The 47,683-nt window shown below is 45.5% G+C and carries 39 protein-coding genes and 1 tRNA gene; 25 read left to right on the forward strand and 15 right to left on the reverse strand.

All coding sequences use genetic code 11. The annotated features are described in order from the left end of the window. Positions 1–303: 303 nt before the first annotated feature. The 5 genes from IT233_07450 to IT233_07470 form a co-directional block, all read right to left on the reverse strand. Positions 304–1,344, reverse strand: coding sequence for a T9SS type A sorting domain-containing protein (locus IT233_07450; GenBank protein ID MCC7302459.1), 1,041 nt, complete (start codon positions 1,342–1,344; stop codon positions 304–306). Positions 1,345–1,533: 189 nt separating this feature from the next. Beyond that, on the reverse strand, positions 1,534–3,276 hold the full coding sequence (locus tag IT233_07455; GenBank protein MCC7302460.1) for a T9SS type A sorting domain-containing protein: 1,743 nt from the start codon (positions 3,274–3,276) through the stop codon (positions 1,534–1,536). Between the two features lie 474 nt (positions 3,277–3,750). Continuing rightward, positions 3,751–4,830 carry a T9SS type A sorting domain-containing protein gene (locus IT233_07460; GenBank protein MCC7302461.1) on the reverse strand — a complete coding sequence of 360 codons (1,080 nt, stop codon included), beginning with the start codon at positions 4,828–4,830 and terminating at the stop codon, positions 3,751–3,753. A 450-nt stretch (positions 4,831–5,280) separates the two neighbouring features. After that, positions 5,281–7,095, reverse strand: coding sequence for a T9SS type A sorting domain-containing protein (locus IT233_07465; protein MCC7302462.1), 1,815 nt, complete (start codon positions 7,093–7,095; stop codon positions 5,281–5,283). Positions 7,096–7,519: 424 nt separating this feature from the next. Further along, positions 7,520–7,795, reverse strand: a complete 276-nt coding sequence (locus IT233_07470) for a hypothetical protein (GenBank protein MCC7302463.1) — start codon at positions 7,793–7,795, stop codon at positions 7,520–7,522. Between the two features lie 31 nt (positions 7,796–7,826). On the opposite strand from IT233_07470, the gene IT233_07475 reads away from it, so the two are divergent. The 3 genes from IT233_07475 to dcd all read left to right on the forward strand — a co-directional run bounded on the left by IT233_07475 (position 7,827) and on the right by dcd (position 11,047). Continuing rightward, positions 7,827–8,783 carry a hypothetical protein gene (locus IT233_07475; protein MCC7302464.1) on the forward strand — a complete coding sequence of 319 codons (957 nt, stop codon included), beginning with the start codon at positions 7,827–7,829 and terminating at the stop codon, positions 8,781–8,783. 469 nt (positions 8,784–9,252) lie between these two features. After that, entirely contained in the window at positions 9,253–10,449 is a 1,197-nt protein-coding gene (locus IT233_07480; GenBank protein ID MCC7302465.1) for a hypothetical protein, read from the forward strand. Further along, a complete protein-coding gene (gene dcd / locus IT233_07485; GenBank protein MCC7302466.1) occupies positions 10,436–11,047 on the forward strand; it encodes a dCTP deaminase in 612 nt (203 codons plus the stop codon). Before IT233_07480 ends, dcd begins: the two co-directional genes overlap by 14 nt. 8 nt (positions 11,048–11,055) lie before the next feature. Here the strand turns inward: dcd and IT233_07490 are convergent, their stop codons facing one another. Together IT233_07490 and IT233_07495 are read right to left on the reverse strand one after the other, a co-directional pair. Beyond that, positions 11,056–11,943, reverse strand: coding sequence for an ImmA/IrrE family metallo-endopeptidase (locus tag IT233_07490; protein MCC7302467.1), 888 nt, complete (start codon positions 11,941–11,943; stop codon positions 11,056–11,058). Then, positions 11,940–12,335 (reverse strand): helix-turn-helix transcriptional regulator, encoded by a 396-nt coding sequence (locus tag IT233_07495; GenBank protein MCC7302468.1) that lies wholly within the window; start codon positions 12,333–12,335, stop codon positions 11,940–11,942. The genes IT233_07490 and IT233_07495 overlap by 4 nt, the downstream gene beginning before the upstream one ends. Before the next feature lie 178 nt (positions 12,336–12,513). On the opposite strand from IT233_07495, the gene IT233_07500 reads away from it, so the two are divergent. Genes IT233_07500 through IT233_07515 form a run of 4 tightly spaced genes read left to right on the forward strand, consistent with a single transcriptional unit; the run spans position 12,514 to position 15,343 of the window. Then, a complete protein-coding gene (locus IT233_07500) occupies positions 12,514–13,011 on the forward strand; it encodes a hypothetical protein (protein MCC7302469.1) in 498 nt (165 codons plus the stop codon). Continuing rightward, the gene (locus IT233_07505; GenBank protein MCC7302470.1) at positions 13,008–13,484 is read left to right on the forward strand and encodes a hypothetical protein; all 477 of its coding nucleotides are present in this window, start codon (positions 13,008–13,010) and stop codon (positions 13,482–13,484) included. The genes IT233_07500 and IT233_07505 overlap by 4 nt, the downstream gene beginning before the upstream one ends. Continuing rightward, complete coding sequence (locus IT233_07510) at positions 13,471–13,971, forward strand: hypothetical protein (GenBank protein MCC7302471.1); 501 nt, start codon at positions 13,471–13,473, stop codon at positions 13,969–13,971. Before IT233_07505 ends, IT233_07510 begins: the two co-directional genes overlap by 14 nt. Beyond that, positions 13,946–15,343: a hypothetical protein gene (locus IT233_07515; GenBank protein ID MCC7302472.1), complete on the forward strand. Its 1,398-nt coding sequence runs from the start codon at positions 13,946–13,948 to the stop codon at positions 15,341–15,343. Before IT233_07510 ends, IT233_07515 begins: the two co-directional genes overlap by 26 nt. Before the next feature lie 206 nt (positions 15,344–15,549). Here the strand turns inward: IT233_07515 and IT233_07520 are convergent, their stop codons facing one another. Beyond that, on the reverse strand, positions 15,550–15,759 hold the full coding sequence (locus tag IT233_07520) for a hypothetical protein (GenBank protein MCC7302473.1): 210 nt from the start codon (positions 15,757–15,759) through the stop codon (positions 15,550–15,552). 189 nt (positions 15,760–15,948) lie between these two features. Here IT233_07520 and IT233_07525 point away from each other — a divergent pair, with 189 nt between their 5' ends. The 3 genes from IT233_07525 to IT233_07535 all read left to right on the forward strand — a co-directional run bounded on the left by IT233_07525 (position 15,949) and on the right by IT233_07535 (position 19,196). Then, complete coding sequence (locus IT233_07525; protein ID MCC7302474.1) at positions 15,949–16,119, forward strand: hypothetical protein; 171 nt, start codon at positions 15,949–15,951, stop codon at positions 16,117–16,119. Between the two features lie 346 nt (positions 16,120–16,465). Continuing rightward, positions 16,466–17,428, forward strand: coding sequence for a MerR family transcriptional regulator (locus tag IT233_07530; GenBank protein ID MCC7302475.1), 963 nt, complete (start codon positions 16,466–16,468; stop codon positions 17,426–17,428). Positions 17,429–17,648: 220 nt separating this feature from the next. After that, positions 17,649–19,196: a recombinase family protein gene (locus tag IT233_07535; GenBank protein MCC7302476.1), complete on the forward strand. Its 1,548-nt coding sequence runs from the start codon at positions 17,649–17,651 to the stop codon at positions 19,194–19,196. Here IT233_07535 and IT233_07540 read toward each other — a convergent pair. Continuing rightward, positions 19,162–19,235 (reverse strand) — tRNA-Asn (locus IT233_07540). The two genes, IT233_07535 and IT233_07540, sit on opposite strands and share 35 nt — an antisense overlap. A 216-nt stretch (positions 19,236–19,451) precedes the next feature. Here IT233_07540 and IT233_07545 point away from each other — a divergent pair. Next, positions 19,452–21,224, forward strand: a complete 1,773-nt coding sequence (locus IT233_07545; protein ID MCC7302477.1) for a T9SS type A sorting domain-containing protein — start codon at positions 19,452–19,454, stop codon at positions 21,222–21,224. A gap of 272 nt (positions 21,225–21,496) precedes the next feature. Continuing rightward, a complete protein-coding gene (locus tag IT233_07550; protein MCC7302478.1) occupies positions 21,497–21,799 on the forward strand; it encodes a GIY-YIG nuclease family protein in 303 nt (100 codons plus the stop codon). A gap of 1 nt (position 21,800) precedes the next feature. Here the strand turns inward: IT233_07550 and IT233_07555 are convergent, their stop codons facing one another. Beyond that, positions 21,801–24,200, reverse strand: coding sequence for a gliding motility-associated C-terminal domain-containing protein (locus IT233_07555; protein MCC7302479.1), 2,400 nt, complete (start codon positions 24,198–24,200; stop codon positions 21,801–21,803). 219 nt (positions 24,201–24,419) lie between these two features. On the opposite strand from IT233_07555, the gene IT233_07560 reads away from it, so the two are divergent. The 3 genes from IT233_07560 to IT233_07570 are packed head-to-tail and all read left to right on the forward strand — an operon-like array spanning position 24,420 to position 29,550. Next, on the forward strand, positions 24,420–27,569 hold the full coding sequence (locus tag IT233_07560) for a gliding motility-associated C-terminal domain-containing protein (protein MCC7302480.1): 3,150 nt from the start codon (positions 24,420–24,422) through the stop codon (positions 27,567–27,569). Then, the gene (locus IT233_07565) at positions 27,566–28,639 is read left to right on the forward strand and encodes a PorP/SprF family type IX secretion system membrane protein (GenBank protein ID MCC7302481.1); all 1,074 of its coding nucleotides are present in this window, start codon (positions 27,566–27,568) and stop codon (positions 28,637–28,639) included. Before IT233_07560 ends, IT233_07565 begins: the two co-directional genes overlap by 4 nt. After that, complete coding sequence (locus IT233_07570; protein MCC7302482.1) at positions 28,636–29,550, forward strand: MBL fold metallo-hydrolase; 915 nt, start codon at positions 28,636–28,638, stop codon at positions 29,548–29,550. The genes IT233_07565 and IT233_07570 overlap by 4 nt, the downstream gene beginning before the upstream one ends. 26 nt (positions 29,551–29,576) lie before the next feature. Here IT233_07570 and IT233_07575 read toward each other — a convergent pair whose 3' ends face one another. From IT233_07575 to IT233_07585, 3 genes are read right to left on the reverse strand one after another with little or no spacing between them, the layout of a single operon-like run. Then, complete coding sequence (locus tag IT233_07575; GenBank protein ID MCC7302483.1) at positions 29,577–29,888, reverse strand: rhodanese-like domain-containing protein; 312 nt, start codon at positions 29,886–29,888, stop codon at positions 29,577–29,579. Beyond that, positions 29,845–30,087: a hypothetical protein gene (locus IT233_07580; protein ID MCC7302484.1), complete on the reverse strand. Its 243-nt coding sequence runs from the start codon at positions 30,085–30,087 to the stop codon at positions 29,845–29,847. Before IT233_07580 ends, IT233_07575 begins: the two co-directional genes overlap by 44 nt. 35 nt (positions 30,088–30,122) lie before the next feature. Next, positions 30,123–33,536, reverse strand: coding sequence for a SpoIIE family protein phosphatase (locus IT233_07585; protein MCC7302485.1), 3,414 nt, complete (start codon positions 33,534–33,536; stop codon positions 30,123–30,125). 35 nt (positions 33,537–33,571) lie between these two features. Here IT233_07585 and IT233_07590 point away from each other — a divergent pair, with 35 nt between their 5' ends. Beyond that, the gene (locus IT233_07590; protein MCC7302486.1) at positions 33,572–35,350 is read left to right on the forward strand and encodes a T9SS type A sorting domain-containing protein; all 1,779 of its coding nucleotides are present in this window, start codon (positions 33,572–33,574) and stop codon (positions 35,348–35,350) included. A 77-nt stretch (positions 35,351–35,427) separates the two neighbouring features. On the opposite strand, the gene IT233_07595 is transcribed toward IT233_07590, so the two are convergent. Together IT233_07595 and IT233_07600 are read right to left on the reverse strand one after the other, a co-directional pair. Next, positions 35,428–37,824: a S8 family serine peptidase gene (locus IT233_07595; GenBank protein MCC7302487.1), complete on the reverse strand. Its 2,397-nt coding sequence runs from the start codon at positions 37,822–37,824 to the stop codon at positions 35,428–35,430. A gap of 193 nt (positions 37,825–38,017) precedes the next feature. Then, entirely contained in the window at positions 38,018–39,070 is a 1,053-nt protein-coding gene (locus tag IT233_07600; protein MCC7302488.1) for a T9SS type A sorting domain-containing protein, read from the reverse strand. Between the two features lie 101 nt (positions 39,071–39,171). Here IT233_07600 and IT233_07605 point away from each other — a divergent pair, with 101 nt between their 5' ends. From IT233_07605 to IT233_07645, 9 genes are all read left to right on the forward strand, one after another. Continuing rightward, entirely contained in the window at positions 39,172–39,498 is a 327-nt protein-coding gene (locus IT233_07605) for an iron-sulfur cluster assembly accessory protein (protein MCC7302489.1), read from the forward strand. A gap of 29 nt (positions 39,499–39,527) precedes the next feature. After that, positions 39,528–40,988 carry a Fe-S cluster assembly protein SufB gene (sufB, locus tag IT233_07610; GenBank protein MCC7302490.1) on the forward strand — a complete coding sequence of 487 codons (1,461 nt, stop codon included), beginning with the start codon at positions 39,528–39,530 and terminating at the stop codon, positions 40,986–40,988. Between the two features lie 55 nt (positions 40,989–41,043). Beyond that, a complete protein-coding gene (sufC, locus tag IT233_07615) occupies positions 41,044–41,808 on the forward strand; it encodes a Fe-S cluster assembly ATPase SufC (protein MCC7302491.1) in 765 nt (254 codons plus the stop codon). Beyond that, a complete protein-coding gene (gene sufD / locus IT233_07620; protein MCC7302492.1) occupies positions 41,789–43,084 on the forward strand; it encodes a Fe-S cluster assembly protein SufD in 1,296 nt (431 codons plus the stop codon). The genes sufC and sufD overlap by 20 nt, the downstream gene beginning before the upstream one ends. After that, entirely contained in the window at positions 43,077–44,306 is a 1,230-nt protein-coding gene (locus IT233_07625) for a SufS family cysteine desulfurase (GenBank protein MCC7302493.1), read from the forward strand. Before sufD ends, IT233_07625 begins: the two co-directional genes overlap by 8 nt. Further along, the gene (locus IT233_07630; protein MCC7302494.1) at positions 44,303–44,725 is read left to right on the forward strand and encodes a SufE family protein; all 423 of its coding nucleotides are present in this window, start codon (positions 44,303–44,305) and stop codon (positions 44,723–44,725) included. The genes IT233_07625 and IT233_07630 overlap by 4 nt, the downstream gene beginning before the upstream one ends. 1 nt (position 44,726) lies before the next feature. Beyond that, positions 44,727–45,056 (forward strand): DUF59 domain-containing protein, encoded by a 330-nt coding sequence (locus IT233_07635; protein MCC7302495.1) that lies wholly within the window; start codon positions 44,727–44,729, stop codon positions 45,054–45,056. A 1-nt stretch (position 45,057) separates the two neighbouring features. Beyond that, on the forward strand, positions 45,058–45,564 hold the full coding sequence (locus tag IT233_07640) for a DUF2480 family protein (protein MCC7302496.1): 507 nt from the start codon (positions 45,058–45,060) through the stop codon (positions 45,562–45,564). A 121-nt stretch (positions 45,565–45,685) separates the two neighbouring features. Continuing rightward, a partial coding sequence (locus IT233_07645) for a hypothetical protein (GenBank protein MCC7302497.1) occupies positions 45,686–47,683 on the forward strand: 1,998 nt, incomplete at its 3' end.

Consider the following 47,683-nt stretch of genomic DNA (forward strand, 5'->3'; position numbering starts at 1 on the left):
AAACAGCCATGATCAACTTGAAAAAATGCAGGGGTCAGTTTGCCCCGGAATCAGGGGGTCAATTTGCTCCGGATTAGAGGGGTCAGTTTGCCCCGGAATCAGGGGGTCAGTTTAAGCGGAATTTCCAATCTACACCCTAAGCGAGCTTATAATGCTTTGGTAGACACCGTAATAAAAGGCCGGAGTTTCAGGAGTGCTGTTTCCCGGTCATTCATGTAAGGATAAACTTACCCGAAATGGGCTGAAATCAAGCTATTCTGAATTGATGAGTCGAACCAAATATAAATAAACGGCTCAGGTGATCTATCGCTTCACCAGTTTCGCTACCGAGGTCTTATTATCACTGCCAATGGTTTCTACAAAATAGACCCCGCCTTGAAGGAAGGAAATATCAATAGTCGTCGGTTGGTTGGAGATATTGATAGAATGCACTTTCGCGCCCGATATGTTATAAATTTCAACGGTCCGAATACTCACAACAGAGGAATTAACCATTAACAAATCATCCGCAGGGTTGGGAAAAAGCGTAACCATTGGAAGGGAGGGTTCATTTATTCCTATGGAAGACGGGGTATATTCCCAGAAAGTACTTGTAAGACTAGGAGCGCCATCGTAACCTGTACCAATATAGCCTTTGCCATTGATTGAAAATCCAACTGTTTGAAATCGCGATGTGCCGGCAAAATTGGCTATTGGCGTCCATGTATTACTGATTTGACTCCATCGGTAAAAGTCACCGGAATATCCAATACCAATGCTATCAAGCCCAAGGCCAACATATGCATTTGTTCCAAGTGAAAACCCTGATGCTCCGAATCTTTTCATGCCCGGAAAATCTGCTTTTTGCACCCACACATCTGTAGTCGTGTCGTACTCCCAGAGGTCTTTCTTATATGGAGGGTTAGGATTAACGGTATCCATCCCGGTTGTAACATATCCTTTGCTTCCAACACTAAAACCAAAAGCCCAATATCTTGGTAAGCCATTAAAACCGGCCTTCTGTGTCCATAAATTACTAGCCGAATCATATTCCCAAAAATCCGCGCACTTTCCGTTTGTACAAGAATCCCCATATCCTGCCCCGACATATCCTTTACTTCCTACAGAAAAGGCGAATGCTATGGCTCTTGGCCCTCCATCAAAATCAGCCTTCTGGGTCCAGGTGTCTGTTCCAGGGTCGTACTCCCAAAAGTCTTTGATTCTAACCGTACAATTATATCCAAGACCAATATATCCTTTGTTGCCGATGGAAAAACCTACCGCCTCATATCTTCCAGGACTAATTAATGATGCTTTTGGCGACCATATGTTTACTGAAGGATCATACTCCCAAAAATCACTCATACAACCAGCACCGCTTTGTCCGGTTCCAATATATCCGAAATTCCCAACAGAAAATCCGACCGAATACATTCTTGCCGAACCCGCAAAGTCTGCCTTTTGGGTCCATACGCCTTGTGCAAAACACACTGAAATTTGGAGGCTGACAATAAGCCAAAAAGCCGCGGACTTCATATCCCAGAACTTTGCTACTTATTCGGAAACTACAAATTTGCCGTCAGCAATTACGATTTCATCGTAAACGTATTTATAAAAATAAATTCCCGCTTTCAGATCGCCCCTTTCAATTTCAAATTCCCCGGCATTAATATTTTCCATGCGTCCGACCTCCCGCCCCATCATATCATACGTGATGAAAGAAGCATTGCTGTAAATGGTTCCTCCATCACCGAAACGAAAAACAGCTGAACGTGAAAATGGGTTAGGATAAAGGACCGTTACGGTTGGGGTCACCGCGTTCATAACTCTTCCCCCGTCCCCCTCCGGACCTTCAGTACAGGGGCCAGTGTAGCCATACTTGATTGTGGTCGCATCGTTATACACCCCACCGCTCTCGAATGAAGTACCGGTAATATACACCTCATCCTTGGCGTAACAGCCATTATAAACAACTTCCCGGGGGTATTTGCCTGCAGGATTATCAGCATAACTCTGGCCAGAAACACGATTATAAGTGGCAAACCAATCCTGGACGCCCGTGCTAATGTTATATTGGATCGTTGTATAGTTTACGCCTCCGTTGGCTGTTGTTTCTCCCGACAATCCTGATACGAATGGCTTCCCCGTTGTCGGACTGGCTTTAACCATAAAAGCAGCATCTGGTGGATTAGGACAAATGCCTCCGGGACCGACATAAGTGGCCGTCCAGGCATTGGCGCAGCTTGAATTCAGTTTCACCGTCAACCAGTTCAGGTCACAAGTGTTAGGGACAATTATATTTGTGTACCCTGTTGCATATAATTCAAATCCGGCGCCGACTTCAACAGCGTCCAACGAGACAAATGCATCGTTCATTCCCGCCGAACCTGCATAGGTATAACTGCACTGCAACGTTCCCGAAGAGTTGTATTTCAGCACAAGGGCATCCAGGTCTCCGCCGGAATTCGTAGTAGAGCCCGCGATATAAATGTTTTCACTAGCGTCAAGATCCAGCCAGGCTCCTTCATCGTGACTATTGCCTGCGCCATTCCAGATTTTCGGCCACCCGGAAACAATTTGGCCCGTAGATGCGTTAACTTTCATAAGAAATACATCCCGGCCATTACTGGTAGAATTGGTAGTTCCGGCCACATAAACATAGGTTCCGCCTGAATTAACTTTTACAAAATGCGGTCTGTCTGCTCCGTAAGTACTATTCCACACCAAGCTCCATTGAATTGTACCAGAAGAATTATACTTCAGCAAGATAACATCATCTTGATTAGTGCCGGTAGTTCCGCAAGTATATATATTTCCTGACCCATCAATATCCATATGATAGGCTATGTCAGTGGAAGAACCGGTGTTGTTCCAGTTTTTCGCCCATTGCAAAGTTCCCGACAGGTTGTACTTCAGAAGCAAAGCATCCGTTCCATTTGTGCCATTATAATATGTTTTTCCAGCAGTATAAATTGCAATAGTACTGCCTGACCCATAAGTCCGCACGGAATACGGTATATCTGCGCCTCCTCCATTTCCATTATAACCTGCCACCCAGTTTTGGGTGCCGCTTGTTGTATAAGAAACAAGAATTGCATCCGTATTCGAGTTCAAGTTTTTGACACCAGAAACGTAAATTCTGGCATCCCCTCCATAATGAACATCTCCTCCGCTTTCATTATCGCTGTTTCCAGTATTGTAATGGTTAGCCCATAACAATGACTGGGCATCTGCATTATTTATTACCGCGAACACAGCAATGCCTGCGAAGATCAAAATCTTGATTTTGTTTTCCATGGCTACGTTGGTTATATAAAAGCTTAATAATTAAAGAAGTTCATTGGGACTTAAAATGAGATAATCTTCGGTTCTCAAATAAGCATTTCTGTATCTGCCAAACAAATATATGATTTTCTCGCACCTTTCCAATTTTGTCTTGTCAATCCCCCGCGTCCCTGTATGAGGAACAAATGGTGTTATTGCATTTGTGCTCGTGAATCAATCACTAAAAAACGAAGGGCTGGAAACTTCATTTAGTTTCCAGCCCACTTGGGCTCCCCCAAATGTAGACATTTCCAAGGAGCTTGAGGAGGATGTACGGAAAATCTATTCCCTGAGTGAGCTGATAAAGCTTTGATAAACACCGCCATAAAAAGCCAGCGTTTCAGCAGCGTTGTTTCCCGGTGATTCTCGGAAGGGTAAATTCACCCGAATTGGGCTGAAATGTGGAAGTTTTGCTAAATCGGTTAGAACCATGCAAGAATGGCGAATTTAATGGAGGATAATCTTGTGGACTTCAACCCAATCTTTTGTAATTACCTGAATTAAATAAAGTCCTTCGGGCTGATTTGAAATATCAATTTCGGTTCTCCTTTGGGAAACGTCTTTTTGGAGAATCATTTCCCCTTGCAGAGTATGGACACTGATCGTTCTAATTTTCTCATCAGCTTCAATAGAAAATGCTCCCGTTGAAGGATTGGGGAAAATGGTTGACTTTGGTTTTCCTGCCAGGAACTCGTTCATCCCATTAGGAAGTGGTCCGAATCGGGCTAAATACCTGGCCGTGTCAGTACTGCCCCCTGTGAAATTACCTCCTGCGTAAAGTTCATTATTATAAACAGCCAGGGCGTATACTTCGTCATTCCTGCCTCCGCTTACGTCTGACCATTGAGAGCCATCCCACTTCGCTATGTTATTTGCAGAAACACTTCCTGCTGCTGAAAATGCGCCTCCGGCATATAAACTGCCATTTTGTATAGTTAATGAATACACCGGACCATTTATGCCGTTTCCAAGGGTTGACCATTGAACTCCGTCCCAGACGGCTATATTGCTGGCCGAATTGCCACCTGCAGAGGTGAAAGCTCCTCCTACATATAGCTTGTTGTTGTCCCATAAAACAACCTTTACGGTGCCATTCACTCCCAATCCCAGGGAATCCCAGGTTAGTCCGTTCCATTTTGCAACATTACTTGCTCCAATCACTCCTGCAGAATCAAATCTTCCGCCAGCATAAACATTTAAAGTGTCAAGCACCTCAATCGCATAAACTGGTCCATTAGTCCCTCCCTGCATAAAATTATATCCAAAGGGGCAACGATCATAATAGGCAATATATCGCGTGCTATCTGTGTTAACGGTACCATCACAAAACACGCACCTCGCTGCAACATACATCCGCATGTCGGGATTACAGGTTAAATTGACCTTATCGAGAATCAATTCCATTGAAAATACCGTATCCATTCCAGAAAATGATTGATTATTGGCGTAGGTTGAGTTGTCAGGATCACCTCTCCAGAATCCAATATTCTGCGCGCCATATTCGGCGGGAAATAGAGTACAGTTCATTCCAGTAAATCTGCCTGCACAGGCTTCCCAAAGAAAGGAAGCACTATCATTAACCGGTTCCGGAATAGTCCACACAGAAGGGTTTTGCTGAAATGGTTGTCCGTAATAAGGCTCGCAATCCAAAAATGCAGGACTCAGAGATGTACCATTAGAAACAAGGTGTGGGGTTGTCCATGAAGGAGACCAGGAGCCTAGGTTTAACCAATCGTTGAAAGGAACACGCCGTAACGAATCAAACTCGCCTCCGATAAAAAGGCGATTGTAGAAACTATTAGTTCGTAAAGTTCTTACAGCCCCATTATCGATGAAGGTATTCCAACCGTAAGTGGTGTCGTAAACGGGTTTCCATGTTTGCTGCGAAAAACATGTTGATAACACCCCGCAATTTATCACAAGTATATAAAGCCAAGCGCTGAAAACCTTTTTCATGGCCTTCTCCCAATGATCCTGTTAATGAGCGATCACAAATTTTCCGCTGATAAAAACCTGATCCTTGCCAACAAGGCGGTAAAAGTACAAACCGGACACTAACTGACCTTTTTCTATACTAATGGCATTCGTGTTGATGTCGTTTTGGATTCTGACCAAATTACCTGCAAGATCATAAATATACAAGCAAGCTCCAGAAATCTCAATTTCTGAGCTAAGCCGTAATATCGCTACGTCATAAATCGGATTTGGGCGGAGCCCAACATCCTGATCCATATTACCAAACCTACCGCCGGGACCCAAACATGGGACACAAACTCCGCAACTATATTTAATGGTTACGTAATCCAATTCCTGGTTTGCCACATAGCTTTGACCGGCAATAAAAATCTCGTCAACGCAATACACCGCATTGTATTTTGCATTTAGCTCATACTTAAAGGCCACTTCATCTCTTCCTACAAGAACATCGCTTCCGTAATCAAAGGAAGCAGGACCCCATACCAAGCTTCCGTCGGAACCATCATAGCCAATAGTTGTGATATTTACACCTCCTGATGTTTCATGGCTTCTGCCTGATATGTAAACCCTATCAGATGAAGAGACATACTCAACTGCCCAACCCTGATCAGTTCCTGCTGCTTCGGGTGTTCCTGCCGTACCATCATAGGTAACAGGATTAGTTCCCCAACCAGACAAAAAGGCACCCGAAGATCCCAGGTACGCGGCAAGAAGATAATTTTCATTCAGCGGAGAGGAAGCCACTCTTGTGCGCCCACCTACGAGAGCTGCTCCGTCTCCGGCACCACCACCTGGACCTAGGGCAATATCCGACCACTGATCATCAAGATTATTGCTGGAATTGTATATCGCAGGGTACCCTGACCGCAAGGACCCAGAGCTATTATAACTTAAAAGCAGGGCGTCTGTTCCTTGTCCGGTTGTTGTGGTGTACCCGGCCACGTACACATTTCCACTACCATCTATCGCCATTGCTAAAGGACTATCATTCAAACTGTAAGTTGAATTATTCCAAGTGGCAGTCCAAGTGGCTGTACCAAGGCTTGGACTCAGTTTAGCTGTAAAAACATCAGTTCCTACACTGGTATTGGAAACTTGCCCCGTGACGTAAAGGGAAGTGTTATTCGAATTAATCTTTAGATCATAGGCTGAATGTCCGCCCGTTGAATTGGTACCCTGGTAGGTATACGGGGTATTATTCCAGCCCCAGGTATAATTATTCGTAGTGATTGTATCTTTAAGAACAATCAATTTGTATCCGCTTGTACTGGTATAGGTCAATCCAGCTATATATACATTCGTGGAATTGTAGACCGCAAGACTTGTCCCCATAACCCATACCCCAGTTCCTGATGCATCCTGATACCTCTTCGGATAATTACTCTGTATTACGCCGGAAGAATTGTATTTGATTAAGGCCAGGTCGGAATAATAGGTTGTGGTATTATATATCGAGGCCGCAACCCAAACGTTTCCACTGCCATCTACGGCAATGCAAAGCCCATTTTCACGACCCGCAGCGCAGCTACAGCTTCCTCCATCGTAAGTAGTAGTCCATTGAAGTGTCCCCGAGGAATTATATTTCTTGGTTTCAATCCATGAGTTCGCAGTGGAAGGATCGGAATTTGCAATTCCGGTAATGTACACATTTCCGGATGCGTCAGTGGCTACGGCATATCCCTGATCGCGATTACTTCCGGAACTGTTCCAAAGTTTTGACCATTTAGGAGTGGTGGATTGCGAAATGGAGGGGGTTGGGGCGAGGAGAAAGATCAGTATCAAAATGAAAAAGCCCGGTAAGAGTTTTATCTTCATTTAATTGCGTTTTGAAATCATTTAGTATTTATACAAGGTGATTTAAAGGTACAATAATATCATTGTTTAGGCTACAAGGTATCCCCTGCACAGTTGCCAACTTTTATCTTAGGTTCCTGAATATTCCTTGGAAAAAGCAAAGGGCTGGAAACTAACTTTAGTCTCCAGCCCACTTCGGGCTCCCCCAAATGTAGAGATTTCCAAAGAACTTGAGGTTGACGTGCGGAACATATATTCCATGCATGAGCTGATAAAGCTCTGATAAACACAGGGCTAAAGTGTGGAAATTACATGTATAAAAAATTCCATGCTCCCGCTCCATCGTCGACTCACCCAAAATGGGCTGAAATCGGGTCATTTTCAAAGACCGGTTCGAACCCGTCGGTTTGATAAACGAAATGGGCCCCTGACGCGCCCTAGAGAGCTACAGATAATACAAGTCAATCAGGTATTTGGCAATATCTTCATCGTCCCTGCCCAAAGTGGTGGTTACATTATGCGCTTTGTTATCCTTCATGGTAACCACCTTCCATTCCTTCGCATTCATCCCTTCACTTGTAGCCTCAGCTATTTTAGTTCCGTTAGGCAGAAAATATGAAATGGTGTAAATCATTTTACCGGAGCCAGCCGAACTGTTTTCCTTAAAAGTGCCGATCACCTTGCCATCCTGCTTTATCTGACCTCCCATAGTAAACAGCATAGCTTTTCGGTTGCGATCCACAGTTTGGTAGATGTCGGCTGTCGTTCCATTAGTGACCACGATTACGGTCGGGCTGTTTTGCTCCTTGCTTGTTATAACCAACCTCCAGGAGTTACGGGATAAATTACCGGAGGTAATTAAAAAATGCCTGGCTCATTTCCCCGGCATAGACCGGAATCATGTTGGCTTCGAGGGATTACAGGCCGCCCAAAATTGCATCGGCACGAATGAAAAGCGCGATGCTTTTGCCAAAGATTTTAATAGCTTATCGAAATTATGGGAAGCCCTCTCCCCGGACCCCGTTTTAAATCAATTCCAAAAGGATTATAAGTGGTTATCCCAGGTTTATACTTCAGTAAAACCGGCCTCGGATGACAATGGCCGACTTTTATGGCACGCGCTCGGAGCGCAAACGACAAAATTGATCCACGAACACATCCACGTTTCGGGTATCAATCAGGAAATGGAAGAGGTGATCCTGAACGCAGAGGTAATAGACGGGTTGATGAATAAGAAAGACCCGAAAGAAGCAGAGAGAATTTTAAAAATACTGATTAGCCGTCTGCATAAACACGGCAACCACCCGATCTTCAAAAAACTTAGCGAGCGCCTGGAGGCCGTTCGGGACAAAGCAGAAAAAGGATTGATAAATTCAATTGAATTCATCAAGGAACTTTGCCAAATAGCTAAAGAAACTCTCCGGGCCGAGAAGCAATCTGAAACAAAACAGGAGCAGAAATCGGCTAAAGCCGCATTGACTGAACTGTTCCTGGAGATGAAAACCGATAAGACCCCGGCCATTGTTGAACGGATCGTGAGCGATATTGACGAGATCGTGAAAATTGTACGCTTTGATGGCTGGCAAAATTCCGTCACCGGAGAGCGTGAGGTAAAAAAACAGCTACGGAAGACCCTTTTGAAGTATCAGCTCCACAAGGACGAGGATTTGTTTAACAAGGCCTACGGATACATAAAGGAGTATTATTAGCGTTAATGGGGTGTAAAATTCCCATTTTGAGAGGGAGTTTATAAACAAAAGAATGGTTGTAACACGGAAGAGGCTCATTTTTTTAATTGTATATATGTGATATATTTGTGGTATCATTGTTGCTTAATATCTTTAACATTACTAAAAGGAGAAAGCATTGTTTCATTCGCACAGTATAGAAAATGAAAAATTCGGTCTCTTTATCTTGTTTTTAAATCATCTGTTAGAGGGTGATAAAAAATACGAGGAGCCGGTTAATAAAGTACTTATTGAGACCCGTGCCCTGGCGAAAGGCGAGAAAGATGTTTACACGATAAATAGGGATACTTTTTCTATTGTTGTTTATCTCAGCAAGCGTGATAAGACTTTTTTTGGTAGTCTTCCTAATACAAATTCATTTGAAACTAAAGTATATAATCACGTAGTTTCCCTGCTTGATAAACAACGTCCCCTTAGTATTATTTGATGAATGTCGCCACGTCTTTTAGAATTACACTTCGCACAGCTAACTAAGGCGTGGAACAAATCAAAATACAATAATTACTCTGATAATAACAAAAAGCTTTATCACGACAGGTTAGGAGACCTTTACTATCTTCTTAAAAAGGAAGATTTTTCAAAATTCACTCCGAAGCAGATCGCTGAAAGGTATGATGTTATTAATTTAATCTTCAAGAGCCTTGAATTCCTCGACAGCAGTACGCTAAATCTGCTCCCGTTTGAAATTGTAAAATGTCTGGATTCTGCCTTAAAGGATTGGCTTCAGGGGAACGAAAAATTGATTATCGTAACCTCCCTGGTCAATGACATCAACAATTATAGCTTTGATGAATCCCTTGCCACGAATGAACAATTGTTCAAGTACATTGAGCTTCAGTATAAAGTCCAATTCGATTCTCGCCTCATCCAGATAAATTTACCTGCTACCCTTTCTCGTGATTATTTAGCAAACGTGGTTCTTTACCATGAATTAGGGCATTTTATCGATACTAAATATCAAATCTCCCGGGCCATTCACGATGAAATTTTAGAGAGACTCTTTGTAAACAGGAATATTACCCCTGCTGAAGAAAAAGACTTAGCAGACTACTTCCCCTTTCTAAAAAACTACAAGGCATTGGAGCCGTACTACTATAGTCAGGGAGAAATAGGTGTTTTATGGGTATATATTGCAGAATATTTTTGTGATCTTTTTGCTTCCCAATACATAAAAAATTGTTCGAGCCATTATCTACAATATCTAACACAAGCTTACGCGACACAACACGGCAATGCACATCCATCAACCGAAAAAAGAGTCGAACTCACGGGGAAATTTTTATCCGGGGACATAAGCAGTTTCACGTTAAATAAAATAAAAGAGGCTGTCAATAAAACAACTTCAGGGAAGAATCTATCTATAAAATTTGAAGAGAAAAAATCCGATGACTTTATCAATCTTGTTCCTATGGATGTTGATAACGATCGGCAGTTACATTACCTGTTCGTACACGGCTGGGACCTATGGCTTAATAACTGGCATTTGTTCGAACAGAAAAACAATATGAAATTTACCCTTGACAGAGAAAAGGTTTATGACATTGTAAATAGTTTGATTGAAAAATCTATTGGGAACTATGTGGTTAAGACTAATTGGGAAAAAGCGAAAGCCAATGTTTCTAAATAAAAAAGAAATAGACAAGCTCATAGAAAAAAAAGAGCTTATTATTAAACCCCTTTTGGACCCGGGCCAAGTAGGCGAAATATCCATTGACTTTCGACTCGGGTATGATTTCCTCGTTTCAATACAGGGCCGGGAACCATTCATAGATGCTTCATTAAATAACAAAGATCGTCATCCAATAAGCAGTTTTTTTCAAGAGACCAGGCGGGCCATAGGAGAAACATTTTTATTACATCCGAATCAGACGGTGCTGACAAGTAGCTTGGAGTTTATCAAAATGCCAAATGATGTTTTTGCTGTATTGAATATGAGGAGTTCATACGTCCGTCTCGGAATTACCGTTGCCACAATTGTACAGCCGGGATATTGTGGTTGCATGTCACTGGAATTAACAAATTCTAATAAAAACCCGGTTAATATGACTGTTGGGGCTCCTATAATACAAGCCCGCTTTTATCGGTTGGCCGAAAAATCTAATTACTTCAGTAAGGCCAGGAAGTACATTTGTCAGGTTCGGCCTCAGATTTCCGCAGTAAATGATGACGGTGATTTAAAAATATTACATCGTCTATGGGAAGAAAGCAATCATAAAACATCTTAGGCCTGTTACTATTGCGCCTCGCCCCTCAAGATAATTTTTGTGCGAGAATTGTTTTTCTCTCCAACTGGCATGATTAACACAAATGCATTGTAGGTGTTGTAAAAATAATGATATTGAAATGTGGTAAGTCCGTCCCCAGTCACAAGGCTAAATTGGCCTTCAGTGTGAAATTTTCTTTTCTTTAAGTAATCCTGAACAAAAGTCCACTCTATACCCAACGTTTTTTGCCAAGTGATTTCACCAAATTCGTGAGTAAAGGATGAGGATTGGAAATAATTCCGAACATCACAGCTTCCCGAAATGGTATGCTCTGGATCTTTTAGAACTAACAGGGCGCAGCGCTTAGAGGAGTATTCCACGTATCGCCTGATGGCAGCGTGTGTTGAGGACCCGAAAAACTTTGAAAGATACATTGGGGATTTTATTTCGAGTGGTAGTTTTTTCATTTCCTCCTCGAATCTATCCAGTTGAAATAATGTGGCTGAAGCAAAATAGTTCGCCTCAGCTTCAAATTCATCATGAGTATCTGGATCGATGGTACTATCATCGTCCTCCATATACTCGTAAGTTTGGCGTTGCCACGGGAGGGCTTCATGACCAACTTCGTGGAGCTGAATAAATTTTTTCCGGGGTTCCGGCTGGTTGGGATCAATATATACTACCTTTTCCCTTCTATCCAGGGCCCCGCGCCATTTGCGCAAAGCTCTTTTTAGTGCCTCAGAAGTACGCGATAGGTAATTCTTAGGAATATTTGTTATGTCCGTTTTGGTATCTACAGAGAGCTGAGAATAACGAATAATGCTTTCAACCGGGGTAGGGAATACGCCTAAAGCCTTACTTTGCTTAAGCATGTCGAATGAAACAAGCTCGATGTCCATGCGCGAAGCCTTTTTCATTTCTTCTTTTGAAAACGGATAAATTTCAAATATTCAACTAAGGCTTTTTCCTCTTCCGGAGAGAGATTTTCAGAGGAAAGCGCGTATCCCCCAAGTGAATGAGGGGCCTTATTTTTCGCAGAATTACCAGTAAAGTTCTTTGTTCCGGTTTCTACCAAGGGAGAATCAATAATTCCAGCATCCGTCAATAGGTGGCTAAAGTTAATTCCATAAAGGTTCGCAAGTCTATAAAGTACATTGGCTGAAGGTTTTTTGATTTTATCATGTTCCAGTTGGCTTAGGTATGCATTGGATATTTCTGTAACTTCTTCCACCTGCCTTAATGTAAAACCCTTGGTTTCCCTCGCACTTCGGAGTTCTTCACCCAGAGTTTTTTTTGTTTTTGCTGTCATGCTATAGTTGTTTTAATAGGTTTCCGCCACAAAGGTAACTAAAATTGCTCAAAACCACAAGCTTAGCTAAATTATTGCTAAGTAGATTTAATTTTTCTTTAAAAATGCTTGGTAGATTTAAAACAGCTTCGTACATTTGGCAAATAATTAGTATTTACCAAATCAAAAACTAAGAAAAATGAAAACAATTCAACTTTATTTGAATGGCGAGGGTTGTCCCGAGCCAAAACTGGTAGAAGTATCTGCCGAAGCTACTATTGCAGACGTAATCAATAAGTATCGCGAAGTAGCTAACCTTCATGATGCAAAGGTAGATGAAATAGAGCTTTTCTTTGAAGACGAAGAACAGCCCAAGAACAAAGGACATCATATTGAACAGGCAGGGATAAAAAAGCGACATCGAGTTCACTGTCACCGCTGCCGCAAGGTTGCTGTTACGGTAGAATATAATGGTCAGATTAAGGTCTTAAGCGTTCCCCCGTCTGCTACCGGGGCAATGATTCTTAAAAAAGCGGCAAAGGAATTTAATATCAGTGAAAAAGATGCTGCTGATTTGATCCTGAAGCTGCCCAACGGGAATGTTTTGCAGAAAACGGATCACATAGGCTCGTTCGTAGCGTCTCCTCATTGCGAAATCAAACTTTTACTAATACACAATACCCAGGTTCAAGGATGAGACCGGATTTACAGCTTTTTAATACTCATGTTGAAGAGGCCGAATTTCAAATCGGAGTGGACAATGGCATGTGGGGAATTGTGGATGACAACCCGCAACGCCCTACATGGCCATATGTCATAATTTGGGTGCAGGCAAGTCCAAAACCGAATGCGCCTAATATGTATTATTTCAGATTTGAGCTGTCAGGCTATTCAGCATCCGCGCCAACAGCTTGCCCCTGGGACATAGATGGGAATCAACGACTGCCAGATAATTTATGGCCCAAGGGGAATAAATTCGTGTCGTCTGTATTTAGGCCCAGTTGGAATCCCAACGCGCTTTATGCTCCTTGTGATCGCCTGGCAATGGGAGGACATGGAGACTGGCAGGCACGACATCCGGAATTATGGTGGCAGCCAACTTTTAAAATTGATAAGTACTTACATTTTCTCCATAGACTTTTAAATTCTGCTGATTATGTCAATTCCTAAACTGGAAATATCTCAACACCTGTGGACTAAACTTATAGGACAATTACGAACTCGTGGGAAAGGGAAGCGCGAAACCGGAGCCTTTTTGCTCGGCCCAGTCGATAAAAATGCGATCTCCTCTTTCATTTGTTATAATGATCTTGATCCACATGCCTTTGATTCGGGGATAATTATTTTCAGTGGGAACGGATATATTCCTCTATGGAAACATTGTATTGAAAACAGCCTCCGTGTTTGGGCCGATGTTCACACGCACCCTGGTGCGTGGACGGGTCAAAGTCCATCTGATAAGGCTCATCCCATGACCGCTCAGAAAGGACACATTGCATTAATAGTTCCCAACTTTGCAAAAAATAAAAAGCAACTTTTAAACGGAGTTGGCATTTATGAATATATGGGCGACCGGAAGTGGAAGACCTGGACCGCCAATCCGGGTGCGATAAAATTTATTGAACAAAAAAATGAGAAAAGAAGTAACAGAAAATAATTTTAATCGCCTTGCTATCTGCATTATGTCTAAACATAATTGTTCCTATGAGGAGGCGCTGGATACTCTTGCAGGGTTAAAATTAAACCTGGTTTGTGGTGAGGCCATAAGAACCTCTATTCCCCTTCAGGCAGCATTATTAACTGCACTTAACACCGGGAAGCGGGCATTTCTTGGAGGAATATTTGTTGTACTCCCAGAAAATATAAAATTTTTACTTCCCTGGTCAACCAGAAATACTTTGAATGAAGTAGTTGTAGGGTTGGGAGGGGAAATTAAAGAAAAAGTAGTCGAAGGGTGTTTTACGTTAACATTCGGTGCACCAGCAAACATTGACGATAATTCCTTAGAGATTGTTTGCAATGCATGGCAGGGGGGTATATTAAGTGGAGATTTGGAGCCTCAATTACAGGAAAATAATAGTATTCCGATTGGTGGCATCGCAGCAGGAGCATTAGGTGTAGGAACGGCATTTCTTAGAGTTGCTGGAGTTAATAATTCAGCCGGAGACTCCTCGGTGGGGGTTTCGTTGTGGCGACCCGATATAGATTGGCTTGATCCCCAATCCAGGGGACCGGAAGTAAAATTCTTGCCTGAAAAATACTGGCTACTTGGCTTAGGTCATTTGGGTCAAGCATATTTGTGGAATATCGCTTTCCTTCCATATGAAAATCCTTCGCAAGTATCCGTCCTTTTACAAGATTACGATAGAATGGCACATGCGAATTTGAGTGCCGGTCTTCTATGTGAACAGAAACACGATGGCCAATATAAAACAAGAGTATGCAGCGATTGGCTCGAAGACAGAGGGTTTAGGACTATAGTAACAGAAAGAAAATTTGATGTGACAACAAAACCTAATGATGGCGAACCATTAGTGGCGCTTTGCGGGTTTGATTCAGCTTCTTCCAGGGTACACCTGGAAAATGCCGGGTTTGATTTGGTTATAGAAGCAGCTCTGGGAGGAAATTTATCTTTGTTTGATAATATCATCTTGCATACTTTTCCAGATTCATTTAAATCTCCAAATGATATTTGGGGTGGAGCAGTCTCCCAAGAGCTGGAAGTAAATTCCCTTATTCTTGAAAAATTTGCACATCTCGAAAAAAAAGAATGTGGAATTATTGCTCAAACCCTTGCGAGAAAAGCAATATCAACTTCATTTGTAGGGGCCTTTGCCGGGGCACTCGTAATTGCCGAGCTTCTTCGAGGATTAAATGGTGGTATCAGGTATGATACCATTGTGGTGCATTTGAGAAGTATCGAGCATAAACAGGCAATCATCCACGATAAACAGAAATATAGTATTGAAATGAGCAGGAATGGTTTTTTACCTGCCCAGGTTCCTCTGCTGACCGATAGCGAGCGTTGAAGCTTCACAATACGAAAGATTGAGGTTAACTAATACCATTCGTTATGAACGGAACTGTACAGCTATGTAAAGCTGATGTTTGTGTAAAGGCAGACGGTGATTTCGCGAAAGTAATGTTAGCTATTCTCGGATTCATCCTCCTAATTGCTGTAGTTGCAGCAATTGCGCGTTGAGCAAGGGCCCGGGTAATGCCGGGCTTTTTTTAGTTAATGTGATCCTGGCAATCCTAATTTGTCAAAGATTATTCTCACTTGCTTGGGGTTATAAAAATATCCTATCCGTTGACCAATTTCTTTTTCGAAAGGAGCCAGCCATTTTTTCAGGGTTTTTCCGCTTATCCCGTACAGCCCGGCCACTTCCTTAACGGAATATGTTTTTACTGGGATCGCCCGCATTACTAATTCAGTCTGTTTCATAAATAATTCATTTTTTGGCGGTAAAGCTCATTTTTTGAGGACGATATCGCCAGGTATTCCGGTCCCCCCCGGTCGCCCCGGAATCTCCCCCATATTCCCCCGGAATAATCCCGCGTTCCTCCCTAATCCTCCGGATTAATTTTCAACTACTCCTTAATTCCTCCGTAATCGCTCCCCAAAGAGTCACTGATGCGTCCGGCATGGGTAAGCGATGCGATAACCATGCGATATGATGAAATGTCATGCGCTTGTGATGTGATCGGAGCATGGATAGGGTTCGATTTAAGGGCTGCCCGGTTTACTGAAGCGCTGGAATATTTGTCAGGATTATGGCAGACAGCATTTTATCAGGTTCGATAAACTTGAACTGAAGGCCCATTTATCGAACTACTGGTTTTTTCTGCGTTCGATATAGGCCCGGCCCGGTTAACTGAACAGAATGCTTGTAATGTAACTATCTGAAATGCAGAACTTGACGGTTCGATAAAAAGTTCGATAATGTCCGTTTTAGTCAATTTGAATGATTTCCGGAAAAATCACTCATTTTCGTCAAAAACTGTCTGATTTTGACTGTTTTATGCTGATTTTTGGTAAAAACATGGCTATTTTAAGCAACGGTCACTTTATTCCAACCCTATAAAATCTTCCCTACATTTTGTCATGTCAAAGTTAAATATTACCTTTAGGCATAATTTTTGAGGTGCCTATGACGGTGGATTCAACCAAGCAAAACTTGTTTTCAGAATTCGTAGGACTTATTCATTACGAAGGACTGAAGCCGCTCATTGAACGGTTAAATGAGAAGCATTTCACTAAGAAGGACTTTCAGGTGACTTATAAAACCCTGCATGTTTGGGCAAAGGAGGGCTTGCTTACGGATGACAAGGAAGACCCACGGGACTGGAAGCGGTTCAGTTTTGTAGAGTACGCATGGATGAACATTATCATTAAGCTGAAGAATTTTGGAATGTCGACAGAGAAAATTTTATTGACGAAGAAAGTGTTGGCTACTCCCTTCCCTGTGAAAGAGCTTATTGACTCATTGGATTATGCTACCGGGGAAGGAATGAAGTATTTAAATAAGCATGAACAGAAGATCATGCAGTCTTTCCCTAATGAATTATTGAAGCTCATAAAGGAAAGCAAGGACGAACCCACTCCAAAAGACATAGCCGGGCATTTTACCATGCTAACTTTTATTCTTGGTAATTACATCATCACCCGGAATAATGTTTATTTCATCATTGACAAGCGGGGTAAAGTATTTCCCTGGGCCGAGGACAAAAGAGATCAGTATATTAAACTTGGATTCGGAGCTATTTTAGAAAAGGATCATATTTCTATTTCGCTTGCCGGGTTGGTGAGGGATTATATTATGTACGAAAAGATTGAAAATGAAGAGCCAAGATTTCATGTGCTGACAGAAGAAGAACAGGAGGTGATAAAATATATAAGAGAAAAAAAACTGAGTGAATTAACCATTCGCTTTGATGGTAATAATAAAATCTCGTTGATCGAAGCAACCGAAAATCTCGACACGGTGAATGTTGAAGCGCGATACCTCGACCATATATTGAGGCACGGCTACCAGGATATATCCTATACCACCGCAGGAGGGAAGATTGTAAAGTTTCAGCGAACAACAAAGAAAAAATTCAAAGCAGCGTAAAATGGGATTGAACAAATCAACCCGGAATATACATCTGTGTGCCAACCGAAAAAAGGAAGCGCATGACAACGATGTAAAACCATGTTATCATTAGAAAAATGCAGAGAAGTATTATGCAAAAACGGAAGAACCTACACAGACGAACAAATCAAAACAATTAGAGATTTCTGCTACAAACTGGCAGAGATTGAGTACGAAGAATATTTAAACAAAATAAAAAATGAGAAAGCGGGCGATAATCTACACCAGGGTATCTACAGACGAGCAAGCTGATAGGGGCTACAGTCTGAAAGATCAGGAAGACCGACTCCAAAAATTCTGCTCTTTGAAGGGTATAGACATTGTTCTACATTTTCAAGATGATCATTCTGCAAAAACATTTGACCGGCCAGAGTTTAAAAAACTTCTTGACTTTGCAAAGAAAAACCGGGCTGATGTTGACTTGCTTTTGTTTATCAAGTGGGATAGGTTTTCCCGAAATGCCGGGGATTCCTATTACATGATAAGTCAGTTCCGTAAACTCGGCATTGAATGCCAGGCAATCGAGCAGCCATTGGATTTATCTGTTCCCGAAAACAAGATGATGCTCGCTTTTTATCTTGCGGCACCTGAAGTGGAAAATGACAGGCGTTCCATCAATACCATTAATGGAATGCGAAGAGCAATGAAGGAGGGCCGGTGGATGAATAAAGCCCCTATCGGGTATAAGAATTCGCGGGATGAAAGAGGAGGCTCAATCATTATTCCGAGTAAAGATGCTCCGCTTGTCAGGGAGGCGTTTGCTGAAATGAGTACCGGGGCTTATCTGATGGAGGAAGTGCGTAAGAAATTACTGAGGAAGGGGTTCAAGTGCTGCAAGAACAATTTCCCAAACCTCTTGAAAAATCCTGTTTATATCGGAAAGATTTTGATCCCGGCATTAAAGGATGAAGAAGCGCAGGTAGTCCAGGGAATTCATCAACCGTTAATTGATGATGATACTTTTTATACTGTTCAAAATATTCTGAACGGAAGAAAAAAATTCATCTATCACGACAAACAGCGCGAACAACTCCCCCTCCGTGGGTTCCTGTACTGTAAAAAGTGCGGCAGGAAACTTACCGGCAGTGGCTCAAAAGGGAATGGAGGTAAGTATTTCTATTATCACTGTACGAAGGGATGTAATGAGCGGTTCAAAGCCGAGGAGGCCAATGGCGTTTTCCTTGATGAATTGGCCAAGCTCCGCGCAGATGATACCGTGATTACCTTCCATTATGAGGTTTTGAAGGATGTGTTTTATTCCCGGCAGAAAGGGCAATCCAGTTCCACTATCAAGCTCAAAGAAGAAATTGCTAAGAATTCTGTAAGGGCAAATGCCGCCCAAACGCTGCTTTTAGATGGCGGTCTCGACATTATGGAGTATAAAGCCATTAAGAAGCGCTACGAGGAAGCTAATGCGGAATTACAGCGGGAATTGGCGCGAATTGAGTTGGCGGATGGCAACTTCTTGCGTTATTTGGAGTATGACACCAACCTGTTCAGGGGTATCGACCGTTACTTTGCGAAAACTAATAGTGTGAACGTAAAACAGAAGATCCTAAGTTCATTTTTTCCTTACCCTGTTACTTACGAAAACGGGGCAGTTCGAACCAAACAGTTATGCCCTACAGTGGAGGCGCTTTGCCCAAACCACGGGGCTTTCAGCGGAAATAAAAAAGGGCCGGAAACTAATTTTTGTCTCCAGCCCAATTGGGCTCCCCCTCTTGGGCTCGAACCAAGGACCCCATGATTAACAGTCATGTGCTCTAACCAGCTGAGCTAAGGAGGAATTTATTTATTCTGGTACATTAAGAAACACCTTTGCGTTAGCCGGGGTGTTTTAAAGGATTGCAAATTTAGGTATTGAAGGGGGATTTGCAAAAAAATATTTTCCATACAAGTAGTTGTATTTCAGATGAGTACTCGTGATTTCTGTATTTAAGAACACGCACTTTCTATGAAGCTTGCGAATATATACGTAAATTGGATTTAAAATCTCAGGGCTATGAAATCAAAGATCCTCCTGCTCCAACTTTTCGTGTTTGTGTCCTCCGTGGCCCAGATCAATGTAACTAACCTGGGAATGTCCGGCAATATGTTCACATCTGCATTTGGAACGAAAACCTATCTCTGGGCAGATCCAAATCTGAACACCATCGTGTATATTCATCGAGGCGGAACTCCAACAGGCGATCCCAATACGGGCTACTTGCGCTACGACATTTCCAAAGATGGAGGAGCGTCCTGGACTAGCAATGTGGGTCCGGTTTTTACCACACCACTTAATAATCATGCCGCGAGATATCCTCAATGTGTTATTTACAATCCTCCTTCAAATACTGTTCCTGATAGCGCATTTCTTGCCTATTATGCCCCTTGTGCTAATCCATCGTATTGGAATTCCCAGGTTTATGGGAGATCTCAGATCGGGGGAAACATGCTTAGCACCCAGCGTGCTGATACGTTCAATGCCGGATTTACCGGTTTTGTCCCGGAAGAATTTTTTGTCACGCAGCAAGGTATTGCCTGGCTAAGCGATCTTTCCTGTGATTCGAACAGCGGAGACTACCGTGATTCGATACTTCTTTACAAAGGAGTTTGGAATACCAGCACCAATGATTTTGACTATACCCGCTCACGCTTGTATATGCCATTGAACCAACAACCCACCAATCTTATTAATTCCGTCGCGTATGGAGATCATCGCTTGTCCTATGCACCCAATGGCAACACCGGATATCTGGTAGTACTCGGACATAACGCATCGTTCAGCTCTATAGATTCTTCTTACTATCCGATCATCTGTAAAACAACAAACGGCGGGCAAAACTGGACCAGTCCCGTGAATGTCTCCTTGTCTGGTGTAGGCGCATTGCTGGGAGTTTCGGCACCCACATACACTACCGGTACGGAATTAGACATGGTTGTGGATATGAACGGGAATCCTCACATCATTTTTGCGGCCGGCATTTCCAATGGTTCCTGGGGGATGGACACGACGTATGGAAACTGGGGAATGTTTGAACTCTGGAGTCCAAATGGAGGAAGTACATGGAACATGACTTTGTTACATAAACCGCATCGCCAATATTATTTTTTCGACGCGAGCAGCACCATTGAAGAATATACTCGTCCGCAGGCAAGCATGAACTGGGCTGGTAACAAAGTGTTTTTTACCTGGTATGTTACAGATACCACCCTTAACAATGTGGGAGGGAACAGCAAACCGGATGCATTTGTAAAGGCCGTAGATGTGGTATCCGGACTATGGACCGACAGTGTAAACGTATCTGCCGGAGTAACGAACGCTTCAGGAGAAATGACCTTTGGTGTGACTTCGTATTATGTTTTAACTCCCACCTCCACGGATTACGAAGTGCCCATTGCATTCAACCGGGCAACGGTGCCTACAGATTTGTTTCAGCCGGGACAACATAAATACCTGGGCAATTTCCGATTCAATAACGCTGACTTCAATAAATTAGGGAATACCGTAACCACAGGCATTTTTTCTTACGGAAACAACTTTCAGGGTACTATACTCGCTTATCCCAATCCATTTACAAACCGTATTGTTTTAATCGGACTTGAATCCCTATTGCAGGGACAAGAGAAAGCGCAGGTTACCATTCTCAACACTTTAGGGGAGAACATGGCTGCATTTGAGGTCACAAATCAAAACCCTCAGTTTGAGGTACAGGATTTACCCAACGGAGTGTACTTTGTTCAGGTACAAAGTACTGTAGGAAAGGTTACGGTTAAGGTTGTGAAGCGATAAGCAAGGCTCTGACAATTCCACTGAAGTAATATAAACAGGAAGGAATATTATAACCAGGGGGTATGTTTTGGTATTAGTTAACTTCCATCTTTCGTATTGTGAACCTACAATAGCGAGCTTGCCGAACGGCCGAACCAAGCCCAAGAGAGGCAGCTCCGTTAGACAAGTCGTTAGTTTTGGTGGCTTTTTTGTTTTAACTGATGTGTAAGAAATTGTATTATTGATTCATTCTCATGAATTTTATACGCACATTGTTCTGATCTGATTCCGGAATGACTCCTATCCACATCTACATCCTCTTCTCTGTCCGTGCTGATAAATTTTACATTGGCAGAGCGCAGAACCCGTGGAAGCGCCTTGAAATGCATAACAACGGGGAAATGGAAAAGTTTACGGGGAAATACAAAGACTGGCAATTGCTGGCCGTCTTCGAAGTACGGGGCAGCAGCGGCGACGCGGAAAAAATCGAACGATACCTTAAAACCCAGGCAGAGGAGGAACTGATTGTGAAAATGGTAAAACCTGACTATACCCCCAAGGGTCCTTTGGAAAAATTGTACCGGGTGGAACGCTGATCTACCGGATCACACTCACGTGACCCACAAATTCATGTTTCTTCGCATGGTGGTCATATACGATTACTTTCCATACGTACACGTCCTCCTGAACGATCCTCCCTGATCCGCCCTGAACTTTTCCGTCCCACCCCAGCGTGGGGTCTGTTGTTTCAAAAATGCGATTGCCCCAGCGGTCATAGATGTAGAGTTCATATTTCCCCATATCCCACATAATTCCCCTGGGAAGAAATACCTGATTGTTGCCGTCGCCATTTGGCGTGATGGCATTCGGAGCATAGAATGTGAAATCTTCCTCCACTACTACCGTAAGGAAAATGGTATCTGAGCAATTTCCGTTCGTCACAATCAGGGTTACGGTGTATGTGCCGGGTGCGCTGTATGTGAAACTTGGATTCTGCTGGGTAGAGGTAGAATTATTCGGATCACCAAAGTACCATTGCCAGGCCGTGGCATTGCTGCTGCCGTCAGTGAAATAAACCGTAGGATTGCTTACTGAAGCAGGCTGCGGACTCGCGGAGAAATTCGCCGTGGGCTGAGGCTGCACGATCACCATAGCGGTATGCGTTACGGTTCCCGGACATCCCGATGCGTCGGTGATGGTTAGTGTTACATTATAAGTTCCCGGAACAGGGTAGCAGTAAACGGGATTGCAGTTCGTGGAATTTCCGCCATCGCCAAAATCCCACATACAGGTGGTTGCTGAAGGGGAGGTGTTCGAGAACGTTACACACAAAGGTGCGCATCCCACCGTGTCGATTCCTGAGAACGTCGCCACCGCCGGATTGGTTGGTGCAATGTTGGCAGTGGTGGTAGCAGTGCATCCATTAGCATCCGTAACAGTAATGGTATAAATACCCACGCCTAGGCCTGTTGCGCTGCTGCCATTTCCGCCATTTGGCGCCCAGTTATAAGTGTAAGCACCATTCCCACCACCCGCAGAAACCGTTGCAGAGCCGTTGTTTTGCCCGCAGGCTGTGGGAACGGTGTTGGTGGTGTTCAGGGTTAATTGCGGAGGTTGGGTGATGGTAATTGTTTGCGATGAGGTACATCCGTTGGCATCGGTAACCGTGAATGTGTAAGTGCCGGCACTAAGTCCTGTGGCGTTGGTTGTTGTTCCGCCTGAAGGACTCCAGTTGTAATTGAAGGGACCTGTGCCTCCGGTTACCGTAATATTTATACTGCCGTTGTTTTGTCCGAAGCAGGGAATATTAGTTTGGTTAGCTACCGCTGTGGAAATGTTCCCCGGATTACCCACCGTTACAGTGGCCGTACCGGTGCATCCGTTGGGATCAGAAATCGTTACCGTGTAAACTCCGGAAGAAAGTCCTGTGGCAGTTTGTCCGGTTTGATTTCCCGGTGACCACAGATAGGTGAAGGGTCCCGGCCCTGTGGGCGTTGCGGTAGCCGTGCCCGTATTTCCTGAACAGGAAGAGGGTGTGGAAACTGTGGCAATCTGAAGCCCGCCTACCGTAACCGTGGTAGTTGCCGTTACGGTGATGGTTCCGCTGCAGGTTTGGTTTGTAACTACTGCGGTGTAGGTAGTGGTAGTGGTGGGACAAACATTCAGGGTGGGAGTATTTCCCACTACATTGTTATTCCCGTCCAGCCACGAAAAGGTATACTGCGGGGCGCCATTGGGTGTGAAACGCTGTGCATCGTTGGCGGCATTCCACTGCGTGGGAAAATTTCTTCCGGGTACAATAACCCCTGCCGTGCCGGTTTGGTTATTCAACCCTTCAATGGCCGCTCCTCCGTTCCATGTGGTGCAGGTGGGCTTGTTCTGAATGTAAATATCAATAACATTGGTTGTTTCGTATAAAACAGTCTGATGCGTTGCAATGAGATTATTGCAGGAAAACATCGGAATCTGGTAGAAGGATACTACAAGATATCTGCAGGGAGCTGTGCCGCCGATCTGCCAGTAAATAGTTCCGCCCACGCCCGGATCAATATCATGCCAGGGTCCCATAATGCAATTAAGCATATCCGGATCCATGTTGGAAGGCATTGCGGTGGAAATAGGCCATGTATTGTAGCCATTGGCATTCGCCAAATCGAATGATACCAGTCCGTTGGATCCGATCAGACATTGTGTGTAGGTATTTCCGTAATACTCGAAACAGAATGGAAGGTTTACCACCGCTGACCATACATCATCTATCCCAACCAGAATGGGTGTGCCTACATTATACGGGTAAGGACTATAGGGAATTGACGCAACAGTATATCCCGTGGTGGCTACCGTGCCCTGGATTGTGGCTGTAATATTGGTACACCCGCTGCAGATCGTTTGATTAGGCCCCGTGACCACGCTCGGACATGCAGGAGTTTGAGCCGGCAACACTGCCGGTAGTATTCCCAGCAACACCGGGATCAGGTATTTCAAGATGCTATGCATGTACCTCTGTCAGACACAGACTTTTCTGTTGATGTTGCATTGCTCTGCGTAACTTATTCGGTGAAAACCAGTAAGTTACGAATTTACGATACTATTTTCATTTTTCCAATGACTATCCTGCTGAATTTGTAAAACTTCGAAATCGGTTTAGTCCCTGCAACCCCCGTTACATAAACATTCTCTTTTTGGTACATTTACCAAATTGACGCCTCGTTCCGCATGAAGTCTTTTTTCGCTCTTCTTTTCCTGTCCCACTGCTTTTGGGCATCTGCCCAATCTGTAAGCTGGTCTCAGGATCCTTTTGAACAGCCTGTTTTCACAGAAAATGCCGGACAATGGAATGATCTGATTCCGGGTCAGCGGGTACTTTTTCAAACCCGCAACCTGGGAATGGATATCTACGTTACTGATAAAGGCATTGTTTACCGGCACGACCGGGTGGTGCCGCTCAGCAGTGAAGAGAAGGAGAAGCGGTGGAAGGATTCGCCTTCGAGGGAATTTAAAATGAAGAACGGGCATTGGTCAGATTTTAAACTGTTACCGGAATTCGTCAGAATAGAGTGGAAGGGAGCGGGAGCGGGTGTAGAAGCGGAAGGCATGGAAATGCAGCACCATTATCACACCTTCGGCGCAAAAGAGGGCAACCATTATGTGAGCCTGAAAGCCAGAACATTTAAAAAGGTATTGCTCCGTAATATTTATCCGGGCATAGACGTGGAATGCTATCTGAAGGAGAATAAGCAAGGCCTCAAGTATGATTTTATTGTTCATCCGGGTGCAGACCCCGGTTTGATCAGGATTATTTACCATAACGCGAACAAGATTACTGCACTGGAGAACGGCGACCGTTTTGTACAGACATCCCTGGGAAGTTTCACCGATCACGCCCCCCTGGTCTACTACCAGGACAACCGGAAGCTGCTTTCCTGCACCTACTCCGGAACTTCGGAGATGATCTTCTCTCTCGAAAAGTTTGACCCCTCGCGTACCCTCGTTATTGATCCATGGATCAGCAATCCTGCTTTTTCAGGTTACAATGCAGGGTATGATATCAATTACGATAACGCCGGGAATGTATATGTGCTGGGATCTTATAATCCTCTTCAGCTGGCCAGATTCGACAACACCGGCGCCTTGCAGTGGGTTTACAATATGATGGGAGGGTATTATGCCTATGGAGATTTTGCAGTTGACGAGAATACCGGTTTCTCTTACATCGCGGAAGGGAAGACCGGCCCTACGCTGATGCACAAGGTGGATCCTGCAGGGGCGCTGGTGCTCCAGAACGCGAGTACAAGTACCGAAATGTGGAGAATGGAATTTAACCGCGTTACCAATGAATTTTTAATTGGAGGGGTGGGAAATACGGTTGAAATCATGGATGTGAACCTGAATTTTACCCCGGTGAATATTACGGCCGGCGTGATGAACGACAACACACTGATGTGCATTGATAATTGCACCAATGCCAATGATCTTTATGTGGCAGGCAACTCCGGAGAGATGGCAAAGGTTCCCGCCAATACTCTTGCACCTACTGCATGGAACGGGAACAACGGATATACATTCGCCTACGCCGGATGCAGGAATGTGGGCGGCTGGATTTTCCCGGTGATGGGATATAACGGAATGGCCGTAAGCGCAAACTGGCTGTATACTTTCGATGGTGCCGTGCTGAAAAAGTGGGACAAGAACACAGGTGCCTTTATCACCTCTGTCAATGTGACCGGCACTCCGTACCAGGAAGGCGGATTAACCACGGATCGTTGCAACAATGTGTATGCAGGAGCTAACAATCAGGTGAACGTGTATGATCCCAACCTAACGCTGCTTACTACAATCGCACTCCCCGATACAGTGTACGATCTTAAACTGGGGCTGAACAACTTGCTGTACGCTACCGGAAAGAATTTTGTTGCGGAGATCCAGCTGCCTCCCAGCCTGGCTGTTGTGCTTACCCTTGCCCAAACTCCTTCTTCATGCACCACTTGCAACGGAACCGCATCTGTAACGGTGAGTAACTCCTGCCTGGCTGCCTCCTACCTCTGGAGTCCGGGTGGGCAAACTACTTCTTCCGCCACCGGATTATGTGCTGGCTTGTATACTGTAACGGTTACCAATGCCTGCGGCGATACTTATTCTGATACCGTTACCGTACAAGGCCCGCCTTTGCTTTCGCTCAGTACCTCCCAGCAGAATGTTTTATGTTTCGGGCAAAATAACGGCACCGCTACTGCACTGCCAGCAGGCTCATCTCCCTTTACGTATCTCTGGAGTAATGCGCAAACAGGTGCCACCGCCACCGGACTCGCAGGCGGAACTTATACCGTTACGGTAACAGATGCCAACGGCTGTACGCTTACCGCAACGGTGACCATCACGCAGCCGGCCTCAGCCCTGAGCGCTAACCCCGTTGTTGTTTCTGCTACCTGCGGAAACAACAACGGGAGTATCACAGGGAACGCCGGAGGAGGAACCCCCGGATATATTTACCAATGGTCACCCTCCGGCGGTACCAATGCCAATGCGAGCGGACTGTCTGCCGGCACGTACACACTAACAGTAACCGATGCCAACGGCTGTTCGGTTACCGCAACGGCTACTGTTACCACTTCTTCCGTTCCTGCTCTTACACTTTCAAACGTTGATGTAACGTGTAATGGAGGAAACAATGGTTCAGCTACGGCCACAGCAACCGGCAATGGTCCCTTCACGTATGCATGGTTACCTTCCGGTGGTTCGAATGCTGCAGCAACAGGACTTAGTGCAGGAATATATACCTGTACTGTTACGGATGCCAACGGGTGTACTGTAAGTCAAACAGTGAGTATTACCCAACCCGCGCCAATGAGCGTTTCCGCATCCGCAACGCTCACAACGATAGGGCAGGGAGGAGCAAGCCAGTTGACGGTGGTGGGAGGAATTACCTGGCTGTGGAATCCGGCAGCGGGATTATCCTGTACCACTTGTCAGTCGCCCGTCGCAAGTCCAACCGTAACCACCACCTATTGCGTAACAGCAACGGATGCGGGCGGCTGTACCGCCTCTGCGTGTGTTACGATCAGTGTGGATGTGCCCTGCGGAACGGAGATTCTCGAAACATTGATGCCAACGGCATTTTCTCCGAACAACGATGGAAGAAACGACGAGCTTTGTGTTCCGCAAAATTTATGTATAGAATCGTTTAATCTGAAGATATACGATCGCTGGGGAGAGAAAGTGTTCGAGACAGAAAACATAGCGGATTGTTGGGATGGGAAATACAAGGGCAAAGAGTTGAACACTACGGCGTTTGTTTATCATTTCGTGGCCACATTGAGCAATGGGGAGCAATTCGAACAAAAAGGAAACATCACACTCGTCCGATGAGATCGACCTTTTTTCTACTGGTCACTTCCTTCTGCCTGTTTCCGGCTCGTTATTACGCTCAGGATGTTCACTTTTCTCAATACACCTTCTCTTCTCTGCAAATAAATCCGGCAAACACCGCGGTATCCAAGGATCTGATCGCCACATTGCAGCATAAGGAGCAGTGGAGAAGTGTGAATGCTTTTCGCACTTCCGCCGGATCTTTTGAAATGAAGTTTAACCAGAAGCGCTGGACCCGGATTCAAAAGATGACCAGCACGTTCAAAAAGAAACTGGTTAAAGGATTAGCGTGGGGGCTTCAGGGGTTTACCGATAAAGCCGGGGATGGAGGGATCAAACATACGCGCGTCAACAGTTCGCTGGCTTACCATGTTCTGCTGGATCCGAACAATACCCTCTCAGCCGGCTTCTCCGGCGGGTTTTCACAACGTAGTCTGACCACTGACGGATTACGGTGGAATTCCCAGTACACGAACGGCGTATATAATTCATCCCAGTTGTCCGGTGAAAGCATTTCATCAGGAAGTCTTTTCTTTTTTGATTTTGGCGCGGGTTTACTCTGGAATTATGGAGACGCCGCACGGTATATGACCTCCAACGACCATAAGCATTTTAGTGCCGGCATCAGTGTTGATCATCTGAACCGGCCGGTCTGCTCTTTTTTAGGCAGCGGCGAACGTTTAAACCGGCGCTGGACGGCAACACTGGGATCCGTTTTCGGAATCCCAAACAGCCCTTATTCTCTTTGCCCCTCTGTTTTATTTATGCAGCAGGGAGCGCTGAAGGAATTAACCGGCGGGCTGCTTTTGAAGTACAAGTTCAGAGAGGAGTCAAAATATACCGGAAATGTAAAAGGGGCAGCGGTGTCGCTGGGTTGCTTTTACCGGAATAAAGATGCGGTGATTCCCATGATCTTAATCGAACTGGATGCGTATTCCCTGGGTATCTCCTACGATACCAATATTTCCGGTCTAACTTCTGTCACACAGGGCCGCGGCGGATTCGAAATCAGCCTGAGATTTTCCACCCCCAGCCCTTTTTTGTATCAGAATGTGAAGTCGAGGATATGAAGAAGCATTTCCGTATTCACCTGTTTATAGTACTATTCGCCTTTCCGCTTGTCCTTCGCCCTTCATCCTTCGAACTCTTCGTTCTTGGTACAGCACAGGACGGCGGCCGGCCGCATACCGGATGCGTCAAAACGTGCTGTACGAATGTAAACGAGAGGGATTATGTTGTTTCCCTGGCTCTGGCTGATCATGTCAGCAAAAAATGGTGGTTGTTTGAAGCTACACCGGATATCAGAGAACAACTGGAACTTTTTCAGACACTGACCGAAAAAAAATTCAACTATTTGCCGGATGGGATTTTCATTACCCATGCACATATCGGCCATTATACCGGCCTGATGCAATTCGGAAGAGAGGTGATGAATACCAAAGATCTTCCGGTTTATGTACTTCCCAAAATGGCACAGTTCCTGCGTACCAACGGACCCTGGAGTCAGCTGGATTCTTTGAAAAATATCTCTATTACCGAAATGAAGGAAGATTCAGCGATCTCACCGGTAGCCGGATTCCGGATTAAGGCGTGGATGGTTCCGCACCGGGACGAATTTTCGGAGACAGCAGGATTCAGTTTTTGTTTTGACACCACGGATGTTTTGTTTATCCCCGATATTGATAAATGGGAAAAATGGGATCAGGATATTGTAAAAATGGTAAAGGAACATGATCACGCCCTCCTGGATGCCACGTTCTACGATGCGAATGAATTGCCCGGGCGCGATATAAAAACTATTCCTCATCCCCTGGTAAGTGAAACGATGACCTTGTTCAAAGATGAATCTGCGGCTACAAAAGCCAAGGTGGTGTTCATCCATTTTAACCATACCAACCTGCTGCTCAGAGATGCTAAGGAGAGGGCGAAAGTGTTGAAAGCCGGTTTTCGAATAGCCGGACAAGCAGGGAAGATTCTTTAACAGGTTCCGTGTACCTGATCGGGCATTTATTTAGTCAGTTTGGCTTCCAATGAAGCCCATCCGCCTCCGTTATACACTTCATATCCTTTCGCCGAGAGAACTCCTTTTGCCTGAGCGCTGCGCATCCCGGAGGCGCATACAGTAATCACCGGTGTATCTTTCCGGATCTTTTTTATGCGCGAATGAAGATCCTGAAGAGGAATGTTAACGGAACCTTTGATATGACCGTTGGAAAATTCACGGGGCGACCGTACATCAATGATCTGCGCACCACGATCCATTAAACCGGGAAAATTAATTTTCGGTCCCAGACCGAGAAGTTGTGTCAGAAAGCTCATTTTTCTTTTTCTTTTTCGTGCTGTCCCAGGATAGTATCAGCCCCAGCAACGCACCGTATCCCATGCTGTTGTACGGATTGGAGGTAATGGCACAGCTTCCACTGCTGCACCCTATAAAATACCAGTAAGCCCAACCTCCGGAAATACCTATAGTTACCGCGAGGAGAATCCATTTGAAACGGAGAAGAGTAGTTCTCATAGCACAAAGTTAGTAATCCTAACCATATAATGCAACTAGATCTGAATCCCCATAACTAACACATCGTCAATTTGTTCCAGTGGACCTCGCCACTTTTCAAAGTAAGTCGCAAGCCTTAACTGTTGTTCGGTCATGGTGAGGGAGGAGGTTTCCTGGAGGAGTGTGCAGAAGTTTCGGAATTTCAACTTTTTACCTTTCTCTCCGCCAAATTGATCGGCATATCCGTCAGTGAATAGATAGAGAATACTTTTTCCGGATGCGTTTATCGTATACAACCGGAAGGGGTTCAGCTTCTCAGACCGCCCGACGGGGATTTTATCATATTCCAGTTCCTGTAGCCCGTTTTCGGTCACTAGCAATGGAGGATTGTTGGCCGCAGCGTATGTAATTTTTCCTGAGCGCGAGAAGCGAACCATTATCCCATCCATCCCATCTTTCACTTCATCGGCTGCTAGGTGCGAAAGCAATCGTTCACGAGTATAGTTGAACACTTCCTCAGGTGAACGAATATCCTTTTCCATGATAGCTTCGTTCATGATGGTGATATTCAGCAAGCTCATGAAAGCGCCTGGTACTCCATGACCGGTGGAGTCGCACACGGCAAGGTAGAAATCTCCCTCTTTTTCCAAAGCCCAGTAAAAATCTCCGGATACAATGTCTTTTGGGAGAAAGAGAATGAAATGAGGCGGAAGATTTTTTTCAAGCAGGGTAGCGGAGGCCAGCAATGCCTGTTGGATCCGTTGTGCGTAAAGAATAGAATCGGTGATCTCCTTATTCTTATGTTCAATGATATCTTTCTGTCCCCGGATCTCTTGTGTAGCCTGTTGGATTTTTTGGTTAAGCTGTCGATTCGCATGTTCTAACCTTCTGCCATTCCACTTTACAATTCCTAATACTAAAAGAAGCCCGCCTGCTGTGAAAAATGCTATTGCCCACCACGTAAAATACCAGGGAGGTAGAATGGTAAATTTGAATTGAATGGGCGTGCTCCAAACCATGGAACGATCCATGGCTCTCACCTGAAAAGTATACTGTCCCGCAGGGAGCGATATAAAATCAAAATCCTGGTTTGTGGTAAGTGTAGACCAGGCAGAATCAATTTCCGGTATCCGGGTTTGATATCGTACCGCCTCCTGGTTGAAATCTGCAATGGCCAAATAAGATATTCGAAATGATTCTCCGGAAGGAAATTGGGTTGGAAAGGAGTCCGGAAATTCTTTACCCGACAAACTCAATGTTGTAAAGTGTAATGTCGGAAATTTAGGTTTGATCTTATCCAGATCGAAAGTGACCAAGTTGGGCCCCCATCCACCTACGAAAGCCTGACCCTGATGCACTACCGCTTTCCATATAAATCCGATGTCTTCGCTTACATCTCCCAATAAGTAGAAGCACGCGTATTCATTGGAATACCGGTAGATCGATGTTCCGGAGCAGAGAATGATTTCATTTGACCCGCGTTCAACATCTGCCAAAGAAATATTTTCTGTTGATAAAGGTTTATTTAAATGAAGTACCCGGATCTCTCCGTTGGTGTAGAGTAAGATTTCTGAGAAGGTTGGAGATCCCGCTTTACCCAGAAAGAAAATCCTGTTGTTACGATCCTGTGCCACATAGGAAATGGCCCTCAGGTTAGGAAACCGGACGGTATCTAACGGAACAGCTGTTCCATGCTGAACCAAAAAAGGGGTTTTATTCTTCACCAGGAAGAGGGTGTATCCAAGGTCCTGAAACCGGGTCACAATTCCATCGGGCAAACCGCTTACTTCCTGAATAGTTCGGTTGTGTCCGGACCAGTAGTAAATTTTTTCATCCGTCGTTAACAGATAGAAGGCATTGTCCGGAGCACTTTGCATCATCCGGATATCTCCGGGGAGGTCTTTCAAAATGATCTCTCTGTTGCCCTTTACATGACGGTAGACCGTGTCATTTTTCTCGGTAAAGAAGATACCTCCATGGCTGGCGGAGAAATGCCGGAAGGTCGAATTTACATTCGTCAGGTTACCCTTCGGATCATAATACCGGAGGAATTGCCTGGCACTATCCGTATCAAATACTCCTCCTGAATCGTCGATATAGACATATTGACCATTTACCAAGCCGGTTTTCTTCCACTCTCCGTTTTTATATTTAAAAACTTCAATATGCTTATTCTCCAATAAGGTAAAAAGGGAAGAGTCGGATGCAGATACACCTTGTGGAGCAAGACCATTGCAGGGTACGGGTGGAATAATTTTTTCACGATTCAATTCGAATGTGACCAATTTCCCCTCTGTTTTCTGCATTTTTTGAACCCATATCACACCTGGTTTTGCCGAATAACATAGGGAGTTGAAGAGTTCGAGGCCGGGATATAATGAATCCTGAACAAAGGCATGACCGTTTTTCAGTACATAGCTGAATGTAGAGGCTGGAGTAAAATCATAGATCCAGACTTCGGGTCCAACGTCAGAATTGAAAAAGCTCTGATCTCCCCCCCCCGAAACCTTACCCAGGGAGAAAAAGTTATTTTTATTCAATTGATACCAACCGGATTGTTGAGTAGCATATAATTCCATCGGTCCCGTTTCCGGAATCGAAGCGAAGTAGTGGTATCCCCCATCATCATCCCCAAGATAATACAACGGGAGGGGAAGCTCACTGAACCCTTTCTTGAAGTCATAAAAGCCGGATTTGTTTTTAAAATCAGAGATGTAGATCCCTTTTTCAAGGAACTTAACAATATTAAACCGCATAGGAATGATTACGGAATCTACTTTTCCATCCTCGCAAACCCACCACTTAGAATAAGCACTTTTTTCTTTGTAGGAAATACCCCACCACATCCGTCCTGATTCATCCAGCTCAAGATTAAATACCGGATTTCGGTTATTGGGATCATACCCTTCCTTGTCGATGATGGCTGATGGATTGATATCAAAATCTGGGGCTACAGGTTCCCATTTACCATTTTTAGCAGCCGGAAAAAACTTGCCCAGCCCTTTGTAGGTAAACACCCAAAGTGCACCGCGTTTGTCCAGACACATTGAAATAACCGAGTCGGAGGGCATGCCGTTTTCACGGCCAAATATTTTTTCAGGTTCTCCATTTACCATTTTGAAAACGCCATTCATACTTCCCATCCAAACTGAGCCTGCAGAATCTTTGAATATAGGTAGGGGATCCCGGTTTGCCCTCCAGGCAGCATGGACGAAGGATAGCCAATGTGATCCGGTTTGTTTCGAGTATATTTTAAAAGTGCTGCCATTAAAGCGAATCAGACGGTCACTTGAGCGATCCACGGAGATCATCCAGGTATACCCCATATTGTCAGTAATACATTGGGATATCGGCTCAAAGCCGTCTGCCCCGGTGTACCTATGTATGTGTATACTATGCTGGGCGGATATGGAAAAAGTTTCCCATAGGATAAATAAGACCACGATCAATCCACTCCTGAGCGAACTCATGGGGAAAAGATACAAAAATCTGTACATTTGCAGGGATGCGAATCTTGCTTCTTCTTTTCATTCCATCCTTGCTCTTTTCCCAATCGGGCTCCCTGATTTCCGAGGATTTTACAAGCTACGATGGCACTTCTTCAACTTCACCGGCCGGCTGGTATTTTAACTCACATGGAAATTACACGTCAACTACCTATTCCGGTGCCAGTGGCCCTAATGCGTACCGCTTAGGAATAGATCAGGCTGAAATTATTTCTCCCGCATTCCAAAATGCAGATTCTCTTCGTTTCTGGCTTAAAGGTGCCGGTACCGATTCATTGAGTTATCTGGTGTTGCTGGAATCTTCAGACAGCATTTCGTGGAATGTTATGGATACAATTCTTCCCATTCCGCTTAGTGCAACAGTGGTGCATTTTCCTATAGATAATGCCAGCAAACACCTGAAATTTATTTACAGAAAATCCGTTGGGAATTGTAGTCTGGACGATCTGGAGATCTTTGCCATTCCAAACAACCCGCTCGGAAAGATCATCGCTTATTTTAACACCCCTGTAGATACCATTCTTGGATTTCCTCCTCATGCCCTTCATGTGAACCAGGGTCTGGATGATACACTGATCGCTTACATCAACCGTTCCCAATCCAGCCTTGACATTGCTGTTTATAATTTTAATCAGTCAGGAAATATTTCCTCCATTGTGAACGCCGTAAATAACGCATTTGCCAGGGGAGTGCAGATCCGTTGGATTTATAACGGATCATCAACCAATAGCGGAATCGCACTTCTTAACCCGGCCATTCAAACGCTGGTGAGTCCTACTACTTCAACCTATGGACTCATGCATCAAAAATTCATGATCATAGATGCTCTGGATATTGATCCTTCAAAGGCCTTTGTTTGGACAGGTTCTATGAACTGGGAAGATCAGCAAATCAACACAGACCATAATAATGTGATCATTGTTCAGGATTTACAATTGGCGAAAGCGTATACCCGGGAATTCAATCAGATGTGGGGAGGGAGTGGACCGATACCGGACATTACCAGGTCACGATTCGGCCCTACAAAATTTGAAAACAACATTCATTATTTTATCATAGGTGGCAGAGTAGTGGAGTTGTATTTTTCTCCTGCTGTCAGCGTGGAATCACCATTGATCAGGACTATTAATTCGGCTGATAATACCTTGTTCTTTGGTGTCTATGCCTTCACCCGGATCCCGGTAGCATCTGCTATTAATAATAGGGTGCCGGCTGTAGGAAACTATGTGTTGGGTATCATGGATCAGTTCAGCGTACCGTATGATGCGGATGACACGCTCAACACGGTGATACCGGGCCAGGTGTTGTTTCACAATGCTTCTCACTTGTTTCATCACAAGTACCTGATCATTGATCCGTGGGATACGCTTTCGGATCCCACAGTAATCACCGGCTCATACAACTGGACTACGGCAGCAGAAACCAAGAATGACGAAAATGTGCTGATCATTCACGATCCATTTATTACCATTCAGTTTTATGAATCTTTTCATGAAGATCTGGAGCAATTGGGAATAGGAATCGGCTGGCAGGAATCTCCTGCGGATGAATTCATAAGGGTATTTCCCAATCCGGCTACAGAAATGATCTATATTGAAAGTTCTTCAAAACTGCACACGCTTAAAGTGCTGGATCTTTCCGGGAGAGCAATTATGCATTTAGCCGGTGAGAGCACCAACTTCTCCATTGATATTTCAAGCTTGCCCCCCGGAATTTACATTCTTGGAATCTCCACCGAAAAGGGTTGGCAGTATAATAAGATTACTATTTCCAGGTAGTCATTAAACAAACAACCCCCGCATTGCTGCGAGGGTTGTTCTGTCCGCCTTGCGGCGGATGGGGATGCGAAAAAAACTCAGAATACAATTAGACGTTTTACCATCTTATTCTCCTTGTTCCGGATGGCGAGCAGATATACTCCCTTGCCGTATTCAGAAATATTGAAATGGCGGTTATATTGCCCGCTGAAGGAAGTGAGCTGCTCGGAAGCAATTACTTGTCCTATAGAATTCAGGATCTCCACAGTATAATCATCCGTATTTCCGGTTTCGAACATCACATCAAATTCTCCGTTATTCGGATTCGGATAAAGATTGAAATCACCGAAATGATATTCATCAAGTCCCACCAGTGTTCCGGTAATGTTGATATTGTCAACATAAATCGCCTGTCCGTAACGTCCGCGGTTGATGAAGGACACCATCACGTTATTACCCACATAGGGCGTCAGTATCACTGTTTCCTGTCTCCATTGGTTGGAGGTCGGAACGAAGATGGCGTTTTGCACATCCACTTGTCCGTTGGTGGAAAGTGTGTTTCCTCCCTTCAGGTAAACCTGGGTCCAGGTTTGTCCGCAGTTGGTAGATACTTTTACCTCCAGTGTATCGGAATACATTACACTTTGGTACAAGCCATAACGTGCGTAGGCCACCCAGAAGGTTAATGTGCAAGCCGACAAAGTAGTGAGGTTCAACTTGGGAGTTCGCATTTCGTCGCGGGTGCCGTTAGCGTCAAGGTTGTAATTGTCATACATGGCACTGGCGGTGCTCGCCTGGCCAACGGTGGCATTGCGCGACCAGTACAATCCGTCGTTTCCGGCGTCCATAGGTTGCCAGCCGGTAGGAAGGAAGGTAGTGTTCTGGAATCCTTCCGTGAATGGCAAAGTGAGACCGGAATTCGAAACAACCACTGTTGTGGTAGAAGTACTTGAGCCGTAAGAATTGGTTGCTGTGAGTGTGATGGTATACGTGCCTGCACTGGCGTAACTAACGGTTGGATTCTGCACCGTAGATGAAGAAGGTGATCCGCCGGGCATACTCCAACTCCAGCTGGTAGGACCATTTGTGCTATTGTCTGTCAACTGGATGGTTTGACCCGTACAAGCAGTAGTCGGACTTGCGGAGCAGGCCGCTACCGGTGGTGCGCTCAGCGTACTTGAAATACATGCCATGGCATTGTTCGCGTTGATCCTTCCTGCCCCAAGCATTCCTATGTAACTTGGATTCTGTGCATTAATGTTGTCACATGTACTCGTAAGGCAATTTATTAACGCAGTTTTAGATATCGTCGGATTCAGCGATTTCATCAGTCCCAGCAATCCGGCTACAATAGGTGTAGCCATGGATGTTCCGGACATGGAAACATACGTGTTATTCGGAATAGTACTATAAATGCTGCTACCGGGAGCACTCACGTCTACCCAGGCTCCATAATTTGAAAAACTGGATTTTGCATCAGTGCTTGTTGTAGAAGCAACAGCGATAACGTTTGTATAAGCGGCCGGATAGTGGTTTTGATTCACCCCGCTGTTACCGGCGGCAGCAACGATCACGCAACCGGCATTCCAGGCGGCGTTGATTACATTCTGCGCACTTTGGGAAGAGGAAGTACCTCCCCAGGAGAGAGAAATAACATCAGCACCAATAGAAGCAGCATAAGATATTCCGGTGTAACCTGCAGTAACAGAAGTGGGACTGTCTGCATCCCCGGTTGCTTTTACCGCAACAATTTTAGTGCTCCAGCCAATGGCTGCAATACCGGTTCCGTTATTGGTGGTTGCAGAAGCGGCTCCGGAGCAATGTGTGCCATGATCAAAAGAAGTATTGGGAGGGTTCGGGTTATTATCGTTATCTGCTACATCATATCCGTTGATGTCGTCAATGTAACCATTGCCATCGTCGTCCACGCCGTTATTTGCAATTTCACCCGGATTAACCCAGATGTTGGCGCTGAGATCGGTATGGGTACGCTGAACGGCATTATCCACAATGGCTACTTTACGGGTAGAGCCGGCAGAAAAATAATTCCATGCCCCTGCAGCATTGATCTTGGTCAGGTGCCACAGATTGCTGGGATAGGAAGGATCATTCGGAGTCAGATCAATCTTATCATAGGGAACCAGTTCGGCATATTCAATCTCAGGCAATGCATTGATGATCTCCACGATCATTTTAGCATTATAGATGTCTGTAAAATGAATCTCGTAGGTTCGTTGCAGCTTTCCGTCGTTCTTAAGCGCGAAGAAAGGCTTCATTAACTTTGTGATCTGGAAATTTTTCGTCACTTTGGCTACGAAAGGAAGCTGATCCATGGGAATGCTCCATGGATTCTCGCCTTTGGTTTTCATCACCGGATGCGAATCCTTCAGTTTAAACCAGACTTTTCCGTCCTGGTATCCGGGAAAGGCGTTTTGAGCCAGGGCTAAGCCGCAACACAGCACGAAACTTAGAATGAGTAGTCCTGTCTTTTTCATAGGGGTTTGGTTTGGTTAATCGATTGGTCTTATTGGTTCAGATATGCAATTTGGTAAATTCGTCGGCAAATCGCAAATTTTCAGATTCCTTATCTGTAAAAGTCTGAATTTAAGTGGGAAGTATAAGGTAGCGCAAGGCAACAAACATTTGATATACAATGTTTTACAATGTAAACGAGTAATTGTCGCGTTTTTACTTCAGCACGGCGCGTCCAGTATAGAGCAGCCGGTTTTCAAATGACAGTAGTTTGACTATGTACATACCGGCCGGCAAGGTTCCGCGATCCAGACGGAATTGGAAACCATTCACGGTTTGTAACAGCAGTTGATTTCCGCAGACATCATATAGCTCCAATTTGCCGTTTAACACCGGTTCGTCCAGCAGAATAGTAAGAACGTCTTCAGCGGGGTTGGGATATAGGACAACAGAAGAAGATGCGTTTTCTGCGACAGAGGTGGTGATGTTAGTATAAAATACCACGTTGTTCAGTGTACCCGAGTTAGGAATACCAATGGAATCTCCTGCCGAGCTGATGTCAATATCTGCCGGTGAAGAAAGCCCGGTCATTACAGAAACCGGCGCTGCGGAAAAAGCAGGATCAAACCGCCGTAAGGCATTGCCGCCCCAGGTAGTGATATACCAGTATCCCGCCGGATCTCTGGTGATACCGTCTATATTGGAAACGGTGTTGGTATACAGTGTTGTAACAGTGGAATCTGTCATGCTCATGGCCTGCACCCGCGCGCTGGTTCCCCAGTTTACAAAAACACAGCGGTTATTCGGTGCATCATAAATGATCCCATTCGGAGTGTAAGTGGTGGTAACCATAATATTAAATGTTCCGTTACTCACATTGATCCGGTAAATGCGCTTATTGGTAAAATCCGTGGCAAATAAAAAATTCCCTCCGTCAGAGGTGAGTCCGTTCAGAAACGCCGCGCCGGTGTTGACATTGAAAACCTGATTTGCCGAGCTGAGGTCGTAACCAAGAATGCGCGAACCATCACATACATAGAGTACATTTCCTAACACCTCCAGTCCATGGGGTCCGCTGGCTATTCCGGTTGCAAAAGGAATCAAAGTGTTCGAGAGCGGACTGATTATATGGATCTCCCCGGAACCATTCTGACCTACCAGCCAGCGGCCGTTCGTCTGATCGTACTCCACGCTTTCCGGGCTGTTGAAGACTTGAGAGAAGGAAACTAAACACATGGATGTCAGGAGAATAGAAATGTAGAGCCTCATTTGCTTTTTTTTCAAATATACCTATTTTTAGTTACCTTTGTTCGGTATTTAGAATGAATCTAAATAAGATTAATGGTTTAAACATCTGAAAATCAAGGAAAATGATCACTGTCTCAGAACGCGCAAAAGAAAAAACGCTGGCTTTATTCAAGGAAGAGAACCGCGGTCCGGAAACATTTATCCGCGTGGGAGTATCCGGTGGGGGTTGTTCCGGCTTGTCGTACAAACTGGAATTTGACTCCAAGAAGCAGGAGGGAGATCAGGAGTTTGAGGACAAAGGTGTCCGCATTGTAGTGGACCGAAAGAGTTTTCTTTATCTCGTTGGAACCGAACTGGATTTCAGCGGCGGACTCAACGGGAAGGGATTTGTATTTAATAACCCCAATGCCTCCAGAACCTGCGGTTGCGGAGAATCATTTTCTGTCTGATCTGACCTACACACTTTTTATTTCCGAATATGGCTGACAGCGATAAAATATTAGAAGAACATATCTCGTCGGAGTATAAATATGGGTTCACTTCCGATATTGATACAGAAACTGCTCCCAGGGGGCTGAATGAAGACATCATTCGATTTATCTCCGCAAAAAAGAAGGAACCGGCATGGATGCTGGAGAATCGTCTCAAAGCATTTGCGTACTGGAAAACCCTGAAGGAACCAAAGCATTGGCCGAATCTGAATTTCAAATCGGTAAATTTCCAGGATATCATTTATTACGCTGCCCCAAAACCCAAAAAACAGTTGTCGAGTCTGGACGAGGTGGATCCTGAGCTTCTGAAAACGTTTGAGAAGCTGGGAATTTCGCTCGAGGAACAAAAGCGGCTGTCGGGTGTGGAATCCACCATTGCCGTGGATGCGGTGATTGACAGCGTGTCCGTTAAAACCACATTCAAGGAAACCCTGGCTGAAAAGGGAATCATTTTCTGTTCTTTCTCCGAAGCGGTTCAGGAGCATCCGGAACTGGTGAAACAGTATATGGGGTCTGTAGTGCCCTACACGGATAATTTTTATGCAGCTCTCAACGCAGCGGTGTTTTCCGATGGCTCCTTCTGTTATATTCCGAAGGGAGTGCGTTGCCCTATGGAACTTTCTACCTATTTCCGTATCAATTCGGCGGGTACCGGGCAGTTTGAGCGAACACTGATTATTGCCGATGAGGGAGCGTATGTTTCTTACCTGGAAGGCTGTACTGCTCCGATGCGCGATGAAAACCAGCTTCACGCTGCGGTGGTTGAGATTGTAGCCCACCGGAACGGAGAAGTGAAATATTCTACTGTCCAGAACTGGTATCCCGGCGATAAAGATGGGAAAGGTGGGGTATTTAACTTCGTAACCAAAAGGGGTATTTGCCTGGGAGAGAATTCAAAGATTTCCTGGACGCAGGTTGAAACCGGTTCCGCCATTACATGGAAGTATCCGGGGGTGATCCTGAAAGGTGATAATAGTGTGGGCGAGTTTTATTCGGTGGCAGTTACGAATAATTATCAGCAGGCGGATACGGGAACAAAAATGATTCACCTCGGGAAAAACACGCGAAGCACCATTGTTTCTAAAGGGATCTCCGCCGGTTTCTCCCAAAACAGTTACCGCGGATTGGTGCGGGTAAGTAAGGGTGCGAAAAATGCACGAAACTTTTCTCAATGTGATTCCCTTCTGATGGGAGATAAATGTGGCGCGCATACTTTTCCTTATATCGAGATCAGAGATAAATCTGCTGTAATGGAGCACGAAGCCACAACCAGTAAAATAGGGGAAGATCAGATCTTTTACTGCAAGCAGAGAGGCATCGATACGGAAAAAGCGGTGGCGCTGATCGTGAACGGTTACTGCAAGGAAGTGTTGAACCAGCTTCCAATGGAATTTGCCGTGGAGGCACAAAAATTACTGGCTGTGTCACTGGAAGGTTCGGTGGGGTAACGCACTGGTTCATGGGGAAAGATCAACGATTAATGAACGACAAAAAAGTAGGGAAATGCTAAAAATTGAGAATTTACATGCAGGTATTCCGGGCAGAGAAATCCTGAAAGGGTTTTCACTCGAGATAAAACCCGGAGAGGTTCATGCGATTATGGGACCCAATGGTTCAGGGAAAAGCACCCTGGCCAGTGTATTGGCGGGGAAAGAGGATTATGAAATCAGTGGGGGGAAAGTTATGTTTCTGGGAAAGGATTTGCTGGAATTGTCAGCAGAAGACAGGGCGAGGGAAGGCCTGTTTCTTGCTTTTCAGTACCCGGTGGAAATTCCGGGGGTGAGCAACATTAATTTTCTTAAGACCGCCCTCAACGAAATCCGCGCCTATCGCGGAGAGGGTCCTATGGATGCGGCTACGTTCCTCAAACGCGTGAAAGAAAAGCAGGCCCTTGTAGAGTTGCAGGGAACGCTCGCCAACCGAAGCGTGAACGAAGGATTCAGTGGAGGAGAGAAAAAAAGAAATGAAATATTCCAGATGGCTATGCTGGAACCGAAAATGGCGATCCTCGACGAAACCGACTCCGGGCTGGATATTGATGCGCTGCGCATTGTAGCCAATGGAGTAAATAAACTGCGTTCAAAAGACCGGTCCTTTTTAGTAATCACCCATTACCAGCGATTACTGGATTACATTGTGCCGGATGTGGTACATGTAATGTACGACGGTCGAATCGTAAAGTCGGGCCCCAAAGAACTGGCCCTGCAACTGGAAAAAGAAGGATACGATAACATCAGAAAGCAAAGCGGTGAGCAGGTTGGAGCATAACATTCAGAACTGGCCGGCGAACAGGATGGTTCCCGGCGGACTTCCGGTGACCGCGGTACGCGGAAAAGCAAAGGAGGTGTTTGATTCACTTGGCATTCCCGGAAAGCAAAGCGAGGATTACAAATATTCTCCGGCAAACAGAATTTTTCATGGCGGGCTGCAGCTGGCAGAGTCAGCTCCTGCCTCTGATGCCTTCCGGAAAGAATTCCTGATCCCGGGAATGGATGCGTGGATCATGGTTTTCTGTAACGGCCGCTTCCAGCCTGCTGATTCACTGCTCAACGGGATTCCCGACGGGGTGCGGATCCTTCCCCTTGGCGATGCGCTGAATGAGAAAAACGGTAGTGCGGAACAGCACTTCGGCAGCATGGCTTCCAACTATCCGGAAGCCCTGGCAGCAATGAATACCATGTTCGCGCGGGAAGGCGCCTTTGTCCATATCCCGGAGGGTATAATGCTGCCAAAGCCGCTGCATATCGTGTCCGTTTTTACTTCCGCTGCAGACGTGCTGTATTTTACGCGCCACCTGATTGTTCTGGGAAAAAATGCAAAGGCAGAGATCTTTGAGTCTTTCCACGGAAATGATCCTTCTGCCTCCTTTACGCTGAATTCAATGGCGGAGGTTCTTGTGAGAGAATCGGCTGCTCTTAAATATTATATTCTGCAGCAGGCGGGTAAGGACTGCCATCATGTTTCTCATCTGTATGCCGGTGTGGCACGCAATTCTCATTTTGATACCAACACGGTTACGCTGGATGGGAAATGGATACGCAATAACCTTCGAATTGCCATGCAGGGAGAGGGAAGTGAAATTCACCTCAACGGGCTTACTCTTGCCGCAGGGGAGCAGCACGTTGATCATAACACACTGGTGGATCATCGCTTTCCGAACGGGCAAAGTTTTCAGCTGTATAAGGGAGTGCTGACAGGAAAATCTACCGGTGTTTTCAACGGAAAGATTTATGTTCGCCCGGATGCACAGAAAACCAATGCCTACCAGAGCAGTAAAAATATTTTGCTTTCCGATGACGCTTCTATCAATGCAAAACCCCAGCTTGAAATTTATGCGGATGACGTGAAATGTTCCCACGGTTCTTCTACCGGTAAACTTGATGAACAGGCATTGTTTTATTTCCGTTCAAGGGGAATAGGGGAGGAAAGTGCGCGTAAGCTGCTATTGGGTGCATTTTGTGAGGATGTTCTCGAAACGGTCCGCAACGAAGCACTGAAGGATCATTTAAGGCTTCGGATGGAGGAAAAATTGCGAAATGATTAGATCCGCTTTAGACATTGGTCGCATCCGCGCGCAATTCCCCATCCTGCAACGGACGGTGAACGCAAAGCCGCTGGTGTATTTTGATTCTGGCGCTACTTCCCAGAAACCGGATGCTGTGATCAATGCCATGAATGAATATTACCGGTTGCGGAATGCAAATATTCACCGGGGTGTACATACACTGAGCCAGGAGATCACTGCTTTATACGAATCAGCCCGAGACACGGTGCGCGATCACCTGAATGCTACGAATTCGCGGGAGATTATATTTACCGCCGGTACAACTGCTTCTGTAAACATGGTAGCGGATACGTTCGGGAAAGAGATTTTTCCTTCCGGCGGAAGCGTCGTTGTTTCGGAAATGGAACACCATAGTAATATCCTTCCCTGGCAGAAGATGGTGAAGGAGAAAAAGGGGAAACTGCTGGTCATCCCCGTTACTGAACGTGGTGAGATGGATATGAATGTATATGAGCAACTGCTGGAGAAATCGCCTTCTTTTGTTGCGGTAACTCATGTTTCTAATACCCTCGGAACCGTTAACCCCCTAAAGGAAATGATCCGTATGGCCCATGCGAAGAATATACCGGTACTGGTAGACGGCGCGCAGGCAGTACCTCACATGAAAGTGGACGTAAGGGATCTTGATGCGGATTTCTACTGCTTCAGCGCACATAAAGCGTATGGACCCACGGGAGTAGGCGTACTCTATGGTAAGGAAGCGTGGCTGGAAAAGTTGCCGAACTATCAGGTGGGCGGTGGTACCATCAAAACCGTGAGCTTCGAGCGGACGGAATATGCCGAACTGCCGCTGCGCTTTGAAGCAGGAACTCCGAATATTGAAGGAGGAATTGGCATGAAGGCAGCGCTTGACTGGATGAACGGCATAGGATGCATGGCCATCGAAGCGCATGAACAGGAATTAATGGAGTATGCTACGCAACAGCTGGAGAAACTGCCCGGGATCAGAATACTGGGAAATGCCCCGCAGAAAGCAGGGGTTATCTCCCTGATTATGGAGGGCATTCACCCGTATGATGCGGGAATGATCCTGGATAAACTCGGAATTGCTGTAAGAACCGGACACCATTGTACTCAGCCGCTGATGAGCCGCTTTGGTATACAGGGCACAGTCCGGATCTCTTTTGGTGTGTATAATACATTTTCTGAGGTGGATGCACTCGTGGAAGGACTCGGAAAGGTTCAAAAAATGCTTTCATGAGTATAGCCGCTACAGAAAAGGATTTGCTGGATGAGTTTGAATTGCTTGGCAACGACTGGGAGGCGCGCTATGAACATATTATTAGTATGGGCAAGGATATGCCACCGCTGAGGGATGAGGAAAAAAAGGAAGAATTCCTGATCAAGGGATGCCAGAGCCGGGTATGGTTGTTGTCGGAATTCCGCAACGGAAAGGTTTTTTTTAAGGCCGACAGCGATGCGGCCATTCCCAAGGGAATCGTGGCCATGATGGTCCGGTTGCTTTCGGGAAATACGCCCGATGAAATCGTGAATGCGCCCTTGAATGTGGTGAACAGCATCGGACTGAAAGAGCATTTATCTCCTACCCGTGCCAACGGACTGGTTAGTATGATCAAACAAATGAAACTGGACGCACTCGCCTATAAAGCAAAAGTTTAATATGCATACCGTAATCACATCCAATGATCCGCAAATGACGCAAAATGTCATTGATATGATCAAAACCTGCTTCGATCCGGAAATTCCTGTTGACATCTGGGAACTGGGGCTTATCTATGAGATCAATATAAATGACGAAAAAGATCTGGAAGTGGTTATGACACTTACCTCTCCCTCTTGTCCCGTGGCAGAAGTTCTTCCTCCGGATGTGGAAGATAAGCTGAGAGCCATACCGGGGATCAAATCAGCCAAGGTGAGGGTAACCTTTGAGCCGCCGTGGGAAAAGGAAATGATGAGTGAGGTGGCACAGGTAGAGTTGGGATTTATGTAAAATGGAAAGCGAGATCATAAACAGAGTGGAGGCCGCCGGACTCACAGAGATCAGGCTCGAGGAGTTACGCCTGGAAGGAGAAAGAGCGGTTTTGGATATTCAGCCTTTTCTTTTTCAGGGACAGCTACTAAGGGAAAAAGAATTCAGAGAAACCGTAAAGGGGCACGATTGGTCTGTTTACCGGAACAAATATGTTGCTATTACCTGTTCAGCAGACGCCATTGTTCCCACCTGGGCATATATGCTCATTGCTCTTGCGATTCATCCGTTCGCCAGGTCGTTCGTTTTCGGTGATGCCGGGCAACTGGAAACAGCGCTTTTTCTGGAGGCGCTTGGGAGAACAGATATTTCCCGTTACCAAAACGCAAAGGTGGTGATAAAGGGCTGCGGTAAAGTTCCGGTTCCTGAAAGTGCCTACGTGGAGATTACCCGTCTGTTGGCTCCGGTGGCGCAGTCCATTATGTACGGTGAAGCCTGCTCCACTGTTCCTTTGTTCAAAAGAAAATAGGTTACTGCGCCGGAAAAATTGAAGTTGAGATTTCCAGCATTACATCTTTGCCTCGTGTTGGTTCTAAAATAGAACCACACGTGCCCTTGCCGGGTAAAAAATCTTTTGCTCCTTCGCTTTTGTGAAAAAGCGATTGCTTTTTATGGGATTGCTCATGGCGGTAAAGTTTGTTGCCGCCTCTTCTCCTTTTAACGGACCGGCCTCGGGTAATTTCCTGCTGCGGACCAATCCATTGAGTACAGAAGTCCGTTTTGAGAATTTTGATGTGGTATCGGGAAGGCAGTTTTTGCAGCTTCAGGAAACAGCCGACAGCATCAATGCCCGCCTGCAATGGGTATATGAACATTACGGCATCGAATGCTACTTCGTTTTCATGGAGTATTTTGATGTGCACATTGCCCATTCAGCCGATGGAAAAATGAGCGCTGACAGTCTGTTCGGTGGCGGCAAGTGGTATTCAGAGCATTCGGTTATTGATTCTCTCAGAACCATCCAGAAAAAGACAGGAGCCTGGATGAAGTCTGCCCTTTCGGACATGCTCGGACGCCCGGTGATTTTGGTCAGCATGGCACGCTATCATGCGGTATTTTCAGGAGCAGGTGCCGCCAATTACTATCTCACCCTGCATTATGCTCATCGTCCGGCTTCCTTACCAACGCCGCCTTTTTTTAACGAAGTACATACCGGATACCTGGAACGCTGCCGGGTGAGGAATCAATACGGGGCAGATCTTTTTAACGATAACCTGGCACTGGCCTATGCCGAGCTTTTCAGGGAAACTGCAGTGAAGGTTAACCTGCGGTCGCGCATCCCGGACACATATACATCGGAGGGCTTAAGCGGGATCTTCCGGTATTTTACACCCGGCGGACCGGATTATAAAATACTCACACTTCAGGAGCGTTTGCATTGCCTGAGCGTGTTTGCCGGAGAGGAGATGAGCGGCGGGGGACAATACCAGCCAAAGGAAGAGGAGTTTGTTATCCGCATTCTTTCCCACACTCCCGCAGAGCAATTACAGAGTCTGTTCACGGCCCTGGCGCAGCCTTCGGTGATGAATGCCGATCCCCGTTACCCCGGCGACCGTTCGGACCAGACCCCGCTGCTGGAGCGGCTCATCAGCCGTACCGACGGTGATAACTACGCTTTACTGATGCGATCGCTCACGGATCGCCTGCAGCAAATGCCCGGCTTTTCCGAACAGCTTACCCGTCTGCTTACCGAAGAGGAGATCGGCCGGCGGCATTTTATCTGGAACGAGCGCTGGCTGCTGACCCCGGAAATAGGGCAATTACAGTACATGGTGAATCTTACGGGAAACGGAAAGGTGAAGGTGAGTACAGGCAGGGTTAGCCAAGTACAGGTCAACTCCCCGGTCAACAGCAACTTACCCACCTACTATGTATCCTATAACAGCGAACCACCCGTGGAGCTGGAATACTTTGAGCCTGTGTTATTCACCTCGCAGTGTGAGCTGCCCGCCTTTGCCGAAGGAGGAGCGGAGAACGGCCTTCCCATGGTGGTACCGGCGGTGTTTTTAAAGTATGCATACGATAAGCAGTTTAATCACGACATGCTTCGTATGGGAGGAGTGGCCGGCGACCTGGTGACGCTGGTTTCGGCTCCTCTGGCATTTTTCAAGGCGGTGACGTGGACCCGCAGGGCCTGGATCGCCTTTGAAGTGGCCAACGCAACAGGCAATCTGTTGGTCAATACACTGGGAGCAGATCTGCCTCCGGGCTTTGAGGATATCGTGCAGCAGAGCAATTACCTGATGATAGCTGTTGGAGGGAAGAATATACTCAAGGGAGGTTACCAGTCGCTCTCGTTCGCCCTGGCGGGTACCAAAGAGTTCACGAGCCGGGTATCCAAGGAACTTGCCCTTACCCTGGCCCGTTCCTTAAATGCGGAATCGGCACCCGGTCTTACCCGTCTGCAAAAGCTGCAGGAGTTATCAGCCACCTCCCTCTCGGCCAAAGCCATCACGCGCTTTTACGAAAAGCTCAAAACCCTATACAAGGATTCCTTCAAACGCGATCTTGAAGCCGATCTTCTGCCACCCCTTCCCACCGGCCTCCCCTCCTGGGTCAGCGAAATCAAAACAGTGGAGGATTATTTG

Source organism: Bacteroidia bacterium, assembly GCA_020852255.1.
Taxonomy (GTDB): domain Bacteria; phylum Bacteroidota; class Bacteroidia; order JADZBD01; family JADZBD01; genus JADZBD01.

Coding starts and splice junctions, on each gene's coding strand:
- IT233_07450 (MCC7302459.1), bottom strand. CDS start 1,344: ATGAGTGATTTTTGGGAGTATGATCCTTCAGTAAACATATGGTCGCCA.
- IT233_07455 (MCC7302460.1), bottom strand. CDS start 3,276: ATGGAAAACAAAATCAAGATTTTGATCTTCGCAGGCATTGCTGTGTTC.
- IT233_07460 (MCC7302461.1), bottom strand. CDS start 4,830: ATGAACTGTACTCTATTTCCCGCCGAATATGGCGCGCAGAATATTGGA.
- IT233_07465 (MCC7302462.1), bottom strand. CDS start 7,095: ATGAAGATAAAACTCTTACCGGGCTTTTTCATTTTGATACTGATCTTT.
- IT233_07470 (MCC7302463.1), bottom strand. CDS start 7,795: ATGCTGTTTACTATGGGAGGTCAGATAAAGCAGGATGGCAAGGTGATC.
- IT233_07475 (MCC7302464.1), top strand. CDS start 7,827: ATGTCGGCTGTCGTTCCATTAGTGACCACGATTACGGTCGGGCTGTTT.
- IT233_07480 (MCC7302465.1), top strand. CDS start 9,253: ATGTCGCCACGTCTTTTAGAATTACACTTCGCACAGCTAACTAAGGCG.
- dcd (MCC7302466.1), top strand. CDS start 10,436: ATGTTTCTAAATAAAAAAGAAATAGACAAGCTCATAGAAAAAAAAGAG.
- IT233_07490 (MCC7302467.1), bottom strand. CDS start 11,943: ATGAAAAAGGCTTCGCGCATGGACATCGAGCTTGTTTCATTCGACATG.
- IT233_07495 (MCC7302468.1), bottom strand. CDS start 12,335: ATGACAGCAAAAACAAAAAAAACTCTGGGTGAAGAACTCCGAAGTGCG.
- IT233_07500 (MCC7302469.1), top strand. CDS start 12,514: ATGAAAACAATTCAACTTTATTTGAATGGCGAGGGTTGTCCCGAGCCA.
- IT233_07505 (MCC7302470.1), top strand. CDS start 13,008: ATGAGACCGGATTTACAGCTTTTTAATACTCATGTTGAAGAGGCCGAA.
- IT233_07510 (MCC7302471.1), top strand. CDS start 13,471: ATGTCAATTCCTAAACTGGAAATATCTCAACACCTGTGGACTAAACTT.
- IT233_07515 (MCC7302472.1), top strand. CDS start 13,946: ATGAGAAAAGAAGTAACAGAAAATAATTTTAATCGCCTTGCTATCTGC.
- IT233_07520 (MCC7302473.1), bottom strand. CDS start 15,759: ATGAAACAGACTGAATTAGTAATGCGGGCGATCCCAGTAAAAACATAT.
- IT233_07525 (MCC7302474.1), top strand. CDS start 15,949: ATGCGTCCGGCATGGGTAAGCGATGCGATAACCATGCGATATGATGAA.
- IT233_07530 (MCC7302475.1), top strand. CDS start 16,466: ATGACGGTGGATTCAACCAAGCAAAACTTGTTTTCAGAATTCGTAGGA.
- IT233_07535 (MCC7302476.1), top strand. CDS start 17,649: ATGAGAAAGCGGGCGATAATCTACACCAGGGTATCTACAGACGAGCAA.
- IT233_07545 (MCC7302477.1), top strand. CDS start 19,452: ATGAAATCAAAGATCCTCCTGCTCCAACTTTTCGTGTTTGTGTCCTCC.
- IT233_07550 (MCC7302478.1), top strand. CDS start 21,497: ATGACTCCTATCCACATCTACATCCTCTTCTCTGTCCGTGCTGATAAA.
- IT233_07555 (MCC7302479.1), bottom strand. CDS start 24,200: ATGCATAGCATCTTGAAATACCTGATCCCGGTGTTGCTGGGAATACTA.
- IT233_07560 (MCC7302480.1), top strand. CDS start 24,420: ATGAAGTCTTTTTTCGCTCTTCTTTTCCTGTCCCACTGCTTTTGGGCA.
- IT233_07565 (MCC7302481.1), top strand. CDS start 27,566: ATGAGATCGACCTTTTTTCTACTGGTCACTTCCTTCTGCCTGTTTCCG.
- IT233_07570 (MCC7302482.1), top strand. CDS start 28,636: ATGAAGAAGCATTTCCGTATTCACCTGTTTATAGTACTATTCGCCTTT.
- IT233_07575 (MCC7302483.1), bottom strand. CDS start 29,888: ATGAGCTTTCTGACACAACTTCTCGGTCTGGGACCGAAAATTAATTTT.
- IT233_07580 (MCC7302484.1), bottom strand. CDS start 30,087: ATGAGAACTACTCTTCTCCGTTTCAAATGGATTCTCCTCGCGGTAACT.
- IT233_07585 (MCC7302485.1), bottom strand. CDS start 33,536: ATGAGTTCGCTCAGGAGTGGATTGATCGTGGTCTTATTTATCCTATGG.
- IT233_07590 (MCC7302486.1), top strand. CDS start 33,572: ATGCGAATCTTGCTTCTTCTTTTCATTCCATCCTTGCTCTTTTCCCAA.
- IT233_07595 (MCC7302487.1), bottom strand. CDS start 37,824: ATGAAAAAGACAGGACTACTCATTCTAAGTTTCGTGCTGTGTTGCGGC.
- IT233_07600 (MCC7302488.1), bottom strand. CDS start 39,070: ATGAGGCTCTACATTTCTATTCTCCTGACATCCATGTGTTTAGTTTCC.
- IT233_07605 (MCC7302489.1), top strand. CDS start 39,172: ATGATCACTGTCTCAGAACGCGCAAAAGAAAAAACGCTGGCTTTATTC.
- sufB (MCC7302490.1), top strand. CDS start 39,528: ATGGCTGACAGCGATAAAATATTAGAAGAACATATCTCGTCGGAGTAT.
- sufC (MCC7302491.1), top strand. CDS start 41,044: ATGCTAAAAATTGAGAATTTACATGCAGGTATTCCGGGCAGAGAAATC.
- IT233_07625 (MCC7302493.1), top strand. CDS start 43,077: ATGATTAGATCCGCTTTAGACATTGGTCGCATCCGCGCGCAATTCCCC.
- IT233_07630 (MCC7302494.1), top strand. CDS start 44,303: ATGAGTATAGCCGCTACAGAAAAGGATTTGCTGGATGAGTTTGAATTG.
- IT233_07635 (MCC7302495.1), top strand. CDS start 44,727: ATGCATACCGTAATCACATCCAATGATCCGCAAATGACGCAAAATGTC.
- IT233_07640 (MCC7302496.1), top strand. CDS start 45,058: ATGGAAAGCGAGATCATAAACAGAGTGGAGGCCGCCGGACTCACAGAG.